The 57671-nt window shown below is 65.6% G+C and carries 51 protein-coding genes and 1 riboswitch (2 of these 52 running past the window's edge); of the genes, 24 read left to right on the top strand and 27 right to left on the bottom strand.

Going from position 1 to position 57671, the window contains the following annotated elements; all coding sequences use genetic code 11:
• The 6 genes in view from ACLQ3C_RS13915 to ACLQ3C_RS13890 are tightly spaced (at most 31 nt apart) and all read right to left on the bottom strand, a layout consistent with a single transcriptional unit that may run on beyond the window.
• Positions 1-200 carry the 5' end (the start) of a glutathione S-transferase C-terminal domain-containing protein gene (locus tag ACLQ3C_RS13915; protein ID WP_425705661.1) on the bottom strand. It extends 694 nt beyond the left edge of the window, so only the first 200 of its 894 coding nucleotides appear in the window; the start codon lies at positions 198-200; its stop codon lies beyond the left edge, outside the window.
• Positions 201-202: 2 nt separating this feature from the next.
• A complete protein-coding gene (gene solA, locus ACLQ3C_RS13910; RefSeq protein ID WP_425705660.1) occupies positions 203-1333 on the bottom strand; it encodes an N-methyl-L-tryptophan oxidase in 1131 nt (376 codons plus the stop codon).
• 31 nt (positions 1334-1364) lie between these two features.
• Positions 1365-3053 (bottom strand): dipeptide ABC transporter ATP-binding protein, encoded by a 1689-nt coding sequence (locus tag ACLQ3C_RS13905; protein ID WP_425705659.1) that lies wholly within the window; start codon positions 3051-3053, stop codon positions 1365-1367.
• Positions 3053-3937 carry an ABC transporter permease gene (locus ACLQ3C_RS13900; RefSeq protein WP_425705658.1) on the bottom strand — a complete coding sequence of 295 codons (885 nt, stop codon included), beginning with the start codon at positions 3935-3937 and terminating at the stop codon, positions 3053-3055. The genes ACLQ3C_RS13905 and ACLQ3C_RS13900 overlap by 1 nt, the downstream gene beginning before the upstream one ends.
• On the bottom strand, positions 3934-4998 hold the full coding sequence (locus ACLQ3C_RS13895) for an ABC transporter permease (RefSeq protein ID WP_425705657.1): 1065 nt from the start codon (positions 4996-4998) through the stop codon (positions 3934-3936). Before ACLQ3C_RS13895 ends, ACLQ3C_RS13900 begins: the two co-directional genes overlap by 4 nt.
• Positions 4995-6665: an ABC transporter substrate-binding protein gene (locus ACLQ3C_RS13890; protein ID WP_425705656.1), complete on the bottom strand. Its 1671-nt coding sequence runs from the start codon at positions 6663-6665 to the stop codon at positions 4995-4997. Before ACLQ3C_RS13890 ends, ACLQ3C_RS13895 begins: the two co-directional genes overlap by 4 nt.
• Positions 6666-6817: 152 nt before the next feature.
• Positions 6818-6936, bottom strand: a riboswitch (SAM riboswitch).
• Positions 6937-7168: 232 nt separating this feature from the next.
• Here ACLQ3C_RS13890 and ACLQ3C_RS13885 point away from each other — a divergent pair.
• Both ACLQ3C_RS13885 and ACLQ3C_RS13880 read left to right on the top strand, forming a co-directional pair.
• Complete coding sequence (locus tag ACLQ3C_RS13885) at positions 7169-8521, top strand: aldehyde dehydrogenase family protein (protein WP_425705655.1); 1353 nt, start codon at positions 7169-7171, stop codon at positions 8519-8521.
• A 105-nt stretch (positions 8522-8626) separates the two neighbouring features.
• Positions 8627-9295 (top strand): DUF998 domain-containing protein, encoded by a 669-nt coding sequence (locus ACLQ3C_RS13880; RefSeq protein ID WP_425705654.1) that lies wholly within the window; start codon positions 8627-8629, stop codon positions 9293-9295.
• Here the strand turns inward: ACLQ3C_RS13880 and ACLQ3C_RS13875 are convergent.
• Positions 9249-10625 (bottom strand): hypothetical protein, encoded by a 1377-nt coding sequence (locus tag ACLQ3C_RS13875; RefSeq protein ID WP_425705653.1) that lies wholly within the window; start codon positions 10623-10625, stop codon positions 9249-9251. The two genes, ACLQ3C_RS13880 and ACLQ3C_RS13875, sit on opposite strands and share 47 nt — an antisense overlap.
• A gap of 167 nt (positions 10626-10792) precedes the next feature.
• Positions 10793-11044, bottom strand: a complete 252-nt coding sequence (locus tag ACLQ3C_RS13870; protein WP_425705652.1) for a hypothetical protein — start codon at positions 11042-11044, stop codon at positions 10793-10795.
• Positions 11045-11266: 222 nt separating this feature from the next.
• On the opposite strand from ACLQ3C_RS13870, the gene ACLQ3C_RS13865 reads away from it, so the two are divergent.
• The 6 genes from ACLQ3C_RS13865 (at position 11267) to ACLQ3C_RS13840 (ending at position 22534) form a co-directional block, all read left to right on the top strand.
• On the top strand, positions 11267-11464 hold the full coding sequence (locus ACLQ3C_RS13865) for a helix-turn-helix domain-containing protein (RefSeq protein ID WP_425705651.1): 198 nt from the start codon (positions 11267-11269) through the stop codon (positions 11462-11464).
• A gap of 1 nt (position 11465) precedes the next feature.
• Complete coding sequence (locus tag ACLQ3C_RS13860; protein ID WP_425705650.1) at positions 11466-14741, top strand: helicase-related protein; 3276 nt, start codon at positions 11466-11468, stop codon at positions 14739-14741.
• Complete coding sequence (locus ACLQ3C_RS13855; protein ID WP_425705649.1) at positions 14734-15417, top strand: DUF4391 domain-containing protein; 684 nt, start codon at positions 14734-14736, stop codon at positions 15415-15417. Before ACLQ3C_RS13860 ends, ACLQ3C_RS13855 begins: the two co-directional genes overlap by 8 nt.
• A gap of 13 nt (positions 15418-15430) precedes the next feature.
• Positions 15431-17299 carry a site-specific DNA-methyltransferase gene (locus ACLQ3C_RS13850; protein ID WP_425705648.1) on the top strand — a complete coding sequence of 623 codons (1869 nt, stop codon included), beginning with the start codon at positions 15431-15433 and terminating at the stop codon, positions 17297-17299.
• Positions 17300-17304: 5 nt separating this feature from the next.
• Positions 17305-20385: a type III restriction-modification system endonuclease gene (locus ACLQ3C_RS13845; RefSeq protein WP_425705647.1), complete on the top strand. Its 3081-nt coding sequence runs from the start codon at positions 17305-17307 to the stop codon at positions 20383-20385.
• Positions 20386-20527: 142 nt separating this feature from the next.
• Positions 20528-22534: a GmrSD restriction endonuclease domain-containing protein gene (locus ACLQ3C_RS13840; protein WP_425705646.1), complete on the top strand. Its 2007-nt coding sequence runs from the start codon at positions 20528-20530 to the stop codon at positions 22532-22534.
• Between the two features lie 6 nt (positions 22535-22540).
• Here the strand turns inward: ACLQ3C_RS13840 and ACLQ3C_RS13835 are convergent, their stop codons facing one another.
• On the bottom strand, positions 22541-23635 hold the full coding sequence (locus ACLQ3C_RS13835; protein ID WP_425705645.1) for a helix-turn-helix domain-containing protein: 1095 nt from the start codon (positions 23633-23635) through the stop codon (positions 22541-22543).
• A 212-nt stretch (positions 23636-23847) separates the two neighbouring features.
• Here ACLQ3C_RS13835 and clpB point away from each other — a divergent pair, with 212 nt between their 5' ends.
• Complete coding sequence (gene clpB, locus ACLQ3C_RS13830) at positions 23848-26400, top strand: ATP-dependent chaperone ClpB (protein ID WP_425705644.1); 2553 nt, start codon at positions 23848-23850, stop codon at positions 26398-26400.
• Positions 26401-26469: 69 nt separating this feature from the next.
• Here clpB and ACLQ3C_RS13825 read toward each other — a convergent pair whose 3' ends face one another.
• Positions 26470-28119, bottom strand: coding sequence for a dihydroxyacetone kinase family protein (locus ACLQ3C_RS13825; protein WP_425705643.1), 1650 nt, complete (start codon positions 28117-28119; stop codon positions 26470-26472).
• 72 nt (positions 28120-28191) lie between these two features.
• On the opposite strand from ACLQ3C_RS13825, the gene ACLQ3C_RS13820 reads away from it, so the two are divergent.
• A complete protein-coding gene (locus ACLQ3C_RS13820) occupies positions 28192-28797 on the top strand; it encodes a DNA-3-methyladenine glycosylase I (RefSeq protein ID WP_425705642.1) in 606 nt (201 codons plus the stop codon).
• A gap of 83 nt (positions 28798-28880) precedes the next feature.
• Positions 28881-29285 carry a PPOX class F420-dependent oxidoreductase gene (locus tag ACLQ3C_RS13815; RefSeq protein ID WP_425705641.1) on the top strand — a complete coding sequence of 135 codons (405 nt, stop codon included), beginning with the start codon at positions 28881-28883 and terminating at the stop codon, positions 29283-29285.
• Here the strand turns inward: ACLQ3C_RS13815 and ACLQ3C_RS13810 are convergent.
• Genes ACLQ3C_RS13810 through ACLQ3C_RS13800 form a run of 3 tightly spaced genes read right to left on the bottom strand, consistent with a single transcriptional unit; the run spans position 29239 to position 32496 of the window.
• Positions 29239-30054: an alpha/beta fold hydrolase gene (locus ACLQ3C_RS13810; RefSeq protein ID WP_425705640.1), complete on the bottom strand. Its 816-nt coding sequence runs from the start codon at positions 30052-30054 to the stop codon at positions 29239-29241. The genes ACLQ3C_RS13815 and ACLQ3C_RS13810 overlap by 47 nt on opposite strands.
• A complete protein-coding gene (locus ACLQ3C_RS13805) occupies positions 30051-31097 on the bottom strand; it encodes an isopenicillin N synthase family dioxygenase (RefSeq protein WP_425705639.1) in 1047 nt (348 codons plus the stop codon). Before ACLQ3C_RS13805 ends, ACLQ3C_RS13810 begins: the two co-directional genes overlap by 4 nt.
• A complete protein-coding gene (locus ACLQ3C_RS13800) occupies positions 31090-32496 on the bottom strand; it encodes a uracil-xanthine permease family protein (protein ID WP_425705638.1) in 1407 nt (468 codons plus the stop codon). Before ACLQ3C_RS13800 ends, ACLQ3C_RS13805 begins: the two co-directional genes overlap by 8 nt.
• A gap of 186 nt (positions 32497-32682) precedes the next feature.
• On the opposite strand from ACLQ3C_RS13800, the gene ACLQ3C_RS13795 reads away from it, so the two are divergent.
• Positions 32683-33264: a helix-turn-helix domain-containing protein gene (locus tag ACLQ3C_RS13795; RefSeq protein WP_425705637.1), complete on the top strand. Its 582-nt coding sequence runs from the start codon at positions 32683-32685 to the stop codon at positions 33262-33264.
• Between the two features lie 68 nt (positions 33265-33332).
• Here the strand turns inward: ACLQ3C_RS13795 and ACLQ3C_RS13790 are convergent, their stop codons facing one another.
• Positions 33333-33695: a MerR family transcriptional regulator gene (locus ACLQ3C_RS13790; protein WP_425705636.1), complete on the bottom strand. Its 363-nt coding sequence runs from the start codon at positions 33693-33695 to the stop codon at positions 33333-33335.
• A 122-nt stretch (positions 33696-33817) separates the two neighbouring features.
• Between ACLQ3C_RS13790 and ACLQ3C_RS13785 the strand changes: the two genes are divergently transcribed.
• Positions 33818-34582, top strand: a complete 765-nt coding sequence (locus ACLQ3C_RS13785) for an SDR family oxidoreductase (RefSeq protein ID WP_425705635.1) — start codon at positions 33818-33820, stop codon at positions 34580-34582.
• A 12-nt stretch (positions 34583-34594) separates the two neighbouring features.
• Here ACLQ3C_RS13785 and ACLQ3C_RS13780 read toward each other — a convergent pair whose 3' ends face one another.
• From ACLQ3C_RS13780 to ACLQ3C_RS13725, 12 genes are all read right to left on the bottom strand, one after another.
• Complete coding sequence (locus ACLQ3C_RS13780) at positions 34595-35023, bottom strand: hypothetical protein (RefSeq protein ID WP_425705634.1); 429 nt, start codon at positions 35021-35023, stop codon at positions 34595-34597.
• Positions 35020-35517, bottom strand: coding sequence for a flavin reductase family protein (locus tag ACLQ3C_RS13775; RefSeq protein ID WP_425705633.1), 498 nt, complete (start codon positions 35515-35517; stop codon positions 35020-35022). The genes ACLQ3C_RS13780 and ACLQ3C_RS13775 overlap by 4 nt, the downstream gene beginning before the upstream one ends.
• Positions 35514-35669, bottom strand: coding sequence for a hypothetical protein (locus ACLQ3C_RS13770; RefSeq protein WP_425705632.1), 156 nt, complete (start codon positions 35667-35669; stop codon positions 35514-35516). Before ACLQ3C_RS13770 ends, ACLQ3C_RS13775 begins: the two co-directional genes overlap by 4 nt.
• Before the next feature lie 44 nt (positions 35670-35713).
• Positions 35714-37078 (bottom strand): NtaA/DmoA family FMN-dependent monooxygenase, encoded by a 1365-nt coding sequence (locus ACLQ3C_RS13765; RefSeq protein ID WP_425705631.1) that lies wholly within the window; start codon positions 37076-37078, stop codon positions 35714-35716.
• 44 nt (positions 37079-37122) lie between these two features.
• Positions 37123-38487 (bottom strand): NtaA/DmoA family FMN-dependent monooxygenase, encoded by a 1365-nt coding sequence (locus ACLQ3C_RS13760; protein WP_425705630.1) that lies wholly within the window; start codon positions 38485-38487, stop codon positions 37123-37125.
• Between the two features lie 170 nt (positions 38488-38657).
• Positions 38658-39254, bottom strand: a complete 597-nt coding sequence (locus ACLQ3C_RS13755; protein WP_425705629.1) for a TetR family transcriptional regulator — start codon at positions 39252-39254, stop codon at positions 38658-38660.
• A 75-nt stretch (positions 39255-39329) separates the two neighbouring features.
• The gene (add, locus tag ACLQ3C_RS13750; protein ID WP_425705628.1) at positions 39330-40370 is read right to left on the bottom strand and encodes an adenosine deaminase; all 1041 of its coding nucleotides are present in this window, start codon (positions 40368-40370) and stop codon (positions 39330-39332) included.
• Positions 40371-40378: 8 nt separating this feature from the next.
• Positions 40379-41440: an ABC transporter substrate-binding protein gene (locus ACLQ3C_RS13745; protein WP_425705627.1), complete on the bottom strand. Its 1062-nt coding sequence runs from the start codon at positions 41438-41440 to the stop codon at positions 40379-40381.
• 169 nt (positions 41441-41609) lie between these two features.
• Positions 41610-42368 (bottom strand): ABC transporter permease, encoded by a 759-nt coding sequence (locus tag ACLQ3C_RS13740; RefSeq protein WP_425705626.1) that lies wholly within the window; start codon positions 42366-42368, stop codon positions 41610-41612.
• Positions 42365-43120: an ABC transporter permease gene (locus tag ACLQ3C_RS13735; protein WP_425705625.1), complete on the bottom strand. Its 756-nt coding sequence runs from the start codon at positions 43118-43120 to the stop codon at positions 42365-42367. The genes ACLQ3C_RS13740 and ACLQ3C_RS13735 overlap by 4 nt, the downstream gene beginning before the upstream one ends.
• Positions 43117-43983: an ABC transporter ATP-binding protein gene (locus tag ACLQ3C_RS13730; RefSeq protein WP_425705624.1), complete on the bottom strand. Its 867-nt coding sequence runs from the start codon at positions 43981-43983 to the stop codon at positions 43117-43119. The genes ACLQ3C_RS13735 and ACLQ3C_RS13730 overlap by 4 nt, the downstream gene beginning before the upstream one ends.
• Before the next feature lie 234 nt (positions 43984-44217).
• The gene (locus ACLQ3C_RS13725; protein WP_425705623.1) at positions 44218-44745 is read right to left on the bottom strand and encodes a DUF6611 family protein; all 528 of its coding nucleotides are present in this window, start codon (positions 44743-44745) and stop codon (positions 44218-44220) included.
• Positions 44746-45148: 403 nt separating this feature from the next.
• Between ACLQ3C_RS13725 and kdpF the strand changes: the two genes are divergently transcribed.
• The 7 genes from kdpF to ACLQ3C_RS13690 all read left to right on the top strand — a co-directional run bounded on the left by kdpF (position 45149) and on the right by ACLQ3C_RS13690 (position 54004).
• Positions 45149-45247: a K(+)-transporting ATPase subunit F gene (kdpF, locus tag ACLQ3C_RS13720; protein ID WP_425705622.1), complete on the top strand. Its 99-nt coding sequence runs from the start codon at positions 45149-45151 to the stop codon at positions 45245-45247.
• A gap of 4 nt (positions 45248-45251) precedes the next feature.
• Positions 45252-47114 carry a potassium-transporting ATPase subunit KdpA gene (kdpA, locus tag ACLQ3C_RS13715; protein ID WP_425705621.1) on the top strand — a complete coding sequence of 621 codons (1863 nt, stop codon included), beginning with the start codon at positions 45252-45254 and terminating at the stop codon, positions 47112-47114.
• Between the two features lie 8 nt (positions 47115-47122).
• Positions 47123-49261, top strand: a complete 2139-nt coding sequence (kdpB, locus tag ACLQ3C_RS13710; protein WP_425705671.1) for a potassium-transporting ATPase subunit KdpB — start codon at positions 47123-47125, stop codon at positions 49259-49261.
• A gap of 8 nt (positions 49262-49269) precedes the next feature.
• Positions 49270-49896 carry a potassium-transporting ATPase subunit C gene (locus tag ACLQ3C_RS13705; protein WP_425705620.1) on the top strand — a complete coding sequence of 209 codons (627 nt, stop codon included), beginning with the start codon at positions 49270-49272 and terminating at the stop codon, positions 49894-49896.
• A gap of 42 nt (positions 49897-49938) precedes the next feature.
• Entirely contained in the window at positions 49939-52491 is a 2553-nt protein-coding gene (locus tag ACLQ3C_RS13700) for a DUF4118 domain-containing protein (RefSeq protein WP_425705619.1), read from the top strand.
• A complete protein-coding gene (locus ACLQ3C_RS13695; RefSeq protein WP_425705618.1) occupies positions 52484-53182 on the top strand; it encodes a response regulator in 699 nt (232 codons plus the stop codon). Before ACLQ3C_RS13700 ends, ACLQ3C_RS13695 begins: the two co-directional genes overlap by 8 nt.
• 72 nt (positions 53183-53254) lie before the next feature.
• Entirely contained in the window at positions 53255-54004 is a 750-nt protein-coding gene (locus tag ACLQ3C_RS13690; protein WP_425705617.1) for a maleate cis-trans isomerase family protein, read from the top strand.
• A gap of 4 nt (positions 54005-54008) precedes the next feature.
• Here ACLQ3C_RS13690 and ACLQ3C_RS13685 read toward each other — a convergent pair whose 3' ends face one another.
• Positions 54009-54791: a maleate cis-trans isomerase family protein gene (locus ACLQ3C_RS13685; protein ID WP_425705616.1), complete on the bottom strand. Its 783-nt coding sequence runs from the start codon at positions 54789-54791 to the stop codon at positions 54009-54011.
• Between the two features lie 58 nt (positions 54792-54849).
• On the opposite strand from ACLQ3C_RS13685, the gene ACLQ3C_RS13680 reads away from it, so the two are divergent.
• From ACLQ3C_RS13680 to ACLQ3C_RS13665, 4 genes are all read left to right on the top strand, one after another.
• Positions 54850-56292, top strand: a complete 1443-nt coding sequence (locus ACLQ3C_RS13680) for an amidase (protein ID WP_425705615.1) — start codon at positions 54850-54852, stop codon at positions 56290-56292.
• Positions 56289-56792, top strand: coding sequence for a DUF3830 family protein (locus tag ACLQ3C_RS13675; protein WP_425705614.1), 504 nt, complete (start codon positions 56289-56291; stop codon positions 56790-56792). Before ACLQ3C_RS13680 ends, ACLQ3C_RS13675 begins: the two co-directional genes overlap by 4 nt.
• Positions 56793-56805: 13 nt before the next feature.
• Positions 56806-57552, top strand: a complete 747-nt coding sequence (locus ACLQ3C_RS13670) for a GntR family transcriptional regulator (RefSeq protein ID WP_425705613.1) — start codon at positions 56806-56808, stop codon at positions 57550-57552.
• Between the two features lie 64 nt (positions 57553-57616).
• On the top strand, positions 57617-57671 hold the 5' portion of the coding sequence (locus ACLQ3C_RS13665) for an MFS transporter (RefSeq protein ID WP_425705612.1). Its footprint extends 1343 nt past the window's final position; the window shows 55 of its 1398 coding nt (coding positions 1-55); the start codon lies at positions 57617-57619; its stop codon lies beyond the right edge, outside the window.

The raw sequence follows: 57671 nt of genomic DNA, 5'->3' as shown, positions 1-57671 counted from the left end.
ACCAGCGTGACGCGCTGTGCCCACGGGCAGAACCAGCCCGAGTAGACGTGATAGCGCTCGGCGACCGCCGGATACGGCGTGGAGCCGTCTGCACTGATCCGGCCGGTGAACCGATAGAGCGGACGGGTGTCACCGGGTTCCCGAAGGATCGTGTATTCGCCGTAGGTGGCGGTATCGGCGGGGCTGGCGTAATTCGGCATGATCAGACTGCCCTTTCTGCAGAATGGCTGGCGAACGAGAACAACGCGGGAGCGTCTTTGTCGATGGTGAGGTCGGCGAGGAGCCGGCCGATGGCGGGGACGAACTTGAACCCGTGCCCGGAGAACCCGGCGGCAACGGCGACCGGACCCACCCGGTCGATGACGAAGTTCGAATCGGGTGTGGTGGCGTAGGTGCAACTGATCGGCGTCAGGGCGTCGGCGTCGACGCCCGGAACCCACTGGCGCACATAATCTTGAAGAGCGGAGAGTTGGCGAGGTTCGGCGGTGAAGTCGCGGTGGTCGGGGTCGACGACGGGACCGACCCCGTGGAATCCGACCTTCACACCCTCGAAGCCCGACGAAAGACCGTAGACGCCGCCGAATTCCGGGGAGCCGGGAGCATCGGGATCGTGCATGATGCCGAAACTGGGCCAGTCGGTGGCCGGGTCCCGTGGTGTGAAGTGCGCGGGCTGCTCCTGGGTGACGCGGATCGGGGGCAGCGGTGCGATGCCATCGAGCAGTTTCTGCGCCCACGCCCCGGCCGCGACCACCACGCGGCGCGCGAGGTACTCGTGGTCGGCGGTGCGCACGGTCACCGAATCGTCGGCGGTGACCTCGATCGACACCGCCGGCGATCCGTGTCGGACCTCGGCGCCACGCGCTGCCGCGGCTTGCTGCAGCGCGGCGACCGCATTGTCGGCGTGCACTCGTCCGCTGGTGGGGTAGTAGAGCGCCCGGCCGGCGAACGTGATTCCGGGCCACCGCTCGGTTGCCTCGCCGGGGTCGAGCCATCGGTGGTCGACGCCGAATCCGGCGAGCGTGTCGGCGATTTCCGACAAGTACGGGGTGAAGCCCTGATCCACTCCGCCGGTGACCGTCAGCAGCGAGGTGCCGGATTCGGATTCGAGCTCGGCCCACAGCCGTTGCGCTTCGAGCGCCAACTCCACATACGTCCGATCGGCATAGGACGTGCGGAAGATGCGAGAACTGCCGTGCGAGGCGCCGTTGGCGTGGCCGGGGCCGAAGCGTTCGAGCAGCACCGTGTCGACTCCGCGGCGCGCGAGTTGCCACGCCGCGGCCGAGCCCATGGCGCCGCCACCGACGACGACGGTGTCCACTCGGGTGGCGCTCATCGCGGAGACGGACCGTAGCTGAGCTCGACCATTATTTCGTCACTTTCTCGTTGTCACGTTGGGTTTCAAGGGTTGGTATGGCCGCGAGGAGATCGCGGGTGTAGTCGTCGGCGGGATTGGTGAAGATCTGCTCGACGCTGCCGGATTCGACTGCGCGGCCGTCTTTCATGACCAGGACACGGTCGGCGACGTGGTAGATGACGCCGAGGTGGTGGGAGATGAAGACGTAGGCGATACCGAGTTCGGCCTGCAGGTCGGCGAGGAGGTCGAGGATCTGCGCCTGGATGGACACGTCGAGGGCCGAGACCGGTTCGTCGCAGATGATGATGTCGGGGCGGGTGGCCAGAGCGCGGGCGATGGCGACGCGTTGGCGTTGTCCGCCGGAGAGCTGCCGGGGTCGGCGGCCGAGATGGTCGGCGCCGAGGCCGACGAGTTCGAGTTGTTCGAGAACCCGGGTGCGGCGCTCGGCGCGGCTGATGCCGCCCGCCGCCAGCAGGGGTTCTTCGACGATGCGGGCGACGGTGTGCCGGGGATCGAAGGAGCTCAGCGGGTCTTGGTAGATGACCTGGATGTTCTGTCGGGTTCGGCGTACTTGCTTGTCCGACATGGAGACCCAGTCGGTGCCGCCGATACCGACGGTGCCCTCGTCGGGGGTTTCGAGGTTCAGGAGCAGACGGGCGACGGTGGACTTTCCGGAACCCGATTCGCCGACGATGCCGAGGGTTTCGCCACCGTGGACGGTCAGGCTGACGTCGTCGACGGCGCGGAGTCGTCGATTGCCGGTGAGGGCGAAGTGTTTGGTGAGGTTGGTTGCCTGCAGCACAACATCTTCGGAGATCGGTGCGCGTTCGAGCGTCCGGACCCCGTCGCGGGAGGAGAGTCGGGTGCCGCGGGCGTGTGCGACCGGGATGGCGTCGAGGAGTTGGCGGGTGTAGGGGTGTTGCGGGTTGTTGAGGACTTCGCGGGTGGGTCCGTGCTCGACGAAGACCCCGTCCTTCATCACGTAGACGTGGTCCGAGACGCGCGAGACGACGGCGAGGTCGTGGGAGATGAGCAGAAGTGCGGTGCCGTCGTTCTTGCGCTGTTCGAGGAGCTCGAGGATCTGGGCCTGGACGGTGACGTCGAGGGCGGTGGTGGGCTCGTCGGCGATCAGCAGGTCGGGGTCGGCGGCGATCGCCGAGGCGATGAGTGCGCGTTGTCGCAGACCACCGGAGAGTTGGTGAGGGTACTGTGCGGCGCGCAATTGTGGTTCGGGGATACCGACTTTCGTGAGGAGCTCGATCACCCAGGCGTCGACGTCGCTGCGTCCGACGACCCGGTGGGTGTTCAACACCTCACCGATCTCGGCGCCGATGGTGCGCAGCGGGTCGAGTGAGACGAGGGCGTCCTGGAGGACGAATCCGATCTGCCTGCCGCGTAGGCCACGCCATTGGCGTTGCGAGAACTTGCGGGTGTCTTTTCCGTCGACCCGCAGGTGGTCGGCCTCGACGTGCGCGTTGCCGCCGATCAATCCGACGAGGCTGCGGGCGGTGACACTTTTACCCGAACCCGATTCGCCGACGATCGCCACGCTCTGGCCGCGGTTGATGGTGAAGGAGACGCCGTCGACGGCGGAGATGGTGCGTGTGCCGGCGGGGAATCCGACCCGCAGATTGGCCACCTCGACCAGTCGCTGATCGGATGTGCCGGTCTCGCGGGTGTTGTCGGTGAGGGTGGTCATCAGACGCTCCGTCCGTCGGTTCGTCGCTGCAGGTAGTGGCCGACCACGGTCACCGAGAGAACGGTCAGGGTGATGGCCAGACCGGGGAAGACGGCGGGCCACCATGCGACGGAGAAGTAGGTGCGGCTGGCCGAGAGCATGCTGCCCCACTCGGCGGTGGGCGGTTGCGGTCCCAGGCCCAAAAAGCTGAGCGACGAACCGATTCCGATGGCCGAGCCGATCCCGATGGTCGCCAGGACCAGCACCGGACCGAGGGCGTTGGGGACGATGTGGCGGCCGATGATGTTGGCCTGCGTCCAGCCGAGAGTTTTGGCGGCCTCGACGAAGACTGCGCCGCGCAGCCGCAGTACCTCGCCGCGCACGAGACGCGCGTAGCCGGGCAGGGTGACCACGGCGACGCCGATGATGGTGGTCAGGGTGCCGGGGCCGCGGGCGGCGACGATCAGGAACACCAGCAGCAGCCCGGGGATGGCGAGGAAGACGTCGAGTACCCGCGACACCACCCAGTCGCCGACGCGTCCGCCGCGGGCGGCGAACACTCCGACGGCGGTGCCTGCCGCAAGTGCGAATATCGTTGCGCTGATCCCGATCAGGAGTGACGGCCAGGCGCCGTAGACGACGCGGGCGTAGATGTCGCGGCCGTTCTGATCGGTCCCGAACAGGTGGTCCCAGCTCGGGGCCAGCAACATGTCCAGTGGCTCACCGGCATCGGGGTCCTTGTCGGTGAACAGCGACGGGAACAGTGCGGCCAGCGCGATGGCCACGAGGAAGATGCTGCTGAGGATGACCGAGACGCGCAGGCGCCGGATGCGCTGCACCACGGTCTGACCGGCGGCGAAGCGGACCGCCGGTGCGGGATCGGGCCGGACGTCGGACGCGGTCATCCGGTCACCTTCTCTTCGGTGCGCGATTCTTCGGTGCGCGATTCGTCGGTACGCGATTCGTCGGGGGCCGCCGCCGCACCGGAATATCTGGTGGTCCGCAGGCGCGGGTCGAGCCACCCGTATGCGGCGTCGATCAGGGTGTTGACGACGGTGTAGAACGTGGCGGCGATGATCACCACACCGAGGACGAGCGGCAGGTCTTTGCTCGTGACCGCGGCGATGGTCAAGCGGCCCAGCCCTTCTCGGGAGAAGACCTGCTCGATCACGACGGCGCCGCTGATCAGGGCGCCGACGATCCAGCCCCACAGGGTGATCACCGGCATCGCGGCGTGCTGGAGCACGTGGCGCAGCAGGAGCACGGTCTCGCCGACGCCGCGGGATCGGACGGTCACCACGAACGGTTCGTCCAGCGTGCGTTCGATCCCGTGCCGCAGAACCTGCGACAGCAGGGCGGCCGGCGCCGCCGCCAAGGCGATGGCAGGCAACACCAGCGACGAGACGCCTGCCGAGCCCACCGAGGGGAACCATCCCAGCTCGAACGAGAAGATGGTGAGCAGCAAGATGCCGAGCCAGAAGGTCGGCACCGCCACCATCAGCACTTCGAATGACGTGACCGGGCCGCGCAGCCAGCCGGGCCGATTCGCGGTCGCCAACCCCACCACCAGTGCGACCACCAAGGCCAGGATCGCGGCGACGATCACCAGTTGCAGTGTGGGCCATATCTGTTGGCCGATGGCCTCGGTGACCGGCATCCGCAGCGCGTAGGACTGGCCGAGGTCGCCGTGTAGGAGGCGCCCGAGATAGTTGAAGTACTGCACGACGATCGGATCATCGAGTTTGTAGTCGCTGATGATCTGGGCCCGCACTTCCGGCGAGACCTGGGCGGTACCGACGATCGAGTTGACCGCCGACCCACTGCCCGCGTGGATCACGATGAAGGTCGCGGTGATCGCGCCCCACAGCACGAGGAGCGAGACCAGCAATCGGCGGGCGATCGCCCAGCCCAGGGTCCGCGTGCGCGGAACCTCGGTCGGGGCGGCCACCGTATCGATCACCGTCATTGCGTGACCCAGGCGTCGTAGAACGTGGGGAACGCCTGCGGCTCGAACTTGACACCCTGGACCTTGTTGTTGCGGCCCAGTGCGTAGTTGAAGACGTAGACCGGGAACACCGCGGCGTCCTTGGCGATCTGCTGCTGGGCGTTGCCGTAGAGGGCCGACTGTTTGGTCAGGTCGGTCTCGGCCAGCGCCGACCGGAGATCGGTGTCGACGGCCGGGTTCGAATACCGTGCGAAGTTGGTGCCGAAGCGGTCCGGCGGCTGCGGGATGTTGGACGAATCCATCAGTGTGCGAAGCGCGTCCGGTGATGCGCGCTGCCAGCTCAGGTCCAGCACGTCGTAGCCCTTGGTGAAGATCACCTTGTAGTAGTCGTCGATGGTGATGTTCTTGATCTGGTAGTCGATGCCGAGCTTCTTGGCCGACGACTGCACCTGCTCGAGCAGGGTGTCGCGCTGCTCGCGGGCATACTCCTTGAGGAATGGATGAACTACCGTGAGTCGCTTCCCGTTCTTGGTGCGGTAGCCGTCGCTGTCACGGGCGGTCCAGCCGGCCTCGTCGAGAAGTTGATTGGCCTTGTGTTCGTCGTAGCCGTACGCGGATTCGCTTGCCTTGTTGTAACCGACCGTGGCGGGGCTCAGGATGTTGTTGGCGGGCTGGAAGACCCCGAAGTACAGCTTGTCGACGATGGTGTCCCAGTCGATGCCGGCCCGGAAGGCTTCGCGGACTTTGACATCGGAGAACACGCCGGTCTCCGTGTTGGGGTAGTAGTTGTAGTTTCCACCCGGGGCCGCAGCGGTGTCGACGGTGAATCCGGGGGTCTTCTTGAGCTGGGAGACGTTGACCGGCGGAACGCTGGCGATCGCATCGACCTGGTTGCTGGTCAGTGCGCCGTAGCGGGACGAGTCCTCGGGAATCTCCTGGATGCTGATCTTCTGCAGATGCGCCTTGCCGGTGTGGTCGGCGTTGCCCGGCCCCCAGTTGTAGGCGTCGTTGCGGGTGTAGTCGATGCCCTTGTTCGGGGTGTAGCCGTTCTCGCTGATGAACGGGCCGGTGCCGACGATCTTGCTGCACAGGGCATCCGGGCCGTGTGTGAGAGTCGACGGTGCCTCGATACCGAGATACGCGGTGGAAAGCGATGGCAGGAATGCCGAGTTCGGCTGGGAGAACTTGACTTCGACGTGTGTCGGGTCGATGACGGTGGTGCCGGTGTAGGTCGAGATGGTGTTGGCGGCCAACTGTGACTTGGTGGCCGGGTTGACGATGTGGTCGAGGTTCGCCTTGACCGCATTGCCGTCGAACTTCTCCCCGTTGGAGAACGTGACGTCGTCGCGCAGGGTGAACGAATAGGTGAGTTGGTCGGGCGAGACGCTCCACTTGGTCGCCAGCCATGGATGGAGCGAGCCGTCCTTGTTCAAGGCGACCAGCGAGTCCAGGATCGGACGGGCATAGAAGCCCGCGACGTCGGCCGGACTCTGGTGCGGGTCGAGGCAACTGCCCGGACCCGAGGCGCTGGCGAATCGCAGCGTCCCGCCGTCGACCGGGTTGCCCGTGGCGGTCGCCGAGTTGCTGCTGTTCCCCGAGCTACAGGCACTCGCGATGAGTCCGATCGAGACGGCCGCAAGGAGGGTGGCATTGCGTCGGTGTCTGAATCGGCCGGCTGGTCGGGACATGGTCGTTCTCCTGAGGTAATGGGTGGCTGACATCGGCCTTTGGGGTCCGCTCACAGGCAGGTGTGGGTCGGACAGGGGGACGCGAACCGACTTCGTCGGTCGGGCATGGTTGATCATCGAACTCCCGAATTCACCTCGGGCACCCATATGTGAACCCGCGCTTGCTCCATGCCCGGCTTGGGCTGGAGCCGTGTCCTTTATCCAGGGCACCCCGCCGCGGTGGAGGGTTGCCGACCAGCCAGCTGGAACTTGGCACTGGTACTCGTTGACACAGAGCGATCGAAGTCCACCAAAGGTTTTGGCGGGTCGACCACTGAGCAGAACAGTACTCAGACTCGCCGGTTAGTCACTACTTCGTGTGATTTCGAATCGCGACGGACTTAACCTGGCGCGAAGGTCGGCGAGGGTCTACAGGGCCGGTGACGGGCGCCGCCGGATGTATCGGCCGGCGGCAGGTGTCGATTGCCCCGAGAACGGGTACGCGGCCCACCGTGTTGGAGACCATGGAAACGATCACAGTCCACGACCCGCGGACCGGCGACATCGTCTCGCAGGTTCCCGCGGCCACCGACGAGCAGGTCGACGCCGCGATCACCACGGCACGCGCGGCGGCCGGGGACTGGGCGGCGACCCCTGCGGCCGAGCGTGCCGAGCGCTTACGTGAGGCGGCCGTGGCGGTCGGCGATGCGGCCGCCGAACTCGCCGGCTGGAACGAACGCGAAACGGGCAAGACCGGTGACGATTCGCTGGGTGGCGTGGCCGCCGGCGTATCGACGCTGCTCCAGTACGCCGAACTCGGACCCGTGCATCGGGGCCGGACCCTGCAGGGGCAACGCTCGGCGCTCGACGTGATGGTGCCCGAGCCGCGCGGTGTGGTCGCGGTGCTGACCCCGTGGAACGATCCAGCCGCCGTGGCGGCCGGATTGCTCGGCGCAGCGTTGGTCACCGGAAACACGGTGGTACACAAGCCAAGTGAACGCTGCCCCACCACAGGTCGGCGCTTCGCCGAGATCATCGCCGAGCATCTGCCCGACGGGGTGCTGAGCATCGTCGACGGCGCAGGCGAGGTGGGTGCGCATCTCGCGGCGTCGCCGGAGGTGGATGTGGTTGCGCACGTGGGCAGTACCGCGACCGGCACCGAGATCCGCCGGGCATGTGCGGAGCACGGCACCAAGGTGCTGCTCGAGAACGGCGGCAACGATCCGCTCATCGTCGACTCCGGGGTCGATCCCGCGTGGGCCGCCGAAGAAGCGGCCCTCGGATGCTTCGCGAACGCGGGACAGATCTGCGTGTCGGTGGAGCGGGTGTATGTGACCGCCGACGTCGCCGACGCCTTCATCGACGAGCTGTGCGGGCAGGCGCGCAGGTGGGGCGAACGTATCGGGCCGCTGGTCGACAACCGTCAGCGCGACGCCGTGCACGCGCAGGTCCGCGGCGCCGTGGCGCAAGGCGCGCAGATCCGGACCGGCGGTGTCATCTCCGACGACATCGGCAGCTTCTACCCGCCCACGGTGCTGACCGGCTGCACCCCCGACATGACGATCCTGCGCGAGGAGACGTTCGGGCCGATCGCCCCGGTGCGGGTGGTCGACGACTTCGTCACTGCGCTCGTCGAGGCCGCCGATGACCGATACGGCTTGGCCGCAACCGTTCTCACCGCCGACATGGCGCACGCACAAGAGGCGTGGCGCGCCCTGCCCGTCGGGACGGTGAAGATCAACGCCGTGTTCGGTGGGGCGCCCGGCGGTGCTTCACAGCCACGCGGCGCCAGCGGGACCGGCTTCGGCTTCGGCCCCGAACTCCTCGACGAGATGACCACGGTCAAGGTCGTGCATTACGCGCCGCCCGGGCCGTGAGTTCGCCGCGTGACCGCGGTGGATTCCGACCAAAGACCCTGGTGAGCGCCACTCCGGGGCTTCTACGTTGAATATGTGGCGAACGGCAGGGCGACAGTCGGCAGGGTGACGACGGGACTCCTCGCGTGCGGACCCATGTACGCGTTGCTCTACATCCTCGCCAACGATGCGGTCGCTGCGTCCCGCTACGGCGGGTACAGCCGGACCGATCAGGCGATCAGCGAGTTGTCGGCGACCGGCGCACCGACGCAGCGGTTTCTGCAATGGCTGGTGCCGGTGTTCACCGCGTTGATGATCGGATTCGGTATCGGCGTATGGCGATCCGCCGGCGGCCGAGTCGGGGTCCGCGTCCTCGGTGCGCTGTTCGTGGTGTTCGGAGTCGTCGGGGTCGCCTGGCTGTGGTTTCCGATGAGCAATCGAGACGACATCGCCGCCGGTGCCGGCGATTCGTCGAACGACGCAGGCCATCTGGTGTTGTCGTTGCTCTCGGTCATGCTGATCGCGGTGTGCACGGTACTCGCAGCGGTGTTGTGGCGCAGCTGGTTTCGATGGTTCACCATCGTCGCGGCGGTCGTCGTGTTGGTGGCCGGCGCCTACACGAGCCGGATGGTCCCGATGATCCAGGACGGCGAGAGCACGGTGTGGATGGGGCTGATCGAACGGGTCAGCATCTTCGGATTCTTCGTCTGGGTCGCGGTGCTCGGTCTGTTTCTGATCGCTCGGGCGCCTACGGCGCTTCCCACACCGTCTGTCGTCGGGCCGGCGCGATCGTGAACTCGATCGCCACGAGCACCAGCGCGCCGATCAGTACGATCCAGAACACGACCCAGCCCGTGGGGTAGTGCCAGAACATCAGGAGGAACGCGGCGACGGTCGGCACGGCGATCCGCAACGGAAACCGCGCCTGCCACAACACCTTCTCCACCGTCGAGGGGTCGCGATCGGCACGCCGAGCATCGATCGCGGCGAACCCGCGTCCGACGCGGCTGCGCACCGCGCGCGCCGAGCCCGACCCACCGGCGAAGTATCCGACGAGGGCGAGGACCAACCCCACCACCGCGACTGCACGCAGCGCCAGCCGCATGGGGGCGATGACGGTGTCGAAAATCGCCTGCGCCGCGCCCGGGGACAACACGTCGGCGGGAACGTTGTCGAGGTAGATCATGCGGCCCACCAGAATGGCGATCGCGAGCAGCAGCATCGCGATCACCACCGCGACTCCGGCCACGGCGAGCGTGCGCCATCGTCGGCCGCTGCGGGCAACGCCGACGGCGGCGACGATGGCCAGAATCGCCAGCCAGGGAAGGACATTGGCCACCTTGTCGAGCGCCTTCACCAGGTGCTGGGCGCGGGCGAGTTGCGGGGAGTGCCAGATCACGAATGCCTTGTTGATCACCGGGATTCGGTCGGCAAAGGCGAATCCGTGAGCGAGCAGGCGCTGTTTCACCTGCGTGATGACGGGGCCGAGCTGGATGCTGATGGTTCCGCTGGTGGTGTCGACCTCGACCGCACCGTGCCGGGTTTCACCGGTCACCGCGGCGACCACCGCCTCGTGCGCCTCACGGTTGGCGGTCGTCCAGATGTCCTGGAATTGCGGCGAGGCGACGAATTGCGCCACCGTGCCGTGGATGAACCCTTCGGCCTGCCCGGCCAGCACCGGGGCCAGGCCGATGATGGCTTGGTCGGCGCGTGGACGGTCGGCCGGGGTCAGCTCCGTCAGATTTGTCAGGGCGTCGGTGGTGATCTGCTGGACGTCGACCTGGGCGTTGATGGCATCGACGATCGTCGTCGTCACCTGCTGCTGCACCGCCGGGTCGGCGGCCAGGGGTGCCACTGTCGCCACGTAGTGGTCGGTGTCGAGGATCTGGCTGCGCACATATCGGGTCGTCACCGACAGCAGAGTCAATACGGCGCACAGAATGACCAGCAGAACCACTCCGACGGCACGGCCGCTGATCCGTCTGCGGGGACGTGCTGCCGGCGGGGCCGCGTCGTCGTCGCGGGCCTGCGCTGCCTCGGTGAGTTCGGCGACCCGGGCCCGGAGGTGCTCGAGTTCGGTGCGTTCGTCGGCGGTCAGTTCGGGGACTGCCTGGGCGTCGGTCATCGGGGTTCGCTCTCAACGGTCTCGGGAGACAGACGGGTGCATGCCCTTGACCATGACAGTGCCCGAGTGCGGCGGCATCACCCGATGCGGGCGAACCCGCAGTCGACTCTGCGTGCGGTCCGGCGGTTCGCCTGGGGGCGGTTCGGTGGGGCCGCCTCCCGGCGCGCTCATGGTGCCGACGGATCGGGGCCTGCGGGTAGGTGCAATGCGACGAGTTCGGCCAGTCGGGCGCCGACCTCCTCGACCGGTCGCGTCGACCGCTGCGCCTGGGCGATGACGACCGCTCCCTCGACGGCGGAGAGGATCGTGACCGCCAGTGACTCGGCGATCGCCGGGTCGATGCCCTGGCTGGTGAACTTGTCGCGGATCCGCGTAAGCGTCTCTCGGCGAACGACGGGCCAACCGGGAAGGAGCCACATCGAAGCCACGCCGTGACGGACCGACAAGCCGCTGTCATGACGACGCGAGGGCCACGCGGCCGCCGCCGAACCGAAGACGCAGAGCGCGGGCGAAGGCTGCCACCAATCGGGCCGCGGCCCACCTGAAGTGATCCAACTTCGGGTAGACCCTTCCTAACAGGGCTAAACGGGGTAAGGTGCCGGGAGGCCAATTCGCGATCGGTCGATGAGTCGGAGGTAGCAGTGACGGAACCGTGGCTGTCCGCTGATGATATTGCCGCACATCTCGGCGTCACCAAGGACACCGTGTACAGCTGGATCGCCGAGAAGGCGATGCCTGCCCACAAGATCGGCCGCCTGTGGAAGTTCCAAGCGAGCGAGGTCGATTCTTGGGTGCGAGGTGGCGGGGCCTCCGTTCACACCGACACGGCGGAGGACTGACGTGCGGATCATCGACAACGTCAACGATTTGCTCGGCGACGATCTCAAGACCGAGATCACGCCGGGGTCGAAGCTGCGCATCGCGGCGTCAACCTTCTCGATTTTCGCGTTCGAGGCGCTGCGCAAGGAACTCGAGCAGATCTCCGAGCTGGAATTCATCTTCACCTCACCATCCTTCGTGACGGAGAAGGTGACTGACAAGGTCCGGAAGGAGCGCCGCGAGTTCTTCATTCCGGCGGGCCGTGCGGAATCGACCCTGTATGGCTCGGAGTTCGAGATCCGCCTGCGCAACAAGCTGACCCAGCGCGCGATCGCGAAGGAGTGCGCCGACTGGGTGCGTAGGAAGGTGACATTCCGGTCGAACTCCACTGGAAACCCGATGCAGCAATTTGCGGTGGTGGACGACAACGCCGCCTACATACCGTTGCAGGGCTTCACGACGTCAGACCTCGGATACGAACGTGGCAATGCCGTGTCGAACATGGTGCACCGGGTCGACAACGCTCCAATGACGGCACAGTACGTCCAACTGTACGACCAGATCTGGAACAACCCGGATCAACTGGACGATGTCACGGACGCGGTCTGCGACCATATTGCGAGTGTGTACGCCGAGAACTCCCCGGCCCGCATCTACTTCCTGATCCTCTACAACTTGTTCGCCGAGTTCCTCGACGACATCAACGAGGACGTACTGCCCAACGACCGGACCGGCTACCAGGACACGAAGATCTGGAACAGTCTGTACAACTTCCAGCGCGATGCGGCGACCGGGATCATCAACAAGCTCGAGACTTACAACGGGTGCATCCTCGCCGACAGCGTGGGCCTGGGTAAGACGTTCACCGCGCTGGCAGTGATGAAGTACTACGAGCTGCGCAACAAGTCGGTGCTCGTGTTGTGCCCGAAGAAGCTTGCCGAGAACTGGACGAACTACAACGCGAACCTAACCACCAACATCTTCGCCGGCGACCGCTTCAACTACGATGTCCTCGCCCACACCGATCTGTCCCGCACCCGCGGAGAGTCGCTGGGGCTGCGGCTGGACCGAGTCAACTGGGGCAACTACGACCTCGTCGTGATCGATGAGTCGCACAACTTCCGCAACGCCGACTACGCGCAGGAGAAGGAGTCCCGCTACCAACGACTCATGCGCCAGGTCATTCGTGAGGGCGTGAAGACCAAGGTGCTGATGCTCTCGGCTACCCCGGTCAACAACCGGTTCAACGATCTGAAGAACCAGCTCCAGCTTGCGTACGAGGGTGAGTCGGAGAACCTCTCTCGGCACCTGAACATCTCAACGACGGTCGAGAAGGTCTTCAAGGATGCACAGACAGTGTTCAACGAGTGGTCCAAACTCGACCATGAGGGCCGCACGACCGACCGCATCCTTCAGATGCTCGACTTCGACTTCTTCGAGCTGCTCGACGCCGTCACGATTGCCCGGTCGCGCAAACACATTCAGGCGTTCTACGACACCACGGAAATCGGCGCGTTCCCCGAGCGGCTCCCACCGAAATCGATCCGCGAACCGCTCACCGACCTGCCCGACATACCAGGCTTCAACGACATCTTCGAGCAACTCCAGGCGCTGACACTTGCCGTCTACACGCCACTGGCGTACGTCTTCCCGAGCCGCATCGGCAAATATGAAGACCTGTACAACGTCACTGCCGGCAACGCGCGATCGAATCTCGGCCAGAGTGGGCGCGAACAGGGCCTCAAGAAGCTCATGACCGTCAATCTCCTCAAGCGGTTGGAGAGCTCGGTCGAGGCATTCCGCCTGACGCTGAACAAGATCGAACTCACCGTTGACCGGACCCTGAGTCTCCTCGACACCCACAGCGGTTCCACCGCCGGCCTCGGCACCGACCTTTCGGACCTCGACCTCGAGGTGGACGACGAGGACGACGCGAACCTCGAGGCGTTGTCCTTCGGAGAGAAGATCAAGATCGATCTCGAAGACATCGACATTGAGTCGTGGTGTCGGGACCTGTGGAACGACCGCGAAACCCTCCGCAAACTGGTTGACGAGATGCACAAGGTCACCCCGGAGCACGACCTCAAACTCCAAACGCTCAAGCGGCTCATTGAGGGCAAGGCCGCCCACCCGATCAACCCGGGTAACCGCAAGGTCCTGGTGTTCTCCGCCTTCGCCGACACCGCGAACTATCTCTACCGCGAGCTCGCGCCCGCCCTGACCGGGATGGGGCTGGAGACGGCCCTCATCACCGGTGGAGGCCACGGAGCGAAGACGACACTCGGCACCGGGTTCGACTTCCAGCAAGTCATGTCAATGTTCTCGCCGCGTTCCAAACAGCGACAACTCACGATGCCGACCGAGACGCGCGAGGTCGACGTGCTCATCGGCACCGACGTCATCAGTGAGGGCCAGAACCTCCAGGACTGCGACTACTTGGTCAACTACGACATTCACTGGAATCCGGTCCGAATCGTTCAGCGATTCGGTCGTATCGACCGCATCGGATCGACCAACACCTGCATTCAGTTGGTGAACTTCTGGCCCGACATCTCGCTCGACGAGTACATCAATCTCAAAGAGCGCGTTGAAAACCGCATGGTCATCGCCGATCTCGCGGGTACGGCCGACGACAACGTCCTCACGCTCGAAGACAGTGACGCAGCATTCCGTAAGGAGCAGCTCCGCAAGCTTCAGGATGAGGTCATCGAACTCGAAGACGTCCGCACCGGCGTTTCGATCACCGACCTCGGCCTCAACGACTTCCGCATGGACCTTCTCGCGTATATCAAGGAGTACGGCGACCTTGCCGCTGCACCGAAGGGCCTGCATGCCGTCGTGCCGGCGGACCCCACCAAGGGATTGAAGCCCGGCGTGATCTTCGCGCTGCACAACGTGAACGCCGACGAGAACATCAACCGGGGCAACCGACTCCACCCGCACTACCTCGTCTACCTCGGAGAGGACGGCAACGTCATCGCCGACCACACCGAGGCCAAGCACCTGCTCGACCTCATCCGCGCGGGATGCCGCCCTTACGACCAGCCCCTCGCCGACGTCGTCCACGCCTTCAACGCAGCAACCGGCGAGGGTGCGGACATGGGCAGGTACTCCGCGCTGCTCACCGATGCGATCCACTCGATGATCGACATCACCGAGGAACGCGACATCGACAGCCTTTTCACCGGCGGCGGCACCACCGCACTCACTCAGACCATTGCCGGCCTCGACGACTTCGAACTCATCGCCTTCATCGCCGTAGTCGACTTCAACGACGATGAACCGGCCGATGGGTGATCGCGGCGTGACCCGGCTCTACCGCTGGCCCACCGCCGCGAAGTTCGGCAGCCGAGTACCGAAGGAGAAGTTCTACTCCCACGGCACCGTCTCCACCGCGGTCCGCGAGAAGTTCATTGCCGAGGTGCAGCGCATCACCTGGGCGTACAAGGTTGCCGAGAGCACGATCAATCTGGCTGGCAGCGCCGAGGTCCCCGAGATCCAGGTCTTCGAGATCGACGCGAAGGGCAGTGATGTCTCTGAACCGGTGTTGACCGCGATCGACAAGGCCATTCCGTTTCCCATCATCTTCGAGATCGGCCGCGGTGCGGGTGATTCGACGAGTGTCCGCATGGTCGCCGCGCACAAGAAGCTCGGCGCGGGCGCCCCGAAGCTGAGCGCCTACTTCACGACCGACTGGCAACCTGCCGACGGCGACAGAAAACCACTGCCGGCCGCCATCTCCCTGCCCGCGCTCTACATAGCCCTCCTGGAGCCGATGACCCCCGTGGGGATTCGGCCGGGTGAGGACATGTCAGAGGTCGCAGTCAGACTGGAGACGGTGCGCAAGCTCGAACGCGAAATCGCCGCGCTGGAACGCAAACTCCGCACCGAACCCCAGTTCAACCGCAAGGTCGAACTGCGGCGTGCATTGAAGACGAAGCAAGCAGAACTGGCCGTGTTGGTCGAAAGGTAGGCAGAGCAAACCTATGGAAAAGCTGCGCATGACGTCGCCCGACCTGACCGACGCCAACATCGACAAGCTCGCAGAGTTGTTCCCGAGCGTCGTCACTGAAACTCTCGACGCCGAGGGGAATCCGAAGAAGGCCATCGACTTCGACCTGCTCCGCCAGGAACTGTCCGACCATGTTGTCGAGGGACCGCAGGAGCGCTACCAGCTCGACTGGCCAGGCAAACGCGCCGCCGCATTCGCAGCCAACGCCCCCATCGCGAAGACCCTCCGGCCAGTGCGTGAGGAGTCCGTCGACTTCGACACCACCAAGAACCTCTTCATCGAAGGCGACAACCTCGACGCACTGAAGCTCCTTCAGGAGTCGTACCTGGGCAAGGTCAAGCTGATCTACATCGACCCGCCGTACAACACGGGCAACGACTTCGTCTACGCGGATGACTTTGCTGAGAGCACGCAGGAATACCTCGCCCGTACGGGGCAGTCGGACGGTTCGGGAGCGAAGCTTGTGGCAAACCCCGAGTCCAACGGACGGTTCCACTCGGACTGGCTGAGCATGATGTATCCGAGGCTGAAGCTTGCTCGGAATCTTCTGTCTGACGATGGGCTGGTCTTTGTGTCGATTGATGACGCTGAAGCACCGAACCTACGTCGGTTATGCGACGAAGTTCTTGGCACCGAGAATTTCGTCGGTCAACTGGTGTGGAAGTCCCGAGTAAGTGAGGACACCCGCTCGAAGACGGGACTTTCCACCGACCATGAGTACATCGTTGCCTACCGACGAAGCGAAACCGGGCGCTTCGTGGGAGTCGGGAAAGACATGGGGAAATTCAGCAACCCCGACAACGACACGCGAGGGCCATGGCGTAGTGCCGATCTTACCGGCCTTGCGACCGCTGACCGCCGTCCCAACCTTCACTACGACATTGTCGACCCAGGCACGGGACAGGTCTATCCTCCTCCACATAAGGGGTGGCGATACGAACCGTCGACTATGGTAACAAAGATTGCAGAAGGACGGATTTTGTGGCCGAGCGACCCCTCTGGTCGCCCGCGACACAAGCTCTTCGTAGAAGAAATGTCAAGTCCATTCAAGAGCGCAACATCAGTTCTCCAGCAGTGGTCAACAGCCAACGGAACCCGAGAGGTAAATGAGATTCTTGGTGGGGGAATCTTCGATTTTCCTAAGCCGACTGAACTTATCAAGTTCTTGATTGGCCAGGCTTCCTCGGATTCGAAGGATGATGTGATTCTCGATTTCTTCGCTGGAAGCTCAACGACTGCACATGCCGTGATGTCCGCAAATGCTGAGGACGGAGGTACCAGACGATTCATTTTGATCCAACTTGATGAGAGGGTTGATGAAGACTCCGCCGCAGCGGAATCCGGCTACACCAATATTGCGGAGATTTCACGCGAGCGTATTCGCAGAGTCGGCCCGGCAGTGACGCGTAGTGCTGGATTAGCATCCGAGAATCTCGATTTTGGGTTCCGTACGCTAAAGGTCGACACAACCAATATGGCCGATGTTCTCCGGTCTCCCGATGAGACCGATCAGCTTGCCCTCTCGAACCTGGAGGGCAGCGTGAAGCCGGACCGTTCGGGCGAGGACCTACTATTCCAGGTGATGCTCGACTGGGGCCTTGAACTCACCATGGCCATCGCTATCGAGCAGCTCGATAGTCAGAAGGTCTTCGTGGTCGAGGACGGCGCCCTGATCGCGTGCTTCGATTCGAAGGTCAACCCCGAGCTGGTGCGCACCATCGCCAAGCGTGAACCTCTACGGGCAGTGTTCCGTGATTCGTCCTTCGCCTCGGATGAGGCCCGTATCAACGCGGAGCAGGCCTTCCGTGAGCTGTCACCGGCAACCGACGTGAAGGCGATCTGATCCAGATGAAGCTCCAATTCAAGGTTCAGCAGTACCAAACCGATGCGGTCGACTCCGTGGTCGGGGTATTCGCCGGTCAGCCCAAACACGACGGGATCTCGTACCGGATCGACCCCGGCAACGTGAAGCAGGTCTCTAACCCCTCCCTGTTCGAAGCTACGGAGACGCCTGATTCTGGTCTGCGGAACGCGGAGATCGAGCTGACCAGTGCTCAGTTGCTGGAGAACGCGCATAGGGTGCAACGATCGCGGAACCTCCCGCTGTCACCGAAGCTTGTGGACAGCAAAGCAGCACCCGGCGCCCCGAATCTTGACGTGGAGATGGAGACCGGTACCGGCAAGACGTACGTCTACGTCAAGACGATCATGGAGTTGCACAAGCGGTACGGCTGGTCGAAATGCATCATCGTCGTACCGTCGGTGGCAATCCGTGAGGGTGTGAAGAAGTCCTTCGATGTGACTGCCGAGCATTTCCAGCAACTCTATGGAACGAAGCCGCGCTCGTTCATCTACAACTCGTCGCAGCTGCACGAGTTGGAGCGGTTCAGTTCCGATGCCGGTGTGCAGGTGTTGATCATCAACATTCAGGCGTTCAACTCGTCAGGCAAGGACAACCGTCGCATCTACGATGTGCTCGACGATTTCCAGTCTCGCCGGCCAATCGACGTGATCAAGGCCAACCGGCCGATCGTGATCATTGACGAGCCACAGAAGATCGGCGCGGACAAGTCGCTCGCATCTCTGGCGGAGTTCAACGCGCTGATGGTGCTGCGCTACTCGGCCACGCACAAGGTGGAGTACACCAAAGTCCATCGCCTCGACGCCCTGGACGCCTACAACCAGAAGCTGGTCAAGAAGATCGCCGTCCGTGGCATCACCGTCAAGGGACTAGCCGGCTCAACTGCATACCTGTACCTCGACTCGATCGAAATCGCCAAAGGGGCTAACCCCCGTGCCCGAGTCGAGATCGAGATTCAGACGAAGACCGGCATCAAGCGTCAGATCAAGCGTCTCGGCAAGGGTGACAACCTTCACGACATCTCCGGCGGCATCGAGGCATACAAGGGCCTGTTCATCACGAACATCGACGCCAACCGTGACGTGGTCGAACTGAGCAACGGTGACGTGGTCATCGCGGGGCAACTTGCTGATCGTGATGTGACCGAGGAAACCAAGCGGCGCATCCAGATCCGTGAAGTCATCCGTGCCCACCTCGACAAGGAACGCGAACTGTTCAGCCGGGGCATCAAGGTGCTCTCACTGTTCTTCATCGACGAGGTCGCCAAGTACCGCGACTACGACCGCGAAGACGCCCTCGGCGACTATGCACGCATCTTCGAGGAAGAATACGAAGCGGTTCGCGACGACGTGCTCGGTGAACTCGCCCTCGACGACTCGGCCGCCGCGCACCAGGAGTACCTGCTCCGCGACGACATAGGGAAGGTGCACGAGGGCTACTTCTCCATCGACAAGAAGACCAAGCGGCAGGTCGACGGCAAGGTCAGCGGCCGGGGCGACGACAAGGGCCAGTCCACCGACTCCGACGCCTACGACCTGATCCTCAAGAACAAGGAACGCCTGCTGTCGTTCGAAGAACCGGTGCGGTTCATCTTCTCGCACTCCGCACTGCGCGAGGGCTGGGACAACCCCAACGTGTTCGTCATGGGGATGCTCAAGAAGAGCGACAACACGGTCTCGCGCCGGCAGGAGATCGGGCGTGGTCTGCGGTTGGCGGTCGACCAGCACGGCGAGCGCATGGACAACCCGGTCGTCGTGCACGACATCAACGAACTGACCGTCGTCACCGACGAGTCCTACACCGACTTCGTGACCGGACTCCAGAAGGAGATCGCCGACTCGTTGGCGGCGCGGCCACGCAAGGCGAGCGTGAAGTTCTTCACGGGCAAGACCATTCAGACGCCGAGTGGCGAATCCGTTGTGGAGGAGGCGCTGGCGCAAGCGCTGTACAAGTATCTCATCAAGAACGACTACCTCAATGACGACGACACGGTCTCTGAGACGTGCAGGCAGGCGAAGGAAGCCGGCACGCTCGCCGAGCCGACCTCGGAGGTGCTGCGGCCGGTCATCGATTCTGTGTGGCCGCTGGTGGATGCGCTGTATCTCGATGTGAAGGTGATCGGTGAGGACGGCCGCAAGCCGAAGAAGATCCCGCTCAACGAGGCCAACTTCGCGAAGAAGGAGTTCCAGGCGCTCTGGGGCCGGATCAACCACAAGGCGGTCTACCAGGTCGAGTTCGACTCGGACGAGTTGATCCGCGAGTGCATTCAGGCGCTCGACAACCATCTCAACGTGGCTGCGATGCAGTATGTCCTCATCGAGGGACAGCAGAAAGCCGCGCTCGACGCCGAGGATCTGACCAACACGGCCGGATTCGACCAAACGCGCACACGGACTCAGACCGAGACAGTCACTGCCGGCTCGCAAGTGAAGTACGACCTGCTCGGCGAGATCACCGAGAAAACGCAGCTCACCCGACGTACCGTCGCCGCCATTCTGTGTGGAGTCACGCCGGCGACTTTCGCAAAGTTCCGGCTCAATCCGGAACAGTTCATCACCGAATCTGCCCGGCTCGTCAACGAGCAGAAGGCCACTGTGATCGTCGAACACCTGACCTACGACACGCTGGAAGACCGGTTCGACTCGGCGATCTTCACCGAGAATCAGACCAAACAGGACTTCACACAGGCCGGCGATAAGCTACGCAAGCACATCTACGACTATGTCGTCACTGACTCCAAGATCGAACGCGACTTCGTCAACGAGATCGACACCAGCAACGAGGTCGCGGTCTACGCGAAACTCCCGCGGGGCTTCTTCATCCCGACCCCGGTCGGTGACTACAACCCCGACTGGGCGATCGCGTTCACCGAGGGAAGTGTCAAGCACGTGTACTTCGTCGCCGAGACGAAAGGCTCACTGTCAAGTCTGCAACTCAAGGGCGTCGAACTGGCCAAGATCGAGTGCGCCCGGCAGTTCTTCGACTCGCTCAACAAGAAAAACGGGCAAGACGTAACGTACAACGTCGTCACGGACTACACGGAGCTCATGCAGCTCGTGACCATGTAGAGAAGCGCTACGGGGCCGAAGGGGCGGATTCTGAGTTGCGAACTATCACGGCCGTTCCGCGGTCTGCTCCGGGGCCTGGTGAATATCATGTAGGCGAGCTGAGTTGCGGCTCGGAACCGCACACGAATGAATGGGCAATCACATGGGATTGGGAACCGAGAACCTGATCACTCAGGTACGACACCTCCTGGACGGACGGATCATCATCCCGTCGATTCAGCGCGGCTACGTCTGGAAGAAGTCACAGGTACCTTACCTCCTCGACTCGCTGTACAAGGACTATCCTGTCGGCTCCTTGTTGGTATGGAAGACAACGCTTGAGATTCCACTCAAGAAGGCTGCAGTAATACAGGAAGAGCAGGATCAGCTGCATCCATCGGTGCTCCTTGATGGCCAACAGCGGTTGACATCGCTCGCCGCAGTTATCGCTCCTGGCAGGGCGACCGGAACTCACCTAGACGTCCGGTTTAATGTAGACACCGAGGAATTTCTTAACGCGAGTGCCACCCAGCGACAAAATCCTCGTTTGCTGCGGGTATCACAGCTGATGGGTGAGGCGCCACAATTTGGCCAGCTTCTCGCGATGGCAGGGATCGAGCACAGCGACCCGTCATACGACGACTATTACGAGAGGGCCCGGGCAGTCCACAGGATACGTGAGAAGCAGGTGCCTGTGATGACCATCGATTCGAATGACTACGAGGAGGTCGCCGAGATTTTCACGCGGGTCAACCAAGGTGGGCGGCGACTATCCAAGGGCGACTTGGTCTTGAGTGCTATCGCAGCGCGGTGGCCTGAGGGCCTCGAAGTGATTGACCGCTTCAACGACGAACTTGACCGGCAAATGTTCTCGCTTGACCGCGAGGCGGTGCTGCGGTTAACCGGTCTACTCGCTGGCACCGGAGCTCACTCCATCAAACTCATTAATAAGGCGATTACCGGCAACGCGCTCGAGTTGCGGTGGCGCGAAACCGAGACGGCCTTGGGATACGCAGTCGATTTCCTCAAGGGTGAATGCAGCATCCCCCGGTCGGCTGTCCTCACGAGTCCCAACGTCGTAGTGATACCCGCATACCTGCTGTTCTTGCGGAGCGGTAGCCTCACGCCAGAAGAATCTACAGTGTTGAAACGCTGGGTTTACACAGCAATGGCGTTCAGCTACTATTCCAACCAGGTCGAAGGAAAACTCGACGCCGACGCGAAGTCGATTCGAACCGCGGCTGCGTCGACCCGCGACACGGTCAGCGTTCTCGGGGACCTGATTCGACGTGCCTCGGGAGCCCGCCCGATCGGCACGCCCGTCGACCCCGACGAACTGTCAAGCAAGAAGATGAGTTCAGCGTGGTTCAATCTGCTCTACATCGCCGCACTTCAACGTTCGGCGAAAGACTGGAAGAGCAATCAGGCGCTGGTGTCGGCACCGATGACGTCGGGATCAAGAATTGAGTATCACCACGTCTTTCCGAAGGCGAAGGTCCTTGGCACCTACGGTGCAGACATGACCAACTGCATCGCCAACCTCGCGTTCATAAACGGGACTTCCAACCGGTCCATCTCCGCCAAGGACCCGGCGATCTATCTCCCTCAGATTGCAGTTGAGCGGCTGCGTGAGCAACAGGTGCCGGGTGATCCCGCGCTATGGGCAATTGACAGATTTCCTGAGTTCCTCGAGACTAGGCAGATCGAGTTGGCGCATGTTCTCAATGAATTACTGTCGCTAGCGCCGACCGCCCCGCGATCTGCTGACAGCCAGCAGACGCATCCCCTCGAATCGGAGCTGCCTGATGACGACGACGCCGCCTTCGACGTTGAGAACTCGTTGCCGGGCATAGATCCTAGCCCTGCACCTTCTCCCCTGACCATTCGTCCCGCCGGGCAGACCCTGGTCACACGGAGAGTAAACAGTCCGGCTGGGTCTCGCCGGCCCAATGGTGCAATCGCGTCTCATGTTCTTGAGGTGCTATCGCGATTCCCGCCCGGGACGGAATTCCGCCTATCTGAGGTTGCGGCGATGGAAAGCTCCAACTATCAGGCAAATGAGATCAGTACCGGAGCAATCGACCAGGGTGTTCGGAATGGGACAATCCCAGGAGTCGAGTTTGTACCGGGAGTGCGGCCGAAACGGGTTCGTCGACTCGTCCGGCAGTAGTGCGGTTCAGGCATCTCCGTCGATCACCTCGAAAGGGGACTCGTCTCGGGGGCGCAGTTCTGCGTCGCTGATCGATCCGCGCAGCATCTGTAGTGCACGATTCCGTGTGAGTTTCGCTTCTTCGTAGCCGCGCACCACGGCGGCGGCGAGTCGCGGGGACAGTCGCGGTGCGACGAGAAGGTCTGCGCGATAAGGGATTCCGACCGCTGTAAAGTCACTGGTGACGGGAAGGTCGCGGGCAAGCGACACTCGCTCGCGTTCGTCGATCAATCCGATGTTCTTGAGTTGGTTGACGGTCGCGGTCCACGACACGCGATACGTGCCGGCGATGCGGATGGCGCGTCGGCGTGGGCTGTCATGTGGATGCTCACTCCATAGCTTCGCTGCGCCCTCCCGGGGAATCAGGAAATGGATCGCAACCGATTTGACCATCGTCTCGGAATCGGAATTGTGTGCGTCGTAGGCATCGCCGACCAGCCAGTGCGCCAACTCGTGGCTGGCGGTCACCCGTTTGCGTCCAGGTCGCTGTTCTGCGTTGATCACCGCGGCGGCCACCGCACTGTTGCCGTCACCGTCGACGATTACGCATGCCCCATCGGCGGATTCGCCGTAGTTGCCCACGAACACGTACATCCCGAGCTCCTCGCAGGCCGACAGAATGTCGGTGATGGGCTCGTTGCCGATGCCGATTCTCTTGCGCGCCTCGTGCGCAACCTGCTCGGCATCCTCATGGCGACTGGGTACCGACGACTCGGGACGCTGGACCGTGGAGATTAACTCTTTGCGAATCAGCGATCGGATGTCGTCGGCCAGCAACTCGATTGCCTCATCCATGTGCGCCGTGACGTCGGGGTCGAATCCGGCGTCGCTGCGGCGGCTGATTGCGGCAGGAACCTCATCCATGACGAACCACTGCAGAGGCTTGCCAAGCGCCTCGGCGATGGCGAACATCTCGGTGGCCGAGACACGTCGGGTTCCCGACTCCATCTTGCTCACCGTTGTGTGGTCGACCTGGTCTAACGCGGCGGCGAGTTGCGCCTGCGACATGCCGGCAGCGACACGCGCCTCCGCAACTCGCCTGCCGAGTGCCTTTGCATCCATGTTTGCGATTTTGGCACATCGAGAACTGTGGGTGGCACCCCTGCCTGTTCGAGGACTTCACCACGCGCCGCAGCTACTACCGTGGACTGTGTCCGTCACCACAAACTTCCGATAGTTGAGCGGAATGGACTCAACTCTCCTCGCGTTGTAGCACTCGAACGGCCATACTTGAGCCGTACCGACTTAAGAACGTAGAGAAAGGTGCACACGAAGTGGACAGCTTCACCCCGACCACCAAGACACAGCAGGCGTTGAGCACTGCGGTGGGTGCGGCAGCCGCTGCCGGTAACCCCGACGTGCGTCCGGCCCACATCCTGGTTGCCCTGCTCGATCAGTCCGACGGCATTGCTTCGCCGCTGCTCAAGGCGGTGGGGGTCGATCCGTCGGCCATTCGTACCCAGGCCCAGGCGATGGTTGATCGCGCGCCGACGGTCTCGAGCGCCAGCGCTCAACCGCAGCTCTCGCGCGAATCGATCGCCGCGGTCACCGCTGCCCAGCAGCTCGCGACCGAGCTGAACGACGAGTACGTCTCCACCGAGCACCTCGTCGTCGGCCTGGCGACCGGCGATTCCGACGTCGCCAAACTGCTGCACAATGCCGGTGCCACCCCCCAGGCGCTGCGCGAGGCGTTCGTCTCCGTGCGCGGCAGTGCGCGCGTCACCTCCGAGGACCCGGAATCGACCTATCAGGCGCTGGAGAAGTACTCCACCGACCTCACCAAGGCCGCCCGCGAGGGCAAGCTCGACCCGGTGATCGGCCGTGACTCCGAGATCCGGCGCGTCGTACAGGTGCTGAGCCGCCGGACCAAGAACAACCCGGTTCTCATCGGTGAGCCCGGCGTCGGCAAGACCGCCATCGTCGAAGGGCTCGCCCAGCGCATCGTCGCCGGCGATGTCCCGGAGTCGTTGCGCAACAAGACTGTTGTCTCCCTGGACCTCGGATCGATGGTCGCCGGTGCCAAGTACCGCGGCGAGTTCGAGGAGCGGCTCAAGGCAGTGCTCGACGAGATCAAGGGATCGGCCGGGCAGGTCATCACTTTCATCGACGAGCTGCACACGATCGTCGGTGCCGGTGCGACAGGCGATTCCGCGATGGACGCCGGGAACATGATCAAGCCGATGCTGGCCCGTGGCGAGCTCCGGCTGGTCGGTGCGACGACGCTCGAGGAGTACCGCAAGTACATCGAGAAGGATGCCGCGCTCGAACGCCGCTTCCAGCAGGTCTACGTCGGTGAACCGAGCGTCGAGGACGCCATCGGCATCCTGCGTGGCCTCAAAGACCGGTACGAGGTACACCACGGCGTGCGCATCACCGACTCCGCATTGGTTGCTGCCGCAACGCTTTCCGACCGCTACATCACGTCGCGGTTCCTGCCGGACAAGGCCATCGACCTGGTCGACGAGGCTGCCTCGCGCCTGCGGATGGAGATCGACTCGCGGCCCGTCGAGATCGACGAGGTGGAGCGGATCGTCCGCCGGCTCGAGGTAGAGGAAGTCGCGCTGGAAAAGGAGCATGACGAGGCGTCCAAGGCGCGGCTGGAGAAACTGCGTCAAGAGCTGGCCGACCACAAGGAGAAGCTGAACGAGCTCTCGGCCCGCTGGCAGGGCGAGAAGACCGCCATCGATGCCGTCCGCGACATCAAGGAGCAACTGGAAAGCCTTCGCGGAGAATCCGATCGCGCCGAGCGTGACGGAGACCTCGGACGTGCTGCCGAGCTGCGCTACGGCAAGATCCCCAGCCTGGAGAAGGAACTCGAGGCGGCGCTGGAGAAGACCGGCACCGACCCCGACGAAGACGTGATGTTGCAGGAGGAGGTCGGCCCCGACGACGTCGCACAGGTCGTGTCGGCGTGGACGGGCATCCCCGCCGGCAAGATGCTGGAGGGCGAGACCGCCAAGCTGCTGCGCATGGAAGAAGAACTCGGACAACGGGTCATCGGGCAGCGCGAGGCAGTGGTCGCGGTGTCGGATGCGGTACGTCGGGCACGCGCCGGCGTCGCCGATCCCAACCGCCCGCTCGGCTCGTTCCTGTTCCTCGGTCCGACCGGTGTCGGCAAGACCGAGCTGGCCAAGGCGCTCGCCGAGTTCCTGTTCGACGACGAACGCGCGATGGTGCGCATCGACATGAGTGAATACGGCGAAAAGCACGCCGTGGCACGGCTTGTCGGCGCTCCTCCGGGATACGTCGGCTACGAGCAGGGCGGACAGCTGACCGAGGCGGTGCGCCGCCGCCCGTACACGGTGGTGCTCTTCGACGAGGTCGAGAAGGCCCACCCGGACGTCTTCGACATCCTGCTGCAGGTCCTCGACGAGGGACGCCTGACCGACGGCCAGGGCCGCACCGTGGACTTCCGCAACACCATCCTCATCCTGACGTCGAACCTCGGGTCCGGCGGCGACAAGGATCAGGTGATGGCGGCGGTGCGCGCGGCCTTCAAGCCGGAGTTCATCAACCGCCTCGACGACGTGGTGATCTTCGACGCGCTGAGTCCCGAACAGCTGGTGTCCATCGTCGACATCCAGCTCGGGCAGCTGCAGAAGCGGCTGGCCCAGCGCCGCCTCGAACTGCAGGTCACGCCCAAGGCCAAGGAATGGCTGGCCGAGCGGGGCTTCGACCCGCTCTACGGCGCCCGCCCGCTGCGGCGACTGGTGCAGCAGGCCATCGGCGACAAGCTCGCCCGGGCGCTGCTGGCCGGTGACGTCCGCGACGGCGACGTCGTCCCGGTCAACGTCGGCGCCGACGGAGAGTCGTTGGTGCTCGGCTGATCTCGGCAATGACACGCCCCCTTCCCGATGTCGGGAAGGGGGCGTTCGTCGTCGCACCAGTAAATGGTGTCAGGAGCGGTCGGCCGCCGCGCGGAACAACCACGACACCACCAGCGCGCCGGGATCGATGACGCCCCGGGCATTCTCGCCGACGTAGCTCGCGCGGCCCTTGGCGGCGGTGAGCTCCTCGGTGGAACGGGCGCCGCGTTCGGCAGCCTCGGCGGCGACTCCGGTGTCGCCGTCGGCGAGGGCGTCGACCGCGGGAGACAGGGCATCGACCATGGTGTTGTCGCCGACCGAGGCTCCGCCGAGGTCAACGATCTCGGCGAGTGCTGATTGCGCTCCGGCACGCAGGGAATCGTCGAAGCCGCGGCCGTCGGCGAACGCGGCGGCGAGTTGGCGGAACAGCACGCCGAACAGGGCGCCGGAGGTGCCGCCGGCGCGCACCAGAAACGAGGTGGCGATCGCGTCGAGGACCTCGGTGTCGGTGCCGCGCAACGGGATCGCGAAATGTCCCAGTGCCGCATCCATGTTCACCCCGAAGTCGCCGTCACCGGCCCGGCGGTCGAGATCGGTGAGATGATCGATCGATCCCTGCACGCGATCGACAAAGGCGGAGAGCCAACCACATTCGGGTCCGTCGGCGGCGGCATCGTCGGGTTCGGCGAACGTGACCGCCACCGGAGCGCTGACGGCGCGGGCCGGCACATACGGCCACGCGGGAGCGGTGGTCGGCGCATCGAACAGGGCGAGGACGTCGTCGTCTGCGCGCACCAGCGTGATCGAGACGCCGTCCATGTCCAGGGCCGTGATGAAGGTGCCGGCCATGGGGCGCGCGACGGTGATCCCGCGCCGGTGCAGATCGGCGACCACCTCGCCGAACACCAGGTCCAACTCGAGTTGATGCGCCGATCCGAGACCGTTCACCAGCGCGATCACCTGCTCACCATGAACGAGGGACAGCGCATCGACGATCGGATCGACCATCCGGTTCACCAGCTCGCGTGCACCGACCTTGGCGGTCCGCCGCACCCCCGCCTCGCCGTGGATGCCGACACCGAATTCCATCTCGTCCGTGGGCAATTCGAAGGCGGGCACGGACGAGCCGGGAACGGTGCAGGCCTGATAGGCGATGGCGATACTGCGGGAATTCGCCGCGACCCGACGCCCGATCTCGGCCACCTCGTCGAGCTTCTTGCCTTCGGCTGCGGCTGCGCCACAGATCTTTTCGACGATGATCGTGGCCCCGGTGCCGCGCCGTCCGGGGCCGGACTCGGATGCGGTGGCGACGTCGTCGTCGACGATGACGTGGTCGGTGGCGACCTCGTCGCGCACGAGGTGGCGGGCGATCCGGAAGTTGAGGACGTCGCCGGTGTAGTTCTTGACGATGTGCAGCACCCCGGCGCCGCGGTCGGCCCAGCGGGTCGCGCCGGCCACCTGCAGCGCGTTGGGGGAGGTGAATACCAGGCCCGGGCAGGCGGCGTCGAGCATGCCCGCGCCGATCATCCCCGAATGCATCGGCTCGTGCCCGGAGCCGCCGCCGGAGACGAGCGCGACCCGACGATCCTCGCCACGGTCGGCGCGGTACAGGAAGCCGGGATCGGGTTGCCAGTCGATGTCGGGATGGGCGGCGACGAAACCGCTCAGCGCATCGGTGAGAAGGGTAGCGGGCGAGTTCAGGATGTAATCGTGGGCACTCACCGGTTCCACAGTAGTCATCCGAATGGGCCGGACCGGTCCTGTCGGTGGGCGAGGGTAGCGTGCAACCGGACGCGAGGTAGGGAGAACGGCATGTCGAACGTGATCGTCGGCGACGACGGCATCTCGCGGTGCGCGTGGGCCGCCCGAGAACCGGAGACCACCTATCACGACACCGAATGGGGCTTCCCGCTCTCCGGTGACACCGCCCTGTTCGAGCGCGTCTGCCTCGAGGGATTCCAGTCCGGACTGAGCTGGCGCACCATCCTCACCAAACGGGAGAACTTCCGGAAAGCGTTCGCCGGCTTCGATATTCCCACGGTCGCGCGATTCACCGACGCCGACGTCACCCGCTTGTTGGGTGATGCGGGCATCATCCGGCACCGCGGCAAGATCGAGGCGTCGATCAACAACGCCCGCCGCGCCGAGGAACTCATCGATGCCGAGGGCTCCCTCGAACCCTACTTCTGGAGCTATGCCCCCGAACGTGAACATGTCCCGCACTCGATGACGACCTCGGCCGAGTCGCTGGCGCTCTCGAAGGACTTGAAGAAGCGCGGGTGGCGCTTCGTCGGGCCGACGACGATGTTCGCACTGATGCAGGCCGCAGGCTTCGTCAACGACCACGCCCACGACTGCGCCACCCGGCCGGCGGTGGCCGCCGCGATCGCCGAGCATCGGCGTTCCGCAGGGCACTGAGCAGTCTCGGCGTGGCAACCTGGTAGCCGGGCCACACGGCCCACCGTCGTCGCAGAAAGCGCGATGAACACCGAGGAGGACACATGTCGAACGCACCGTTGACCGAGGCCGCACGGGAACTGCTCGCCCAGCCGAATCCATCCGTGATGGCCACCGTCCGATCCGACGGCGCCCCGGTCACGGCCGCCACCTGGTACCTCCTCGACGGCGACGAGATCCTGCTCAACCTCGACGACACCCGCGTGCGGCTGCGTCACCTCCGCGCCGACCCGCGCGTCACGCTGACGGTGCTCGCCGGCGACGACTGGTACACCCACGTCACACTCGTGGGGCGGGTGACGGAGTTCCGTGCCGACGAGGGGTTGACCGACATCGACCGGATCTCCCGTCACTACACCGGCGAGCAGTACGCGGTGCGCGACAACCCGCGCACCACCGCCGTCATGACGATCGAACGGTGGTACGGCTGGGGTGCCCTGAAGGAGTGACGTCCGAATGGCCGTGCTCCATGGAGTGTACGAACTCGGCCAGGATCGCGGCGAGCTCGTCGGGCCGGGACAGCTGAGGTGCGTGGTCGGTCTCCAGGGTGACCACCCGCGCCCCGGGGCTCAGCCGTTGCATTTCGCGCTGTGCGGCAAGGGGAACCGACCGGTCGAGCGTGGCCTCCACGTACAGACGCGGCAGTGAGCCTGCACCTTCGGCGGTCCATTCCGGGGCGATGAGTCGGGTCGATTCGAGCTGCGGAACGAGCCGTCGTGCGGCGCTGACCGCGGCGTGGGCATCGGCCTGCTGGAAGAAGACCGCCGCGCCCGCCTCGGGCGGGACGACGGTGCCACGCCCGTCGGCGGTGGGTTCGGTGAACGCCGAGATGCCCACGGGTGCAGCCAGACCTGCGTGGGTGCATAGTTGACCGAAATTCATGCCACTCGGCAGCATCATGCCGGCGACGTAGCCGAGACCCCGGATCCGGGGGTCGCGCCCGCGCGTCAGGCGCTCGGCGACGTCGGTCGCCACCACCCCGCCGCCGCTGTGCCCGATGACGACGAGATCGCCGGGTATGTCGGCGATCTCGTCGATGACGGCATCGACGACGTCGGTGAGGGTGATGGGATCGTCTCCCCAATGTCCGGCGCCGAGGAGATCCGGCCGGTGACAGGTGATTCCGGCGTCGGCGAGCCGCTCGACCACCAGATCCCACACCCACGACTGCGCCCATGCGCCGTGGAGAAGCACGACGCCCGGATGTGGTGCGGTCACCGGGCGGCGCCCGACAGGCGCGCTGCCTCCCGCACGGCGCCCACGTTCAGCTTCCCGCCGCGCGAGCCCGCGAGCTTGGCGGCGATGTGGTCGGTGACGCGGATCGGCTCGTACGCAAGGCCGTTGTCGAAGCCGAGATGGCTTTCGAGCGTGGAGATCACGGCGTCGGCATTGCCGTCGTGGAAGAGGGCCGCCGAGCGCCGGCGCTCCACGGTGCCGTCGACCACCGGCGGCTTCACCCGGTGCAGCGTCGACAGCCAGCGATCGTTGGTGAGACGCGCGGTGAGGTCACCGAGGTTGACCAGCAGTGCACCGTCGGCGGGCGACACCTCATGCCACACCCCGTCGGCGCTGAGTACCTGCAGGCCGGCGACCTGATCGGCCCACAGCACGGTGACCAGACCGAAGTCGGTGTGTTCGCCCATGCCGGTGAGGTCGCCGTCGAGCGCGATGTCGGTGCCGGGTGGGAGCGCGTAGTTGTTCATCCGGAGCACGTCGATGGAGTGGTCGGTGAGTTTGGTGAAGAATTCCGGTTCCAGGCCGAGAGCGTCGGCGAAAATCGTTGTGAGGGTGCGTGCCACGCGCCGAGCCTCGGCGAAGTACGCCTCGACGCGATCGCGGTACCCGTCGACGCCGGGCCACAGGTTGATGCCGTAGTCGGCCTCGTCGAGGTCGACGTCGGTGATCGAGCGGGCCTCGACGCCGATGTTGAAGGCCTCGAAGAAGTCGTTCATCCGCGAGGCCGATTCCACCCCCGCACTCAGCCGCAGCGACTCGGTTTTCGGAGCCGTATAGCCACGATTGGCGCCTTCGACCCGGTAGGTCTTCTTGGTGTCGAGGTCGAGTCCGAAGAAATCGTCCATCGCCGACTTCAGACCGTCGATCGTGCCGTCGGCGATCCCATGTCCGGTGACCTGGATGAAACCGACACTGGCACAAGCGTTGTCGATCTGGGCTGCGACGTCGGCGCGCGCTTGTGGGGACCCGCCGGTCACGTAGGCCGAGATGTCGACGGTGGGGACAGTGAAGGTGCTCTCAGACATGGGTTTTCGCATTCGTGTCGGTGCTGGGTGCGGTGTCGGTGGCGGTATCGGTCGGGACGAGGATGTCGGTGGTGGCGGTGACCACCGGTTCGTCGTCGACGCGGCGTCGGAGCGGGGTGTGGTAGAAGACGATGTTCAGCACGAAGGCCACGATCGCGGTGAGCGTGATGCCGCTGCCGAAGATGATCTGCATGGAGTCGGGCAACTTGGTGAACAAGTCGGGCACGAACTCGGGCAGCAGTCCCACCGCGACGGCGGTGGCCGCGATCGTCAGGTTGACCGGCTTGGCGAGATCGACCGCGGCGAGGGTGCGGATGCCGACCATCGCCACCGTGCCGAACAGCACCAGGCCGACCGCACCGACGACGGGGCCGGGGAGCGCGGCGACCAGGGAACCCATCTTGGGTATGAGGGCCAGCACGATGAGGATCAGGCCGCTGCCCGCGGTGACGAACCGGCTGTGGACCCGGCTGGTCTCGACCGCGCCGACATTCTGCCCGAAGACCGTGTCGATGAAGCCGCCGAAGATTCCGGCGAGGATGCCCGACAGTCCGTCGCCGATCAGGCCGCGGGTGAGATCGCCGGTGCTCAACGGCTTTCCGGTGATCTCGGAGACAGCGAGCATGCTGGCGGTGGACTCGGCGAACACCACGGCCATGACGATGCTCATCGACACGATCGCCGCAATCGGGAACTGCGGTGCGCCGAAATGGAAGGGCGTCGGCATGCCGACCCAGCCGGCTTGTCCTACGCCACTGAGGTGGAACATCCCCATGGCAGCCGCGATCGCGGTTCCGGCGATGAGCGAGAAGAGGATTGCCAGCTGCGCCCAGATTCCGCGGCCGAGGCACAGCAGGGCGACGGCGATCACGACGACGATGGCGGCGATGAGCAGGTTGCGGGGAGCGGCGTAGTCGGGCGACGAGGAGTCCGAACCGACGATGAGTCCACCGGCGACGCCGATCAGCGACAATCCGACGACCGTCAGCACCGCGCCGGTGACCAGCGCCGGGAAGAACCGGATGATGCGGGCGAACGGGATGGCCAGGGCCAGACCGACGACACCGCCGATCAGCATCGAGCCGTAGACCGCCTGGATGCCGTATTTGTGGGCGATCAGGATCATCGGCGTGAGGCCGGTGAAGGTGGCGCCACAGATGATCGGCAGCCGAACGCCGGCGATCTTCCCGAGGCCGAAGCCCTGGATGGCGGTGATGATGCCGGCCACCAGCAGGTCGGCGCTGATCAGGAATGCGATGTCGGATTGACTCAGTTTCAGGGCGGCGCCGAAGACCAGCGGGACCGTGACGCAGCCGGTGTACATGATCAGGACGTGCTGGATCGACAGTGCGGCCAGGCGGCCCCACGGGGGCCGGACGTCGACTTGGTGCTGGGACATATGCTCTCTCCCGTACGTGAGGAAGTTCTGCGGGACCGTCGGGCGAGCTGGTGCGCGAGGCTGCCGCCACCGACACGAGATATTGAACGGGCTGAAGATTTCTTCGACCTCATCGATAAGTCACGGCCGTGTTAACACCGTCGGCGCGGGCTGCGCGGGGCTCGTAATCGTGTATTGATTGCTGTCATGACGACTTCTGCGGACGTGCCGACCGAACAGACCGAGGCGCCCGATCTGGCGACCAGCCTCGGTATCGCGATCCGGTCGGCGCGGAAGTCGGCGGCGCTGACCTTGCAGGATGTGGCCGATCGGACCGGTCTGTCGCAATCGTTCCTGTCGCAGGCCGAGAACGGTCGGACGGTGCCCAGCGTGATGAACCTGCATGCGATAGCCCGCTGCGTCGGAACGACCGCGCACGAGTTGCTGAGCCAGACCGAGAACGACGCGTCGCTGGTGCGTGCGGCGCAGTCGCCGGTTCTCGAGGTGTCACCGGGTGCGACGATGCGTCGCTGCGCATTGCGGGGCGGGTCCATGGGGCCCAACGAGATCACCGCCGGACCGCACACCTCGTCGTCGTCGGCGACGACGCATCCGGGCGAAGAGTTCATCTACGTCGTCGACGGGTCGCTGGAGGTGGAGGTCGGATCGACCACCTACACCCTCGGCGTGGGTGACGTCCTGTATTTCTCGGCCACCGTGGCGCATCGGTGGCACAACCGTTCCGACGCTGCCGTGCGGTTCCTGATCACTGCATCGCCGCCGTTCTGAGGACCGGAAGTTGTTGAACGCGGCCCGAATTGGTGAACGCCGCTGGTACACCGGCGGCGTTCACCAATTCAGACCGCGTCAGCTGTGCCGACCCGTTCATACGCATTGTCGATGATCGCGTCGAGCCGGTCGCGTGCGGCGGTGAGTTCGGTGATGCGAGTGTCGAGTCGACGACGCTCCGCGGACAGCATCTGCAGTTGTTCTTGATCGGTGGTGCCGGTGTCCAGGCAGGGGAGCATGTCGGCGATGCGCCGGCTGGACAGACCGGCGGAGTACATCAGTTGAAAGAAACGCACCCGCTCGACGGCGTCGTCGGCGTAGTCGCGATGTCCGCCGGGTGTGCGGTCGCTGGTCAGCAGACCTTGCTCCTCGTAGTAGCGCAGTGCGCGCACGCTGACCCCGGTGCGCTGGGCGAGTTCACCGATTTTCATTCTCATACCTCACGTGGACGTCAGGTGTCAGGCTACGCCCGACCTGTCGAGATGACGGAGTGGCGTGGCGGTGGTCACATAGCCTTGAACCTCACGTGGGCGTCAGCTTCTAGCGTGATGCCATGACCACACAAAAACACTCGACTCCCACATCGTCGGACTCGACTCCCACATCGTCGGTAACGGGTGCCATCGCCTTGGTGACCGGAGCCAACCGCGGTCTCGGCCGTCACATTGCGGCTCGGCTCGTCAGCCGCGGCGCGGCGAAAGTCTATGCAGCAGCGCGTAATCCAGAGTCAGTGGACCTGCCGGGAGTGGTGCCGCTGCGGCTCGACGTCACCGACGACTCGCAGATCGCCGAGGCCGCGGCCATCGCCTCCGACGTGACCTTGCTCGTGAACAACGCCGGGATCAGCCGGCCGGGCGCCCTGCTGGACACTCCGCTGGAGAACCTGCGCGCCGAACTCGACACCAACTTCTGGGGCGTCCTGGCGATGGTGCGGGCGTTCGCGCCGGTGCTCGCGGGCAGTGGCGGTGGCACCATCGTCAACGTTCTGTCGGCGCAGTCGTGGTTCGTCTACCCGGGAACCAACGGCTATCACGCGAGCAAGGCCGCGGCGTGGGCCATCACCAACGGCTTCCGGCTCGAGTTGGCCGATCAGGGCACCCGCGTCGTGGCGGTGCACGCGGGAGCCTTCGACACCGACTTCACCGCCGACTACGACGGCCCGAAGGAGGACCCGGCCGACATCGCCCGCGCGACCATCGACGGGCTGGAGTCGGATGGCGTCGAGATCCTCACCGACGACTGGACGCGATGGGTGAAATCGTTCCTCGGTCAGGACCCTGCCACCTTCTACGCCGAACTCGGTGCCTCGGGGGCGTGACGGCGACGCCGGCTACTTTCGACCGCTGCCGATCTGGATGTGAAGATTTGCCTGGAAGCCCTTGTGGTCCAGCAGCTTCGATAGTTCGGCGCGGTAGGCGTCGGTGACCACGGTGGGGTGGGTGTAGGCGAGGACTACTCCGTCGGCGATGTCGAGGAGGTGGATGTCGGTGATGAGGCTTGCGACCGAGCGGGGGTAGGCGAGTACCGAGATCGAGTCGGGGGGTGGGGAATTCGGGTTGACGACGTCGATGCGGAGGAGTGTGGGGTGCAGTGGGTTTCGGTGTTCGCGGGCGCGGATGGCGTCGAGGAGGGTGGGGAAGGTCGCCACGTCGTAGGTGGTGTCACCGCGACTGGTGGTGGCGCGGTCGGTGAGGAGCACCGTGACGGTGGCCGGTGTGGTTGCCGGGGCTGTGGTTGGCGGGGTTGTGGTGAGGCTCATGTGGCGAGTCCGACGAAGGTGCTGCGATGCCACACCAGTGGGTCGGCGTCGAGGTTCTCGCCGAAGCCCAGTACCTGCATGACGACGAGGTCGTGGTCGCCGGCGCGATGGGCGGCGGTGACCTCGCATTCGAACCAGGCGGTGCCGTCAGGTAGGAGTACGGCGCCGGAGTCGAGGATGGAGACCGGGATGTCGGCGAGCCGTTCGGCGCGGTTCTTCGAGGACAGTTGCCGGCATCGTCCGGCCATCTCGGCTCCGAGTACCGAGACTCCGAGTCGGTGGGCGCGGGCGAGGTCGGGCCACGTCGACGAGGAGTGTTGTGCGGCGAAGACGACCAGCGGTGGGTCCTGCGAGACGCCGACGGCGAAGGTGGAGGCCACCATGACGATCGGATGTCCGTCGTCGCCGACGGCGGAGAGCGCGACCACGCCGGTCGGGAAGCCGCCGAAGATGCGTCGCAGGGCGGTGGTGTCGCCGGTGTAGGGGGCGATCACCGGACGGCCTCGGTGTCGGTGACGAACAGCCCACTTGCCGTTGCGAGTTCCACGACCTCGGGTTGCTGCCCCAACGCCTTCGCCACCCGCTCACCGGCCCGCAGAGTGCGTGAACCGGGCTTCGGATTGCCGGAGACCACAACAGTTTTCATTCGCTATCACCCACTCTGTGTTCGATGAGGATCGGATCGGGGGTTCAGACCAGGACGTTGTGCGCCCGGAAAGCGGCGCCGGGATGTGTGTCGGGCAGCTGAGTGCAGCCGACACCGAAGAAGTGTTCCCGCAGCGTGTTTCCGGCCAGCTCGTCCTTGATGAGCCCGCGGCGGCGCATCTCCGGCAGCACCCGCGCAAAGAACTGGTCGTGATTTCCGTCGGGTTCGGGCTGGACGAGGAATCCGTCGGCATCGGTGGCCTCGATCATGGCCTGCGCCTGATCGACGATCTCCTCGGGAGATCCCAGGAACGGTTTGCCCATGACGCCGTTGGCCCGGAACTCCTCGAGGATCTGGCGAACCGTCGGCGCGTCGGGCCCGAGGAACCGCTCGATGTTGGTGCGCCCGTTGTCTCCGGCAGCAGCGCTTTCGGGGATCGGCCGGTCCAGATCGAGCGACATCAGGTCGATGCCGGTGTAGTAGGCGTAATGGGTTGCCGCCTGGTCGAGGGAGATGGCCTCGATCTGCGCACGATGCTGCGCCGCTGCCGCGTCGTAGCTGTCGGCGACGCGGAAGGTGCCGGCGATCAGGCATTTGACCGCGTCGCGGCCGCGCCCGTTCTCCTCCGCCAGACCCCGGATGTCGGCGATCTGCTCGGCCAGGGCCTTCGATTCGGCTGCCAGGAACACCGCTTCGGCGTACTTTGCCGCGAGCGCTCGGCCGGGAGCGGATGCGCCGGCCTGGAACAGGGTGGGTGTCACCTGCGGCCCGGGTGGTGTGGGGAGGATCCCATCGCTGGCGAAAAAGGGTCCCCGGTGGTGGATCTCGTGGACCTTGTTCGGGTCGGCCCAGGTCTGGGTGATCGAGGACCGTTGCAGCGCATCGGGTTCCCAGCAGCCCTCCCAGAATTTCAGTGACAATTCCACGTGGTCGTCGGCCTTGCGGTAGCGGTCGTCGTGCGCCATCAGCGGTTCACCGAACAGCAGGGCCGAGCCTGCCTGCGCCGAGCCGGTGACGATATTCCACCCGACCCTGCCCTTGCTGAGATGGTCGAGTGTGCGGTACTGCCGGGCAACCACGGCCGGCTGCTCCACTTGGGTCGACACCGTGGTCACCAAACCCAGCTTCTCGGTGTGTGCGGCCAACGCCGACAGGATCACCTGTGGATCGATATTGGTGAAGTTCACGTTGTGCGTGATCGCGCCAGGGATCACCGCACCGTCCATGGTCGGGTATCCGTACGAGTCGGCGAAGAACAAGAAGTCCACACCCGCGGCCTCGCATTTGCGCGCCAGGGTGATCCAGTAGTCGAGGTCGGTGAAGTTCGGCTCGGATTCTCGACCCGGGATCTTCCAGGAGCCCCGGACTCCGCCCGACTGAAACATGCCGATGGTCAACGTCTTCTGCATGGTTACGCCCTTTACCAAAGTTGTTGTCGAATACTGCCGGGGAGTTACACGAGTGCGGCTGCATGATTGCGGTACGCATATCCGGGATGGTCGGTGGGTAGATGGGGTGAGGACGATCCGGTCAGTCGTTGCCGCAGTGTTGTCGGCTCGCCCGGCGCGGCGACGAGGCCGCGGGCCCGGAACTCGGGCATCACCAGCTCGAAGAACGAGTCGAAGGTTCCGGTGTGGTCGGCCTGGACCAGGAATCCATCGGCGCCGGTGAATGCCATGACCTCTTCGCTCATATCGGCCACCTGTGCGCTGTCACCGACGAACGGTGTGCCCATCACATTGTTGCGCTGGAACTCTTCGAGGATCCGCCGCACCGTGGGCGCATCGGGACCGAGGAAGCGCTCCACATTCGTCCGGCCCGTCTGCGTCTGTGCCGCAGACGGATCCAGTGGCTTGTCCGGATCCATCTGGGAGAGATCCAGACCCGTGAAAAACGAGTACGCCACTGCCGCATCGTCGAGGGTGCGGGTCGCGATCTGACGATCCCGGATGCGCTGCGCATCCGCGTGCGTCTGCCCGACCACGAAAGTTCCTGCAATCAGGCATTTGATCGAGTCGGGATCCCGGCCGTGCCCTTCTGCCCGCCGACGGATGTCCTCGATCTGGCTCTTGAGGGCGGGCGCCTCGGCGGCAAGGAAGACCGCCTCGGCATACTTGGCCGCGAGATCCCGACCGGTGGCCGACGCGCCGGCCTGGAACAAGACAGGCGCGCGCTGCGGCCCGGGCGGCATGGTGAGGATGCCCTTGGAGCTGAAATGCGGTCCGTCGTGCGATATTTCACGTACGTGATCCGGATCTGCGTAGACCCCGGTGGTCGGATCACCGATGGTGGCGCCCTCGTCCCAGCATCCCTCCCACAGTTTGAGGCAGAGGTCGACGTGATCGTCGGCGATCTCGTAGCGTTTGTCGTGCTCGGTGAGCGGCAGGCCGAACAGACGCGCCGACGCGTTCTGCCCCGCGCCGGTGACGATGTTCCAGCCGATGCGGCCGTTCGTCATGTTGTCCAGTGTGGCCATCTTGCGGGCGACCATCGGGGGCTTCTCGACCTGCGTCGACAACGTCACCACCAGGCCGAGATGGCGCGTCACCACCGCGAGTGCGGCCAGGAACATGCTCGGATCGCCCTTGGGGAATTGCACCGCGCCGCACAAGGACGCGGGCGGAATGCCGTCCTGCAGAACGGGATAACCATAGTCGTCGGCGAAGAAGAGGAAATCGGCGCCGCCCTCTTCACATTTGCGGGCCATGGTGGTCCAGTGTTCGAGATCGGTGAAGCCGGTGGAGACGTTCTCGGGAAGTTGCCATGGCCCTATCGGGCCCACGTGCTGGAACATTCCGATCTTCCATGGTGTGGCCATTGAGGTGCTCCTATCGAGAGCGGGACCGACCGGGGAAAGCCCGAACCGATACTGTTTGAACTGAACAGTTCAAACGATAGAGTCTCAATGTTTCCCGGCAATTACGGAATCGAGAACGCTGCGGGTCTGCCGTGCCGTCCGTCCGGTAGCGCAGAATTGCGGTGAATTGCTCAGTGACCGAGAGCATTCGACGCACCGTCGAGTGCCCGGCTCAGAAGTGCGTCAAGGGACTCGCGATATGTGACACGCAGTTGGTCGGCATCCACCCCGGACAGAACCAGCATCTGCAGTCCCCGCCAGAGGGCCACGATCCCGGTCGAGGTGATGGTGGCGTCGGCGGGTTGATAGCCCTCACGGCGCAGGACCTCGGCCAATCGGAGTAGCCACTCCTGGCCGACACGCTCGATGAAGATCTTCCACCTTCCGGGCTCCCGCATCGCGATGCCGAATCGCTGGAAGTACAGGCGGAGGAATTCGTGATTGTCGGGATGGCCGAGGTCGTCCCAGGCGTCGATCAATCGGTCCCGCAGTGGGCCGGGGCCCTCGATCCCGTCGAAGAGATTGTGGAGCCGGGGGAACCGGTCGAACGCCGCCAGGGACGCCTCGTCGAGAAGGGCTTCCCGAGAACCGAAGTAGTACAGCAACATACGGTTGTTCGACCCGATCTCGCGAGCAATCGCGCTGAGACTCAGGTCGATCAGCCCCTGATCGAGGATCAGATCGATGACCAGGTCCATCAATCGATCCCGCTCAGGCTGCTTTGTCATGGGGGTCATCCTACTGTGCATGACCCTCCGTACCGGCAACGATCGGCGATCACGTGGCAGGGCCGGAGCCGTACCTCACGACGCGAGCCATTCGTCGATCCGGCGCTTGCTCTCGGCCTTGACCTCGGTTGGTGCCAGGGTGGTGTCGATAGACGACCACGCACACGCCGCCAGTTGCTCATCGCTCAAACCGATTCGGGTACGGCAGATCTCGTACTCGTCGAGAATGTTCGGACCGAAGAGGATGGGGTCGTCGGCGTTGATCGAGCACCGAACACCCGCCTTGAGCAGTGCGGTGATCGGATGGGCGGCGATGTCGTCGACGACGTCCAACAGCACGTTCGAGGTCGGGCAGACGTCGAGGGAGACCCCGGTCCCGGCCAGACGGGCGACGAGTTCGGGATCTTCCACGCTGCGGACCCCATGGAGAACCCGGTCGGCACCGAGGACGTCGAGCGCCTCCTGAACGGACTCCGGGCCGACGAGCTCGCCGGCATGCGGAGTGACCTGCAGGCCCGCCTCCTTGGCGAGGGCGAAGCTCTCCCGATGGTCGATTCCGGGATATCCGCGCTCGTCGGCGGCCAGGCCGAGCGACACGACGCCCCGGCCGGCGAGTTGTGCGGCGGCATCGGCCACCCGCAGTCCGGCGTCCGGGCCCGCCGTGCGGTCGATGGTGGGCATCAACCCGAAGGCCACGCCATGGACACGTGAGGCCGTACGAGCCATGTCGACCAACGCGTCGAGCGCGGCGACGGTGGAGCCGTAGTCGTCGGCGTAGCGGTCGGGACTCACGCTCAGTTCCAGGTAGGCGACGCCGTCGGCTGCCTGGTCCTCGAAGATCTGATCCATGAGAATGTCCAGGTGACCCGGGTGGTGAAGGGTGGCAAGCAGGCCCTTGTACAACCCCGAGAACGCCGAGAAGCCCTGGAATCCGGATACCGTGGGCGGTTCGATGTCCAACTTCGCCGACAGCGCCTGCAACGTCTCCGGCCGCATGGCGGCCTCCATGTGCAGGTGGAGGTGGCCCTTCGGGAGATCTTTCAGGCTCCGTTCGGACGCTGCTTCTTCCGCGGGTTGCGTTGCGGCGACCTTCGGCGCGTCGTGCGAGATCGACATGTGACTGCTCACTTTCCTGCCGGCTGTTGGGCGGCCTCGAGATAACTCATGTTGACGATACTTGCGGCGGGCGGAAGGCCGGAGACGCCGGCGGCCCGCAGGCCCGGATACATCTTGTCCGCGATGATGGTCGGGTCCATCCACAGCAACGGCTTTCCGTAAGAACCCTTGGTCAATACCTGCTGATCTTGGTTCTCTTCGGTTTGTTGTGCGAGGTCGAGACCGAGGTCGGCGCCGTACTTGTCGACGGCCAACTTGGCACCGACCGACGTGTCGGCCATGTTGTCGGTGAATCCGCGCAGACTGGCGCGAAGAAAGCGGGTGAGCACGTCGGCATTGCCCTGCGCGAACTTCTTGTCGGTGAACATGATGTCGCCGTACGTCGGAAGGCCAAGATCGGAATAGCTGGTCATGACATAGTCGGACGGCTTGAAGTTGTACTTGTGCTGGAGAATGCGCGGTTGGTTTGTCGAGTATGCCGTGTATGCCACACCTTGCTTGTCCACCAGCGGCGCGACGTCGAAACCGACCGGGATGAAGGTGTAGTTCGGCTGGAGCCCGGCGATCCGGAACACGGCATCGTACTGGATCTGCGTGCCGTCCTGCCCGAGAACTTTTTGTCCGACCATGTCCTTGGCGCTATGGACCGGGTGCCCCGGCAGGGACAGCAGCACGCCGGGACTGTCTTGGAATATCGTTCCGATTCCTTCCCAATTGTCCCCGTGGGCGAACGTCGCCAACCACTGCTGCATGGACGGGACCACTCCGATCTTGGCCTCGCCCGAGGCGACGGTCTGCATGGGGGTCGGGGCGTTCGGACCACCGGCGATCCAATTGATTTTGAGCCCTTCGTCGGCGTAGTACCCCTTGTCGTCGGCGACCCAGAATCCGCCGAACTCGACGTTTTTGATCCAGCCGAGCGAAACATCAAGTGTTTGCAGCGGTTTCCCATCTGGTCCGGTGGCCTGCTCGTCGTCGGAACTCGAACAGGCCGAGACGACGAGGGTCAGTGCGGCCGCAACGATCGCCAGGGTGGCGTGCAGGCGACCGCGGCGCGAGAGTGAGAACATGTGATTCCTTCGGGTGAATACGGCTTATCGAGGCCGGTCGGTGGCACGGTGAATCCGCGCCTGTGAGGTGAGACGAGCAGGTTGTTGCCGCAGCGGGTCACTATCGGCTGCTTCGGCAGAGTTTCGTGTGACCGGGCCGATCGACGTGTGCCGATCGGCGGTGTCCGGATCAGGTGACCCGGGTGGTGACCCGACGTTCGAGGACCCGGGCCGCGGTGAAAACGAGTAAGGAGACCACCGAGGCGATCAGGGCGGTTCCCCATGCGCGGTCGGCATTCTGGTAACCCTGCGACTGGCTGAACAGTGCGCCGAGTCCGTGTGAGCCCATCAGGAATTCGGCCAGCATCGCGGCGAGAATGGCCGTCGGCGCCGTGATACGCACCGACACTGCCAGATTGGGCAGGGCGTGCAGAAGCCCGACGCGGCGGAACAGTTGCCATCTGCCGCCGCCCAGCGACGCCACGAGATCGTCGTCGACCGCCGGAATCGAGTTCAATCCGGACAGGGTCAGCACGAATGCCGGAAAGAACGAGATCAAGATGGTCGACGCGAGAACGGCGGTGTCGCCATAGCCGACGACGCGGGCGATGATCGGGATCATCGCGGTCAACGGCACCGATCGCACCACCAGCGCTGCCGGCGTCACGACGCCGGAGAGCGCCGAGGACCACCAGACGAGTACCGCGCCCACAAATCCGACGACGGTGCCGCCGATCAACCCACCGATCGACATCCCCAGCGTATACAGCACCGGATCACGGTAGGCGTGGAACTGGGTGACCACATCGGCGATCACCGACCACGGGCGCGGCGCAACCGTGGAGGTGTATCCGTTACCCAGAACCCACAGATCCCAGGCGACGAGGATTGCCGGCACCGGCCAATAGTGCGCGATGCGGACCAGCGACGCCCATATCCGAGACCTCATGTGAACCTCCGCATGCCGATGCGCTGGATCTGAACGAATACGAGATACGCGACGAGGGACATGACCGTGGCGGCCAGCGCCGCCGACCACAGCAATGTCATCTGATAGTTCTGCATCGCGCTCACGATGATCAGGCCCAACCCTTTTGGTGCACCGAACCATTCGCCGATCGTCGCGCCGAGGATCGCGGCCGGTGCCGCCAAGGTCAGTCCGTCGAGGAGGGCGGGGACGGCGTGCGGGTACTCCAACCGGCGTAACCGTTGCCATCTGCTCGAACCCATCACCGAGAACAGATCCTGATGGCGCCCGTCGGCGTCGGCCAGGCCGGCCGTCGTCGCGACAAAGGTGACGAAGCCGACGCTCAGCGCAGCAATGACCACCGGGGTGTTGGTGCGGCCGACCGTCGTGATGAGCAGGGGTGCCAGCGCAATCGTGGGGATGGCGTTGAGAAGTGCTGCCAGACGGTCGAATCCGGGACGCAGGACCGGAATGATGAGGCCCAGTGCGGCTCCGATGACCGCGACGACCGCGCCCAGGACGAAGCCCTTGGCAGCGGAGGTCAGCGTGTCGATGGCGTTGCTGCGGATCAGTTTCCATCCCGGTTTCGAGAAGGCGTAGTCGACGATCTCCGACAGCGGCGGCCACGCCTTTCCTGCGACCTGTGTCTTCCCGACGATCTCGACCGCCGCCAGCAACAGCACACAGCCGGCGATGGAGTAGAGCAGCCGAATGGCAGATCTGCTCGCGATCACGCCGTGGTCGCCTTCACTTTTCCATGTGCTGGATCGACCGGGTCGCCGTCGAGCATCGTCGTCAATTCGTCGACGAGCTCATGGAATTCGGCGCTGCGGGTGATGGACTTGTCGCGCGGACGATCGAAGTCGATCTGTTGGATCGCCCGGATCGAGCCCGGCCGTTTGCTCATGACCACGATGCGGTCGGCGAGCAACAGGGCTTCGTCGACGTCGTGCGTGATGAGGACGGTGGTGATGCGTTCTTCCGCCCAGATCCGGGCCAGCTCGGCGTTCATGCGTCGGCGCGTGACCGCGTCGAGCGCGCCGAAGGGCTCGTCGAGGAGGAGCAGGTCGGGGCTCAGGGCGAGTGCCCGGGCAATCGAGACCCGTTGGCGCATACCGCCGGAAAGCTGTTTGGGACGGGCCTTCTCGAAGCCTTCCAGGCCGACGAGTTCGATCAGCGAGTCGACGCGGGCGTCGTCGACCTTGCGGCCGGCGACCTTGTACGGCAGCGCGATGTTGCTGCGGACCGAAGCCCATGGCAGCAACGCATGCTCCTGGAAGGCGACTCCCAACCGATGTTGCGCCGCGAGTTTGCGTGGTTGTGCCCCGAAGATCTCGATTGTGCCGGCGGTGGGGGAATCCAGACCGGCCAACAGGCGCAGCAGGGTCGATTTGCCGCAGCCCGACGGGCCGATCACCGCGATGAATTCGCCCTTGGCAACACTGAGGTCGATGGGGGAGAGGGCCGACAGGGTTTTACCGCGACCCATCGAGAACGATTTCTCGACGCCGGTGATGGTGACCGCGCTGTCGCCGCCAGAGGCGGGAGGTACACAGTCGATCTCCGCCGACCGTGAAAAGTCAAGCGTAGTAGACATTGCCAACTCCATTTCGAGGGATGGTGGCCATTCGTCAACTGTCCACAGGGGCCGCGCTGCCACCCGAGTTGAACTAACCAGTTCAAAAGGTAGGGCCGTTGTGTTTCCAGCGCGTGACGCCATGGTGCAATGGCGTTACGTTCCATCCGCGGGAGGAGATCACCTATGTCGAACGCCGCCCGAATTGGCGAACGCCGCTGGTACACCAGCGGCGTTCACCAATTCAGGCAGCGTTTACCGGGTCGGCTGCCGACGCACGGGTCGGCGGAGTAGCTCGGCCATCTCGGCGTGACAGCCGGCCCAGATCACCTCGTAGCGCACCTCGTCGATGCGGCCGTCGTGCAGGTCGGCGTCGGCCTGGCGTAGCCGGCCGGAGATGCGTCGGATCATCGCGATGTTCGCCAGCGAGGCGGGGTCGGCGTCGGGGCCGGTCCAGCCCTCGGTCATGACCGACGCGTGCCGCACCCGGCGGGTGCGCTCGGCGACGACGACCGCCAGCGCCACCGAGAGGGCGATCGCCACCGCGAATGCGACGACGAGGGCCGAACCCAGGTAGCCGCCGACGAAGGCGGTGATCAAGAAGATCGCCGCCACCACCGCGGGCAGCCACCGCCACATGCGCATCCACCGGCGCTGCTCGAGCGAGGTGCCGGGTGGGTAGAGCACCATCCGGTCGCGCACCCACTGGCGTGCGTAGCCGACCTGTACATAGCCCCATCGATGCTCGCCCGCGACGATCCGCCGGGCCGGTGTGTTGATCATGACCTCGGTGTAGCCCCGGCGAGGCACCCGGCGTAAGGGGTTCTCACGCGATCTCGACGCCGCGACCGGCGATTTTGACGGGGCCTTGACGCGCCCATGACATGGACTTCTGCCTGGCCGCCGGAAGCTCACCGGCAAGCGGCGAGAAAGTCTCGTCAACATCGGCGCCTGCGGCGTATGGAACGCGTTAAGGAGCTTCGCAGGGGGCCCACATCGAGCGCAGAGTGGTTCTGCGCACCGGCTGCCGGCCGGTGTATGCCAGGGCGCCAACCGTATTGGCCGCCTTGGCCGAGGTTCTCGATGAGGAGTGAAGAGTGGCTGATTTCCTGTACGTCCTCGCGGTGCTCGTGGGGTTCGCCCTCTGCGTGCTCGCGGTGCGCGCGGTCGACGTGCGGACGCGGCGATGACCGCCGACGGGACGATCAACATCGTCCTGCTGGCGCTGGCGGTACTGACCGTCGGATATCTGATGTACGCGCTGATCTTCCCGGAAAGGTTCTGACTCGATGAACCCCGCCCTGGCGGCCACCCTGCAGGTGGCCCTCCTCCTCGTCGTCCTGGGCCTGGCGTACGTGCCGCTCGGCGACTACATGGCCGGCGTCTATCGCAGCGAACGCGACCTCGCGCCCGAACGCCTGCTGTACCGCATCGCCCGCATCGACCCCAAACGGCAGCAGACGTGGACCGGTTATGCGCTTGCGGTACTGGCCTTCTCGACGGTCAGCGTGCTGTTCCTCTACCTGCTGCAACGCATTCAGGGACTGCTGCCGTGGGCCGACCACAAACCGGGGATGAACCCGGCGACCGCCTTCAACACGGCGGTCTCCTTCGTCTCCAACACCAACTGGCAGTCGTACTCACCCGAGGCGGTGATCAGCAACCTCACCCAGATGATCGGTCTCGCGGTGCAGAACTTCGCGTCGGCGGCCGTGGGTCTCGCGGTCGCGGTCGCCCTGATCCGCGGGCTGGTGAATCGCCGCGGCAACGGGCAGATCGGCAACTTCTGGGTGGATCTGATTCGCGGAAACCTGCGAATCCTGTTGCCGCTCAGCATTGTCGTCGGCATCATCCTGATCACCCAGGGCGCGGTCCAGTCGTTCCGGACCGGCTTCGACTTCACGACCCTCGGCGGTACATCGGCGCACAGCCCCGTCGGACCCTTCGCGTCGCAGGAGGCGATCAAGGAACTCGGCACCAACGGTGGTGGCACCCTCGCGGCCAACTCGGCGCATCCGTTCTCGAATCCGACGCCGCTGAGCAACATCGTGGAAATCATTGCGCTGCTGATCATCCCGGTCTGCCTGACCCGCACATACGGCACGCTGGTCGGCGACCGCCGACAGGGCTACACGCTGCTCGGCGTGATGGCGTCGCTGTGGGGCATCATCCTGGCCGTCACCTGGTACTTCGAGTCGCACACAAACGGAATCGCCGCGCAGGCGGCCGGCGCCATGATGGAGGGCAAGGAACAACGTTTCGGCATTCCGGCGTCGGTGCTGTTCGCGGTGTCCACGACGGGCACGTCGACCGGCGCGGTCAACGCCGCGCACGACAGTCTCTCCGCCGGCGGCGGCGGTGCGGTGCTGTGGAACATGCTGCTCGGCGAGGTCGCACCCGGCGGCGTCGGATCGGGGCTCTACGGCATCCTGATGATGGCCGTGGTGACCGTCTTCGTCGGCGGCCTGCTGGTCGGCCGGTCCCCGGAATTCCTGCGAAAGAAGATCGGGCAGAACGAGATCACCATGGCCGCCCTGTACGTGCTGGTGATGCCGGCGCTCGTGCTCATCGGCGCGGGTATCACGGTGATCCTTTCCTCGACACTCGACGCGCAGGGTAACAGCGGCCCCGCGGGCAGCGCCGGCTCCATCCACGGATTCAGCGAGGTGCTCTACGCCTTCGCATCGGCGGCCAACAACAACGGCAGTGCCTTCGGCGGACTCACCGTCACCAGCGACTGGTTCCAGACGGCACTGGGCTTCGCGATGCTCCTCGGCAGGTTCCTGCCGATCGTGTTCGTGCTGGCGCTCGCCGGCCTGCTGGCGCGGCAACGCCCGCGCGGCCTCACCGCCGACGACACCGCGCCGCTCGGTGACGTGGCATCGACGACGGCGGCCCTCGGGTCGGGACCGACACCGGCCCACGGGGTCTCGGCGTCGACCGCGGGCGGCGGACGTACCGCGACCGCGGTGAAGGAGCCGGTGCGGGCTGATACCGGCGCGACAGACGCCGCACCGGCCGATACCGCCTCGACCCTGCCGACGCACGGACTTCTGTTCGGGGCGTTGCTGTTCGGAACCGTCCTGCTGGTCGCGGGACTCACCTTCTTCCCGGCGATGGCGCTGGGACCGATTGCGGAGGCTGCTCTGTGAGTGTGGACATGATCGACCGGACCGACGGGACACAGCAGCCCGCGCACGAGCCGGAGGAGACACCGGAACTGGTGTCGGGCGGCGCATTCGACGTACGCACCCTCCTCACCTCGCTGCCGCAGGCCGTGCGGAAACTGAATCCGCGCGATCAGGCCCGTAACCCGGTGATGTGCGTGGTGTTCGGCGGTGCGATCGTGACGACCGTCCTCGCGATCTGGCGGCCCTCGTGGTTCGCGTGGCTGATCGCCGCCTGGCTGTGGTTCACCGTCGTATTCGCGAACCTCGCCGAGGCTGTCGCCGAGGGCCGCGGCCGCGCGCAGGCCGACAGCCTGCGAAAGGTCAAGCGCGACACCATGGCCCGCCGCATCGAACCGGACGGCTCGATCGTCGAGATACCCGGCGGCGACCTGAAGGTGGGCGACCGCATCGTCGTCGAGGCGGGTGAGGTGATCGCCGGTGACGGCGACGTCATCGAGGGTATCGCCACCGTCGACGAGTCGGCGATCACCGGCGAATCCGCCCCGGTGGTGCGCGAATCCGGCGGTGACCGGTGCGCGGTCACCGGGGGCACGGTGGTGCTCTCCGACCGCATCGTCGTCGGCATCACCACCGCACCGGGAGAGACCTTCGTCGACCGGATGATCGCCCTCGTCGAGGGCGCCGCCCGCAAGAAGACCCCCAACGAGATCGCACTGGACATCCTGCTCGCGAGCCTGACGGTGATCTTCCTGCTCGCGGTGGTCGCGGTCGGCCCGATGCAGCAGTACGCCGGGCAGACACCCGACCCGATCAAGCTGATCGCACTGCTGGTCTGCCTGATCCCGACAACCATCGGGGCGCTGTTGTCATCGATCGGCATCGCCGGAATGGACCGCCTCGTGCAGCGCAATGTGCTGGCCATGTCCGGGCGTGCCGTCGAGGCCGCCGGCGACATCGACACCCTGCTGATGGACAAGACCGGCACCATCACCTTCGGCAACCGCCGGGCCACCGAGATCTTCCCCGGCCCCGACACCACCACCGCCGAACTCGCGGTGGCCGCCTACCGGTGCAGCCTGGCCGACGACACCCCGGAGGGTCGCAGCATCGTGGACCTGTGCCGGACCGACCACCAGGTGGCGCCGATCGCCGCCGGCGACGCCACATCCGGTGATGCGCCGAGGTTCGACGACGCGGGCGCGCGCATCGAGGTGGTGCCGTTTACTGCCGAAACACGCATGAGCGGAATCGATCTCGACGAGGGCCCCACCCGCACCGCCTACCGCAAGGGCGCCGCCGACGCGGTCGCCCGCTGGGTCGCCGGACTGGGCGGCTCGGTACCGGAGATCGTCACCGCGCGCGTCGCCGAGATCTCGCAGGGCGGCGGCACGCCGTTGCTGGTCGCCGTCGACGACCGCGACGGCGCACGGGTGCTGGGCACCATCCAGCTCTCCGACGTCGTCAAACCCGGCATGAGCGCCCGGTTCGCGCAACTGCGTGCGATGGGCATCCGCACGGTGATGGTCACCGGCGACAACCCGCTGACCGCGCAGGCGATCGCCGCCGAGGCCGGTGTCGACGACTTCGTCGCCGAGGCCACCCCGGAGGACAAGCTGGCCTTGATCCGCTCCGAGCAGTCGGGCGGGCGGCTGGTCGCGATGACCGGCGACGGCACCAACGACGCCCCGGCGCTCGCCCAGGCCGACGTCGGCCTGGCGATGAACACCGGCACGTCGGCGGCCAAGGAGGCCGGCAACATGGTCGATCTGGATTCGGACCCGACCAAACTGATCGAGGTCGTCGCGATCGGCAAGCAACTGCTGATCACCCGCGGTGCGCTGACCACGTTCTCGCTGGCCAACGATCTCGCGAAGTATTTCGCGATCCTGCCGGCCATGTTCGCGGTCATCTACCCGCAGCTCGGCGTGCTCAACATCATGCACCTGCATTCGGCGCAGTCGGCGATCGTCTCCGCGATCGTCTTCAACGCCCTGATCATCGTCGCGCTCATCCCGTTGTCGTTGCGCGGCGTCAAATACCGGCCCAGCTCCGCGTCGCGGCTGCTCGGCCGCAACCTCCTGATCTACGGTGCCGGCGGCGTCATCGCGCCGTTCCTCGGCATCTGGCTGATCGATCTCGTGGTCCGTTTCCTTCCGGGAATGGGGTAAGGAATCCGATGAACACCGTCCTCTCCACCTTCGCGCGGCAATGCGTCGCCGCGATCGGTGTGCTCCTCGCGCTGACCGTGATACTCGGCGGCGCCTACCCGGCGGTCGTGTGGGCGGCCTCCCGCCTGGACACCCACGCCGCCGAGGGCACGCAGGCGATCGACCAGCGGGGCTGCGCGGCCGGGTCGTCGAATATCGGGATCGACCCGAAACCCGCGGCCGGACAGCCCGATTCGTTCCTGCACGCCCGCGTACTCGGCTCCGACGACGATCCGATGGCGCCCGGCGACCCGTCGGCGTCGGCGGCCTCGAATCAGGGGCCGGGCAGCGAGTCCCTGGCCACCGAGATCGACGCGCGCCGCAAGGTGATCGCTTCGCGCGAAGGGGTGGCGCCGGCGGCGGTGCCCGTCGACGCGGTCACCGGCTCCGGGTCGGGGCTCGACCCCGACATCAGTCCGGCGTACGCGCACCTGCAGGTGCCGCGCATCGCGGCCAACAGCGGCCGTACCCCCGCGCAGGTGCAGGCGGTCATCGACGAGCACACCGACGGGCGGCAGTGGGGTTTCCTCGGGCAGCCAAGGGTCAACGTGCTCGAGGTCAATCTCGCTCTGGGCCACACGGTGTGCCACTCGTGACGGTGCGCCGGGTGACCGGCACCGGCGGATAGACTCGGGTCCATGGTTTCTGCTGCCGACGCCCGGGGCACGCTCGAGGTCTTCCTCGGCTGCGCCCCGGGCGTGGGCAAGACCTATGAGATGCTCGCCCATGCGCACGATCTGATCGCCGAGGGCGCCGACGTGGTGATCGCCGTGGTCGAGTCGCACGGGCGCAGCGCGACGGCAGGTCTGGTCGAGGGCATCGAGGAGATTCCGCGCCGGAGCGCGGTGCATCGCGGAACACACCTCGAGGAGATGGATCTCGACGCCGTCCTCGCCCGCCGCCCGCAGGTCGCGCTCGTCGACGAGCTGGCCCATTCCAACGCGCCGGGATCGCGGAATGCCAAGCGGTGGCAGGACATCGACGAGCTGCGCGACGCCGGGATCGACGTGCTCACCACCGTCAACATCCAGCATCTGGAGAGCCTCAACGACGTCGTCGCGCAGATCACCGGCGTCACCCAACGCGAGACCGTCCCCGACGCGGTGGTGCGCGCCGCCGATCAGATCGAGCTCGTCGACATCGCCCCGCAGGCGCTGCGGCAACGGTTGTCGGCGGGCAAGGTGTACCCCAGTGGCCGGATCGACGGGGCACTGTCGAACTACTTTCGCCAGGGCAACCTCACCGCACTGCGGGAACTGGCGTTGCTGTGGCTGGCCGACCGGGTGGACGACAGCCTCGCCGATTACCGTGCCGCACATGCCATCACCGCCACGTGGGAGGCACGCGAGCGGGTGGTGGTAGCGGTCACCGGCGGCCCCGAGTCGCCGACCCTGGTCCGGCGCGCCGGGCGGATCGCGTCGCGCTCGAGCGCCGAGCTGATCGTCGTACACGTGGTCCGCGGCGACGGGCTGGCCGATCGTTCGACCGGCGACCTCGGCGAACTCACCGAGCTCGCCGCAGGCATCGGCGCCCGGGTGCACACCGTCGTCGGCGACGACATCCCCGCCACGCTCCTGGAGTTCGCGCGCGGCGTCAACGCCACCCAACTGGTGCTCGGCACCTCCCGGCGCCCCCGCTGGAAGCGGATCTTCGACGAGGGCGTCGGCGCCACCGTCGTGGCCAGCAGCGGGCGCATCGACGTCCACATGGTCACCCATGAGGAGACCGCCAGACGCAACCGGCTCGACATCCGCGACACCCGCTTCCACCGGCCGCTGAGCTGGGTGCTGGCCGTCGTCGTGCCGCTCGTGGTGACCGGGATCCTCGCCCTCCTCGACCGCTGGCTGGGCTTCGCCAGTGAGACGGCGCTGTTTTTTGTGACGGTGCTGGCGATCTCGATGCTCGGCGGTGTCGCACCGGCGGCGCTGTCAGCGGTGGTGTCGGGTCTGCTGCTGAACTACTTCTTCACCGCACCGCGCTTCACCCTGACCATCAACGAGCCGGACAATCTGATCACCATCCTCGTCATGCTGGTCATCGCGATAGCGGTTGCCGCGCTGGTCGATTCGGCCACCGTGCGGCGCGTGCAGGCGCAGCGGGCCACCCGGGAGGCGGAGCTGCTGGCGGTGTTCAGCGACGCCGTCCTCGGTGGCGCCGACGTGCCGGGCCTCCTCGGACGTGTGCTCGAGACCTACGATCAGCGCGCGGTGTCGGTGGTGCGACGGCACACCGATGGCACCGTCGAGGTGGCCGCAGCAGTGGGCGACGGGCCACCGCAACGCGATTCCGACGCCGACGCCGTGTTCCCGGCCCGCGGGGACGAATACGAGCTGCTGCTGATCGGGCCGCGGCCGCAGGCCCAGGACCGGCGGGTGCTCACCGCCGTCGCCACGCAGGCGGCCGCGGCCCTCGAACGCGCCGGCCTCGAGGCGGACGCGGCCGCCGCCCGCGCCCTTGCACAGACCGACGAACTGCGGCGCGCGTTGCTCTCGGCGGTCAGTCACGACCTGCGCACGCCCCTGGCCGCGGCCAAGGCGGCGGTGTCGAGTCTGCGCAGCGAGGAGGTCACGTTCTCACCGGAGGACACCGCCGAATTGCTCGCCACCATCGAGGAATCCGCCGATCAGCTCACTGCGCTCGTCGGTAACCTCCTGGACTCCTCGCGGCTCGAGGCCGGAGCGATCCGCCCCAACATGTCCCGCACCTACCTCGTCGAGGTGGTACACCGGGCGGCCAACCGCAGCGGTCCGGTCGCCGCGGAGATCGGGTTCCGCTTCGGGCACGTGTGGGCCTGGACCGACGGCGGACTGCTCGAGCGCGTGCTGGCCAACCTGATCGACAACGCCGTCCGCCACGGTGGCGGACAGGTCGAGGTCACCACCTCGCTCGACGAGACCGACCCGGCGACGCCACGTACGATCATCGAGGTGATCGACCACGGCCCCGGCATCCCGATCGCCCGACGCGAGCAGATCTTCGACGACTTCCGCCAGGGCTTCGACCGCAACGGCTCCGACGGCGGTGTGGGACTGGGTCTTTCGGTGGCGCGCGGATTCACCTCGACCCTCGGTGGGCACCTGGCCGTCGTCGACACCCCGGGCGGCGGCACGACGATGGTGGTCGATCTGCCGGCGGCCGAACCGGACGATGCGGCCCCGGCTCCGAGCGAGGAGGGGATGGCGCGTGGGTGAGCGGGCGCGGGTCCTCGTCGTCGACGACGAGCCACAACTGTTGCGCGCGTTGCGAATCAACCTGAAGGCACGGGGCTTCGAGGTCACCACCGCGGCGACCGGCGCCTCGGCGCTGGCCGCGGCCGCCAAGACCAATCCGCAAGCGGTGGTGCTGGATCTGGGGCTGCCCGACATCGACGGGTTCGAGGTTCTCGCCGGTCTGCGCGGCTGGACCAACGTGCCGGTGATCGTGCTCTCGGCGCGCGGCGAGGCCGTCGACAAGGTGGCCGCGCTCGACGCGGGCGCCGACGACTACGTGACCAAGCCCTTCGGGATGGAGGAATTCGTCGCCCGGCTGCGTGCGGCGATCCGGCGTGGCGCGGGATCGACCGGGGAGACGGCCGACAATCCGGTGATCGACGCGGGCGCGTTCACCGTCGACCTCGGCGCGAAGGAAGTCCTGCGCAACGGGCAGCGGGTACACCTGACGCCCACCGAGTGGGGCGTGCTGGAGATGCTGGTGCGCAACGAGGGCAAACTGGTCGGCCAGCGGGAGATCCTCACCGGCGTGTGGGGGCCGACGTACACCGCGCAGTCCAACTATCTGCGGGTGTACCTGGCCAGTCTGCGCCGCAAACTCGAGGAGGACCCCGCCCACCCGACACATCTGATCACCGAAGCGGGGATGGGATATCGGTTCGTGCGGGAGTGACCCGGATCGCGTAACCCAAAAATCACACGGCGCCGGATTGTCGACAATCCAACAACGTGCCATCATGCCTGCATGACGGTGCAATTCTCCGTACCCGGCGAGGGACAAGCGGATCAGGTCGGCATCGGGATGGTCTGCCCGTTCGACATGGCCCTCGACCGGGAGCTGTGGCGGTGGATGCCCGATCACGTGTCGCTGCATTTCACCCGCACCGGCTATCTCGACCGGCCCGTCGACGTGGACATGTGCCGACAACTCAACGACCACGAGCAGATCGCGTCGGCCGTCCGCTCGTTGTGCGCGATCCGCCCGGCTGCCTTCGGATACGCCTGTGCCTCGGGCAGTTTCGTGGACGGGATCGGCGGTGCCCTGGCATTGCGCGACTGCATGCTGGCCGCCGGCGCGCGCCGGGCGGTCACCACCTCGGAGGCACTGTTGCGCGCGCTGGACCTGATGTCGATCGGGCGCATCGCGGTCGCCACCCCGTACACCACCGACCTGACCGGACTGCTGTGCGCTTTTCTCGCCGAATCCGGACGGACGGTGGTCGCCCAGTCCGGTCTGGGCCGCGATCACGACATCTGGACCATTCCGTATTCGGTGACCAGTGAGCTGATCCGGGCCGCCGACCACCCCGACGCCGACGCGATCTTCGTCTCGTGCACCAACCTGTGGACCTACGAGATCCTCGCCGCGATGGAGGCCGAACTCGGCAAGCCGGTGCTCTCGGCGAATCAGGTCACCGCATGGGCGACGCTCGTCGACGCGGGCGTGCTCGCCGAGGGTGCGCCCGGGCAGTCGCTGTTCGCCAGGGCCGCTTGACCATTCAGGAGTGGACGGCCACACCCGTGAACAGGGAGCCGAGCGGCGCCGACGGGATCGGCACGCCGGCCAGCCGCAAGCCCTGCCATACGGTGACCTGATTGGCCGTGAGCACCGGTATCCCGCAATCGGTTTCGAGGTCGGCCAGCCACGCTGCGGTGTGCAGGGCGGTGTCGGGGACGAGGATCGCGTCGGCGTCGGGACGGACTCCGGCGCGCACCATGGCGAAGAGCTGATCGCCGTCGAGTTCACCGGCCTCGGTCGCGGTCTCGATGTGATGAGAACGCCACGCCGCCACCGTGATCCCGGCGTCGCCGAGGAAGTCGACGAAGCCCGCCGCCACCTCGGGCGGATAGGAGGCGACCACACTGACCGTCGTCGCGCCGAGATGTGCGCAGGCCGCGGCGAAGGCCAGCGACGTCGACGACGCCGGGACGCCGCAGGCCTGCGCGAGAGCGTCGGCCTGACGGTGCGCGCCCGCCCAGCCGTAGAGGAAGCTCCCCGAGGTGCAGGCCCACATCACCGCATCCGCCGACAACGCCGCGGCACGGCGTGCTCCCTGCGCCAGACGATCGGCCTCGCCGACGGCACGCATCGCCTCGACCGTGTGCTCGTCGGAGTCGATGTCGGTGATGATCACCGGTAGCCGTACCGTTGCGACGCTTGCTTCCTCGGCTGCCTGCCCGGTTGCGGTCATCCCGCCCAGGGCCGACTCGATGAGCGGATAGTCGTTCTCGGCGGCATGGCCCGGATAGAGCACGGCCACGGTGTGTGTTTCTGTTGTCACCACTGAACCTCCCAGGTAGATTGTCAACAATCTAACAATGTCTCGACCGGGAGGTGCGATGACGGATTCCGTGCGTTGGATGTCGGCGACCGATCTCGCATCGGCCTACGCCGACGGGACGTTGTCACCGGTGACGGTGGCCGACGAGTTGCTGGCGACGATCGGCGACGTGGACCGCCGGCTCAACGCGTTCTGCCTGATCGACGCGGATACGACGATGGCCGCCGCCCGCGCGTCGCAGGCGCGGCATCGGACCGGTAAAGCCCTCGGCCCGCTCGACGGGGTGCCGGTGACCATCAAGGACCTGCTGCTCACGGCCGGCTGGCCCACCCTGCGCGGCTCGTTGTCGATCGCTCCCGACTCGTCTGAGTGGACCGAGGACGCACCGGCCGTCGCTCGGCTACGGGAGGCCGGGGCGGTGCTGTTGGGCAAGGTCACCACCCCGGAGTTCGGCTGGAAGGGCGTCACCGACAGCCCGCGGACCGGGATCACCCGCAACCCGTGGGACACCGACCGCGCCGCCGGCGGATCGAGTGGTGGCGGGGCCGCGGCGGTGGCCGCCGGGCTGGGTCCGCTCTCGGTGGGCACCGACGGCGGCGGCTCCATCCGCATCCCGGCCGCCTTCTGTGGGATCGTCGGGTTCAAGCCGACACTCGGGCGGGTGCCGATGTATCCGGCGAGCCCGTTCGCGCCGGTGGCGCACGTCGGGCCGATGGCCCGCACCGTCGCCGACGTGGCCGCACTGCTCGACGTCATCGGCCGGCCCGACCCGCGGGACTGGGCCGCCCTGCCTGCCCCGACGGAGAGCTTCGCCGCCGCGGTCGCCGGCGCGCCGACGAGCTTGGCGGGGATTCGCGTCGCCTACAGTCCCGATCTGTCGTTCGCATCCAATGACCCAGCGGTGCAATCGAATACCGACGCGTGTGCCGAGGTGCTGCGTGGTCTGGGGTCGGTGGTCGACAAGGTGGATCTCGGCTGGGACGACCCGGTGTGGGCGTATCACGTCATCTGGTTCGCCGGCGCGGCCAAGGTTGTCGGCGCGCTCGACCCGCCCGCCCGCGAGCGCGTCGATCCCGGGCTGCTGGCCGCGTTGGAGCGGCACCGGGACTTCAGCGCTGCCGACTACGTCGACGCCACGGCCCTGCGCATGGATCTGGGCCGGCAGATGGGTGTGCTGCACCAGGATTACGACGTGCTGCTGACACCGGCCATGCCGACCCCGGCGATCGAGGCCGGTGTCGACGTGCCGCGCGGCTCGGCGTCCCCGGACTGGGCATCCCAAGACTGGACATCATGGACGCCCTACACCTACCCGTTCAACCTGACGGGGCAGCCCGCGGTCACGGTGCCCAGTGGGCTCGCCGCCGACGACGGTGCGGTGTTGCCGACCGGGGTGCAGTTCGTCGGTGCCCGGCACGCCGATACGACCGTCCTGCAGGTGGCGTCGGCGTACGAGGCCGCCGCGGCATTCGAGGGACTCGACCAGAGGGGAATGCGGTGAGCGACCGATTCATCACGATCACGCTGCACAAACGCGGTGTCAGCGCCAGGGCGCGTCTGCTCGACGACGAGGCCCCGCGGACTGCCGAAGCGATCTGGGCTGCGCTGCCGTTGGGCGATCAGGTCTTTCACGGCAAGTTTGCACGCAACGAGATCTATACGCTGACCCCGGCGTTTGCCGAGGTGGAGCCCGGTCCGGAGAACACCACGGTAACGCCCATTCCCGGTGATCTGTGTTACTTCACGTTCGACGGTATTCTCGACAACCCCGCCTACGGGTACGAGATGGATTCCGCGCCGGCGCAACACCGGCTGCTCATCGACCTCGCAGTCTTCTACGGGCGCAACAACCTGCTGGTCAACGGCGATGTGGGTTGGGTGCCCGGCAACGTGTTCGGAACGATCGTCGACGGACTCGACGAGTTCGCGGCGGCCTGTAACGACATCTGGATGGGCGGAGCGCGCGGTGAAAAGCTGACATTCAGCCGTGCCGACGAGTAAGAAGGAGACCGATATGGTCGATGCACAACCGCGAACACCGGGCGGGTCGGTGGCCGAACGCAAACGCGTGCTGGCTCCGATCGTGCAGGAATCGACACCTGCGATCATCGCCCGGAAGTTGCATCAGGCCATCGCCGACGGTAGTTTTCCGCCTGGTGCGCAGTTGACGGAATCGGGTTTGGCCGCCGACCTGGGGGTCAGCCGGGGTCCGTTGCGCGAGGCGATGCAACGTCTCACCGCGGAGGGTCTGCTGGTGAGTCATCGCAACCGAGGTCTGTTCGTCGTCCTGATGGCCGATGAGGACATCCGGGACATGTACATAGCGCGCACCGCGGTCGAGCGGGCGGCAATCGAGCAGATCATCGGCAACGATGACCCGGAATCGGTTGCGGCGCTGAACGACGCGGTGACCACGATGCGTGGGTGCGTCGGGGATCCGAACGGCGAAGCCATGGCCGACGCGGATATGCGGTTTCATCAAACCTTGGTGGAAGCCGCAGGTAGTCAGCGTCTTTCGCGCCTACACGAGACGATTCGCGTCGAGACGCGGATGTGTCTGAGGGCGATGCGGGGAACGTATTCCTCGGGAAAGGAACGAATCGACGAACACCAGGCATTGGTGGACGCCATTGCGGCACGGGATGCGCAGGCGGCCGACGCGCTGATGATCGAACACATGAGGGATGGGCTGAACCGTTTGATCGGTGACGCCGCGGGCGGGCAGGAGGGGTCCGAGTCCGCGGCGAACATCGCCCTCTAGATCATCGCCCACCGATGTGAGTCAGTCCGACGACACTGGCCCCGACTTCACCAGGAAGGCACAGATGGCTACGGAAAACTCCTCGTCAACATATGAGGAGCTCGCGCCCGATCCGGATT

It is taken from the genome of Gordonia sp. DT30, from assembly GCF_049844915.1.
Classification (GTDB): Bacteria; Actinomycetota; Actinomycetes; order Mycobacteriales; family Mycobacteriaceae; genus Gordonia.
The sequence above is the reverse complement of the archived record's forward strand: the minus strand, read 5'-3'. Positions and strand labels throughout refer to the sequence as shown.

What these genes read in the sequence shown, in the direction of transcription:
- solA (WP_425705660.1), bottom strand. Translation starts at nt 1,333, where the DNA reads ATGAGCGCCACCCGAGTGGACACCGTCGTCGTCGGTGGCGGCGCCATG.
- ACLQ3C_RS13905 (WP_425705659.1), bottom strand. Translation starts at nt 3,053, where the DNA reads ATGACCACCCTCACCGACAACACCCGCGAGACCGGCACATCCGATCAG.
- ACLQ3C_RS13900 (WP_425705658.1), bottom strand. Translation starts at nt 3,937, where the DNA reads ATGACCGCGTCCGACGTCCGGCCCGATCCCGCACCGGCGGTCCGCTTC.
- ACLQ3C_RS13895 (WP_425705657.1), bottom strand. Translation starts at nt 4,998, where the DNA reads ATGACGGTGATCGATACGGTGGCCGCCCCGACCGAGGTTCCGCGCACG.
- ACLQ3C_RS13890 (WP_425705656.1), bottom strand. Translation starts at nt 6,665, where the DNA reads ATGTCCCGACCAGCCGGCCGATTCAGACACCGACGCAATGCCACCCTC.
- ACLQ3C_RS13885 (WP_425705655.1), top strand. Translation starts at nt 7,169, where the DNA reads ATGGAAACGATCACAGTCCACGACCCGCGGACCGGCGACATCGTCTCG.
- ACLQ3C_RS13875 (WP_425705653.1), bottom strand. Translation starts at nt 10,625, where the DNA reads ATGACCGACGCCCAGGCAGTCCCCGAACTGACCGCCGACGAACGCACC.
- ACLQ3C_RS13870 (WP_425705652.1), bottom strand. Translation starts at nt 11,044, where the DNA reads ATGTGGCTCCTTCCCGGTTGGCCCGTCGTTCGCCGAGAGACGCTTACG.
- ACLQ3C_RS13855 (WP_425705649.1), top strand. Translation starts at nt 14,734, where the DNA reads ATGGGTGATCGCGGCGTGACCCGGCTCTACCGCTGGCCCACCGCCGCG.
- ACLQ3C_RS13850 (WP_425705648.1), top strand. Translation starts at nt 15,431, where the DNA reads ATGGAAAAGCTGCGCATGACGTCGCCCGACCTGACCGACGCCAACATC.
- ACLQ3C_RS13845 (WP_425705647.1), top strand. Translation starts at nt 17,305, where the DNA reads ATGAAGCTCCAATTCAAGGTTCAGCAGTACCAAACCGATGCGGTCGAC.
- ACLQ3C_RS13840 (WP_425705646.1), top strand. Translation starts at nt 20,528, where the DNA reads ATGGGATTGGGAACCGAGAACCTGATCACTCAGGTACGACACCTCCTG.
- ACLQ3C_RS13835 (WP_425705645.1), bottom strand. Translation starts at nt 23,635, where the DNA reads ATGGATGCAAAGGCACTCGGCAGGCGAGTTGCGGAGGCGCGTGTCGCT.
- ACLQ3C_RS13825 (WP_425705643.1), bottom strand. Translation starts at nt 28,119, where the DNA reads ATGACTACTGTGGAACCGGTGAGTGCCCACGATTACATCCTGAACTCG.
- ACLQ3C_RS13820 (WP_425705642.1), top strand. Translation starts at nt 28,192, where the DNA reads ATGTCGAACGTGATCGTCGGCGACGACGGCATCTCGCGGTGCGCGTGG.
- ACLQ3C_RS13815 (WP_425705641.1), top strand. Translation starts at nt 28,881, where the DNA reads ATGTCGAACGCACCGTTGACCGAGGCCGCACGGGAACTGCTCGCCCAG.
- ACLQ3C_RS13805 (WP_425705639.1), bottom strand. Translation starts at nt 31,097, where the DNA reads ATGTCTGAGAGCACCTTCACTGTCCCCACCGTCGACATCTCGGCCTAC.
- ACLQ3C_RS13800 (WP_425705638.1), bottom strand. Translation starts at nt 32,496, where the DNA reads ATGTCCCAGCACCAAGTCGACGTCCGGCCCCCGTGGGGCCGCCTGGCC.
- ACLQ3C_RS13795 (WP_425705637.1), top strand. Translation starts at nt 32,683, where the DNA reads ATGACGACTTCTGCGGACGTGCCGACCGAACAGACCGAGGCGCCCGAT.
- ACLQ3C_RS13790 (WP_425705636.1), bottom strand. Translation starts at nt 33,695, where the DNA reads ATGAAAATCGGTGAACTCGCCCAGCGCACCGGGGTCAGCGTGCGCGCA.
- ACLQ3C_RS13785 (WP_425705635.1), top strand. Translation starts at nt 33,818, where the DNA reads ATGACCACACAAAAACACTCGACTCCCACATCGTCGGACTCGACTCCC.
- ACLQ3C_RS13780 (WP_425705634.1), bottom strand. Translation starts at nt 35,023, where the DNA reads ATGAGCCTCACCACAACCCCGCCAACCACAGCCCCGGCAACCACACCG.
- ACLQ3C_RS13770 (WP_425705632.1), bottom strand. Translation starts at nt 35,669, where the DNA reads ATGAAAACTGTTGTGGTCTCCGGCAATCCGAAGCCCGGTTCACGCACT.
- ACLQ3C_RS13765 (WP_425705631.1), bottom strand. Translation starts at nt 37,078, where the DNA reads ATGCAGAAGACGTTGACCATCGGCATGTTTCAGTCGGGCGGAGTCCGG.
- ACLQ3C_RS13760 (WP_425705630.1), bottom strand. Translation starts at nt 38,487, where the DNA reads ATGGCCACACCATGGAAGATCGGAATGTTCCAGCACGTGGGCCCGATA.
- ACLQ3C_RS13755 (WP_425705629.1), bottom strand. Translation starts at nt 39,254, where the DNA reads ATGACAAAGCAGCCTGAGCGGGATCGATTGATGGACCTGGTCATCGAT.
- add (WP_425705628.1), bottom strand. Translation starts at nt 40,370, where the DNA reads ATGTCGATCTCGCACGACGCGCCGAAGGTCGCCGCAACGCAACCCGCG.
- ACLQ3C_RS13745 (WP_425705627.1), bottom strand. Translation starts at nt 41,440, where the DNA reads ATGTTCTCACTCTCGCGCCGCGGTCGCCTGCACGCCACCCTGGCGATC.
- ACLQ3C_RS13740 (WP_425705626.1), bottom strand. Translation starts at nt 42,368, where the DNA reads ATGAGGTCTCGGATATGGGCGTCGCTGGTCCGCATCGCGCACTATTGG.
- ACLQ3C_RS13730 (WP_425705624.1), bottom strand. Translation starts at nt 43,983, where the DNA reads ATGTCTACTACGCTTGACTTTTCACGGTCGGCGGAGATCGACTGTGTA.
- ACLQ3C_RS13725 (WP_425705623.1), bottom strand. Translation starts at nt 44,745, where the DNA reads ATGATCAACACACCGGCCCGGCGGATCGTCGCGGGCGAGCATCGATGG.
- kdpF (WP_425705622.1), top strand. Translation starts at nt 45,149, where the DNA reads ATGACCGCCGACGGGACGATCAACATCGTCCTGCTGGCGCTGGCGGTA.
- kdpA (WP_425705621.1), top strand. Translation starts at nt 45,252, where the DNA reads ATGAACCCCGCCCTGGCGGCCACCCTGCAGGTGGCCCTCCTCCTCGTC.
- kdpB (WP_425705671.1), top strand. Translation starts at nt 47,123, where the DNA reads ATGATCGACCGGACCGACGGGACACAGCAGCCCGCGCACGAGCCGGAG.
- ACLQ3C_RS13705 (WP_425705620.1), top strand. Translation starts at nt 49,270, where the DNA reads ATGAACACCGTCCTCTCCACCTTCGCGCGGCAATGCGTCGCCGCGATC.
- ACLQ3C_RS13700 (WP_425705619.1), top strand. Translation starts at nt 49,939, where the DNA reads ATGGTTTCTGCTGCCGACGCCCGGGGCACGCTCGAGGTCTTCCTCGGC.
- ACLQ3C_RS13690 (WP_425705617.1), top strand. Translation starts at nt 53,255, where the DNA reads ATGACGGTGCAATTCTCCGTACCCGGCGAGGGACAAGCGGATCAGGTC.
- ACLQ3C_RS13680 (WP_425705615.1), top strand. Translation starts at nt 54,850, where the DNA reads ATGACGGATTCCGTGCGTTGGATGTCGGCGACCGATCTCGCATCGGCC.
- ACLQ3C_RS13670 (WP_425705613.1), top strand. Translation starts at nt 56,806, where the DNA reads ATGGTCGATGCACAACCGCGAACACCGGGCGGGTCGGTGGCCGAACGC.